This is a genomic window from Stenotrophomonas sp. 278 (assembly GCF_003935715.1).
Taxonomy (GTDB): Bacteria; Pseudomonadota; Gammaproteobacteria; order Xanthomonadales; family Xanthomonadaceae; genus Stenotrophomonas; species Stenotrophomonas maltophilia_AH.
In genome coordinates this window covers 57672-114826 of record NZ_RHPP01000001.1, presented here as the reverse complement: position 1 = coordinate 114826, position 57155 = coordinate 57672, and the positions used below count along the sequence as shown (strand labels likewise).

Annotated in this window: 47 protein-coding genes and 1 tRNA gene (2 of these 48 cut by a window edge); 35 read left to right on the top strand and 13 right to left on the bottom strand. The window is 67.0% G+C overall.

Annotated features, from left to right (window positions below; genetic code table 11):
• The 14 genes from ruvA to EGJ34_RS00385 form a co-directional block, all read left to right on the top strand.
• On the top strand, positions 1-304 hold the 3' portion of the coding sequence (gene ruvA / locus EGJ34_RS00450; RefSeq protein ID WP_125357989.1) for a Holliday junction branch migration protein RuvA. 284 nt of this gene lie to the left of the window's left edge; only the last 304 of its 588 coding nucleotides appear in the window; the start codon falls outside the window, past its left edge; the stop codon is at positions 302-304.
• Positions 305-432: 128 nt separating this feature from the next.
• Complete coding sequence (locus EGJ34_RS00445) at positions 433-2274, top strand: potassium transporter Kup (protein ID WP_260476856.1); 1842 nt, start codon at positions 433-435, stop codon at positions 2272-2274.
• 99 nt (positions 2275-2373) lie between these two features.
• Entirely contained in the window at positions 2374-3414 is a 1041-nt protein-coding gene (gene ruvB / locus EGJ34_RS00440; RefSeq protein ID WP_125357985.1) for a Holliday junction branch migration DNA helicase RuvB, read from the top strand.
• Positions 3404-3844: a tol-pal system-associated acyl-CoA thioesterase gene (ybgC, locus tag EGJ34_RS00435; RefSeq protein WP_125357983.1), complete on the top strand. Its 441-nt coding sequence runs from the start codon at positions 3404-3406 to the stop codon at positions 3842-3844. Before ruvB ends, ybgC begins: the two co-directional genes overlap by 11 nt.
• 10 nt (positions 3845-3854) lie before the next feature.
• Positions 3855-4631, top strand: a complete 777-nt coding sequence (gene tolQ, locus EGJ34_RS00430) for a protein TolQ (protein WP_125357981.1) — start codon at positions 3855-3857, stop codon at positions 4629-4631.
• 23 nt (positions 4632-4654) lie between these two features.
• Positions 4655-5083 carry a protein TolR gene (gene tolR, locus EGJ34_RS00425; RefSeq protein WP_125357979.1) on the top strand — a complete coding sequence of 143 codons (429 nt, stop codon included), beginning with the start codon at positions 4655-4657 and terminating at the stop codon, positions 5081-5083.
• Positions 5073-6131: a cell envelope integrity protein TolA gene (tolA, locus tag EGJ34_RS00420; protein WP_125357976.1), complete on the top strand. Its 1059-nt coding sequence runs from the start codon at positions 5073-5075 to the stop codon at positions 6129-6131. The genes tolR and tolA overlap by 11 nt, the downstream gene beginning before the upstream one ends.
• 6 nt (positions 6132-6137) lie before the next feature.
• Positions 6138-6491: a TonB C-terminal domain-containing protein gene (locus EGJ34_RS00415; protein WP_125357974.1), complete on the top strand. Its 354-nt coding sequence runs from the start codon at positions 6138-6140 to the stop codon at positions 6489-6491.
• A gap of 152 nt (positions 6492-6643) precedes the next feature.
• On the top strand, positions 6644-7963 hold the full coding sequence (gene tolB / locus EGJ34_RS00410) for a Tol-Pal system beta propeller repeat protein TolB (protein WP_125357972.1): 1320 nt from the start codon (positions 6644-6646) through the stop codon (positions 7961-7963).
• 62 nt (positions 7964-8025) lie between these two features.
• Positions 8026-8541, top strand: coding sequence for a peptidoglycan-associated lipoprotein Pal (pal, locus tag EGJ34_RS00405; protein WP_125357970.1), 516 nt, complete (start codon positions 8026-8028; stop codon positions 8539-8541).
• Positions 8542-8544: 3 nt separating this feature from the next.
• Positions 8545-9363: a tol-pal system protein YbgF gene (gene ybgF, locus EGJ34_RS00400; RefSeq protein WP_125357968.1), complete on the top strand. Its 819-nt coding sequence runs from the start codon at positions 8545-8547 to the stop codon at positions 9361-9363.
• An 88-nt stretch (positions 9364-9451) separates the two neighbouring features.
• Entirely contained in the window at positions 9452-10153 is a 702-nt protein-coding gene (gene queE, locus EGJ34_RS00395; protein WP_125357966.1) for a 7-carboxy-7-deazaguanine synthase QueE, read from the top strand.
• Between the two features lie 75 nt (positions 10154-10228).
• Positions 10229-10894, top strand: a complete 666-nt coding sequence (gene queC / locus EGJ34_RS00390; RefSeq protein WP_125357964.1) for a 7-cyano-7-deazaguanine synthase QueC — start codon at positions 10229-10231, stop codon at positions 10892-10894.
• A gap of 82 nt (positions 10895-10976) precedes the next feature.
• Positions 10977-11052 (top strand) — tRNA-Lys (locus EGJ34_RS00385).
• Positions 11053-11156: 104 nt separating this feature from the next.
• Here EGJ34_RS00385 and EGJ34_RS00380 read toward each other — a convergent pair.
• Complete coding sequence (locus tag EGJ34_RS00380) at positions 11157-11939, bottom strand: hypothetical protein (RefSeq protein ID WP_125357962.1); 783 nt, start codon at positions 11937-11939, stop codon at positions 11157-11159.
• A gap of 420 nt (positions 11940-12359) precedes the next feature.
• Between EGJ34_RS00380 and EGJ34_RS00375 the strand changes: the two genes are divergently transcribed.
• On the top strand, positions 12360-13244 hold the full coding sequence (locus tag EGJ34_RS00375) for an NAD(P)-dependent oxidoreductase (RefSeq protein ID WP_125357960.1): 885 nt from the start codon (positions 12360-12362) through the stop codon (positions 13242-13244).
• A gap of 215 nt (positions 13245-13459) precedes the next feature.
• Positions 13460-14131 (top strand): MliC family protein, encoded by a 672-nt coding sequence (locus EGJ34_RS00370; RefSeq protein WP_125357958.1) that lies wholly within the window; start codon positions 13460-13462, stop codon positions 14129-14131.
• A gap of 115 nt (positions 14132-14246) precedes the next feature.
• Here the strand turns inward: EGJ34_RS00370 and EGJ34_RS00365 are convergent, their stop codons facing one another.
• Positions 14247-14639 (bottom strand): response regulator, encoded by a 393-nt coding sequence (locus EGJ34_RS00365; RefSeq protein ID WP_125357956.1) that lies wholly within the window; start codon positions 14637-14639, stop codon positions 14247-14249.
• A gap of 181 nt (positions 14640-14820) precedes the next feature.
• Here EGJ34_RS00365 and EGJ34_RS00360 point away from each other — a divergent pair, with 181 nt between their 5' ends.
• The gene (locus EGJ34_RS00360) at positions 14821-15120 is read left to right on the top strand and encodes a zf-TFIIB domain-containing protein (RefSeq protein WP_125357954.1); all 300 of its coding nucleotides are present in this window, start codon (positions 14821-14823) and stop codon (positions 15118-15120) included.
• A 79-nt stretch (positions 15121-15199) separates the two neighbouring features.
• Here EGJ34_RS00360 and EGJ34_RS00355 read toward each other — a convergent pair whose 3' ends face one another.
• From EGJ34_RS00355 to EGJ34_RS00335, 5 genes are all read right to left on the bottom strand, one after another.
• Positions 15200-16087 carry a copper resistance protein B gene (locus tag EGJ34_RS00355; protein ID WP_125357952.1) on the bottom strand — a complete coding sequence of 296 codons (888 nt, stop codon included), beginning with the start codon at positions 16085-16087 and terminating at the stop codon, positions 15200-15202.
• Positions 16084-17871, bottom strand: a complete 1788-nt coding sequence (locus tag EGJ34_RS00350; protein WP_125357950.1) for a copper resistance system multicopper oxidase — start codon at positions 17869-17871, stop codon at positions 16084-16086. The genes EGJ34_RS00355 and EGJ34_RS00350 overlap by 4 nt, the downstream gene beginning before the upstream one ends.
• Before the next feature lie 96 nt (positions 17872-17967).
• Positions 17968-18447 carry a CopL family metal-binding regulatory protein gene (locus EGJ34_RS00345; RefSeq protein WP_260476852.1) on the bottom strand — a complete coding sequence of 160 codons (480 nt, stop codon included), beginning with the start codon at positions 18445-18447 and terminating at the stop codon, positions 17968-17970.
• Positions 18447-20249: a DNA helicase RecQ gene (recQ, locus tag EGJ34_RS00340; RefSeq protein WP_125357948.1), complete on the bottom strand. Its 1803-nt coding sequence runs from the start codon at positions 20247-20249 to the stop codon at positions 18447-18449. The genes EGJ34_RS00345 and recQ overlap by 1 nt, the downstream gene beginning before the upstream one ends.
• 390 nt (positions 20250-20639) lie before the next feature.
• On the bottom strand, positions 20640-21188 hold the full coding sequence (locus EGJ34_RS00335; protein WP_125357946.1) for a Dps family protein: 549 nt from the start codon (positions 21186-21188) through the stop codon (positions 20640-20642).
• Between the two features lie 88 nt (positions 21189-21276).
• Between EGJ34_RS00335 and hrpA the strand changes: the two genes are divergently transcribed.
• Entirely contained in the window at positions 21277-25407 is a 4131-nt protein-coding gene (hrpA, locus tag EGJ34_RS00330; RefSeq protein WP_125357944.1) for an ATP-dependent RNA helicase HrpA, read from the top strand.
• Between the two features lie 45 nt (positions 25408-25452).
• Here hrpA and EGJ34_RS00325 read toward each other — a convergent pair whose 3' ends face one another.
• Positions 25453-25977, bottom strand: a complete 525-nt coding sequence (locus tag EGJ34_RS00325) for a hypothetical protein (RefSeq protein WP_125357942.1) — start codon at positions 25975-25977, stop codon at positions 25453-25455.
• 152 nt (positions 25978-26129) lie between these two features.
• On the opposite strand from EGJ34_RS00325, the gene EGJ34_RS00320 reads away from it, so the two are divergent.
• From EGJ34_RS00320 to EGJ34_RS00310, 3 genes are read left to right on the top strand one after another with little or no spacing between them, the layout of a single operon-like run.
• A complete protein-coding gene (locus EGJ34_RS00320) occupies positions 26130-28283 on the top strand; it encodes a bifunctional (p)ppGpp synthetase/guanosine-3',5'-bis(diphosphate) 3'-pyrophosphohydrolase (RefSeq protein WP_185750014.1) in 2154 nt (717 codons plus the stop codon).
• Positions 28284-28312: 29 nt separating this feature from the next.
• Positions 28313-29881, top strand: a complete 1569-nt coding sequence (locus EGJ34_RS00315; RefSeq protein WP_125357938.1) for a hypothetical protein — start codon at positions 28313-28315, stop codon at positions 29879-29881.
• A 47-nt stretch (positions 29882-29928) separates the two neighbouring features.
• On the top strand, positions 29929-30810 hold the full coding sequence (locus EGJ34_RS00310) for an NAD-dependent epimerase/dehydratase family protein (protein WP_125357936.1): 882 nt from the start codon (positions 29929-29931) through the stop codon (positions 30808-30810).
• Here the strand turns inward: EGJ34_RS00310 and EGJ34_RS00305 are convergent.
• Entirely contained in the window at positions 30807-32909 is a 2103-nt protein-coding gene (locus EGJ34_RS00305) for a glycosyltransferase (protein WP_125357934.1), read from the bottom strand. The two genes, EGJ34_RS00310 and EGJ34_RS00305, sit on opposite strands and share 4 nt — an antisense overlap.
• Positions 32910-33006: 97 nt before the next feature.
• Between EGJ34_RS00305 and mrcB the strand changes: the two genes are divergently transcribed.
• From mrcB to tsaB, 4 genes are read left to right on the top strand one after another with little or no spacing between them, the layout of a single operon-like run.
• The gene (mrcB, locus tag EGJ34_RS00300; RefSeq protein ID WP_125358014.1) at positions 33007-35445 is read left to right on the top strand and encodes a penicillin-binding protein 1B; all 2439 of its coding nucleotides are present in this window, start codon (positions 33007-33009) and stop codon (positions 35443-35445) included.
• A 22-nt stretch (positions 35446-35467) separates the two neighbouring features.
• Positions 35468-35986: a tetratricopeptide repeat protein gene (locus EGJ34_RS00295; RefSeq protein ID WP_125357932.1), complete on the top strand. Its 519-nt coding sequence runs from the start codon at positions 35468-35470 to the stop codon at positions 35984-35986.
• A 24-nt stretch (positions 35987-36010) separates the two neighbouring features.
• Positions 36011-38047, top strand: a complete 2037-nt coding sequence (locus EGJ34_RS00290; protein ID WP_125357930.1) for an ATP-dependent DNA helicase — start codon at positions 36011-36013, stop codon at positions 38045-38047.
• 17 nt (positions 38048-38064) lie between these two features.
• On the top strand, positions 38065-38769 hold the full coding sequence (gene tsaB, locus EGJ34_RS00285) for a tRNA (adenosine(37)-N6)-threonylcarbamoyltransferase complex dimerization subunit type 1 TsaB (RefSeq protein WP_125357928.1): 705 nt from the start codon (positions 38065-38067) through the stop codon (positions 38767-38769).
• Between the two features lie 137 nt (positions 38770-38906).
• Here the strand turns inward: tsaB and EGJ34_RS00280 are convergent, their stop codons facing one another.
• Both EGJ34_RS00280 and gshB read right to left on the bottom strand, forming a co-directional pair.
• Positions 38907-39794 carry an energy transducer TonB gene (locus EGJ34_RS00280; protein ID WP_125357926.1) on the bottom strand — a complete coding sequence of 296 codons (888 nt, stop codon included), beginning with the start codon at positions 39792-39794 and terminating at the stop codon, positions 38907-38909.
• Entirely contained in the window at positions 39791-40741 is a 951-nt protein-coding gene (gshB, locus tag EGJ34_RS00275) for a glutathione synthase (RefSeq protein WP_125357924.1), read from the bottom strand. Before gshB ends, EGJ34_RS00280 begins: the two co-directional genes overlap by 4 nt.
• A gap of 250 nt (positions 40742-40991) precedes the next feature.
• Here gshB and pilG point away from each other — a divergent pair, with 250 nt between their 5' ends.
• From pilG to EGJ34_RS00240, 7 genes are all read left to right on the top strand, one after another.
• The gene (gene pilG, locus EGJ34_RS00270) at positions 40992-41393 is read left to right on the top strand and encodes a twitching motility response regulator PilG (protein WP_017356958.1); all 402 of its coding nucleotides are present in this window, start codon (positions 40992-40994) and stop codon (positions 41391-41393) included.
• 18 nt (positions 41394-41411) lie between these two features.
• A complete protein-coding gene (locus EGJ34_RS00265) occupies positions 41412-41780 on the top strand; it encodes a response regulator (RefSeq protein ID WP_125357922.1) in 369 nt (122 codons plus the stop codon).
• A complete protein-coding gene (locus tag EGJ34_RS00260) occupies positions 41780-42310 on the top strand; it encodes a chemotaxis protein CheW (protein ID WP_125357920.1) in 531 nt (176 codons plus the stop codon). Before EGJ34_RS00265 ends, EGJ34_RS00260 begins: the two co-directional genes overlap by 1 nt.
• Positions 42311-42353: 43 nt before the next feature.
• Positions 42354-44390: a methyl-accepting chemotaxis protein gene (locus EGJ34_RS00255; RefSeq protein WP_125357918.1), complete on the top strand. Its 2037-nt coding sequence runs from the start codon at positions 42354-42356 to the stop codon at positions 44388-44390.
• A 94-nt stretch (positions 44391-44484) separates the two neighbouring features.
• Positions 44485-51132, top strand: coding sequence for an Hpt domain-containing protein (locus tag EGJ34_RS00250; RefSeq protein WP_125357916.1), 6648 nt, complete (start codon positions 44485-44487; stop codon positions 51130-51132).
• Entirely contained in the window at positions 51119-52450 is a 1332-nt protein-coding gene (locus tag EGJ34_RS00245) for a chemotaxis protein CheB (RefSeq protein WP_260476850.1), read from the top strand. The genes EGJ34_RS00250 and EGJ34_RS00245 overlap by 14 nt, the downstream gene beginning before the upstream one ends.
• 33 nt (positions 52451-52483) lie before the next feature.
• Positions 52484-52957 (top strand): chemotaxis protein CheW, encoded by a 474-nt coding sequence (locus EGJ34_RS00240; protein WP_125357912.1) that lies wholly within the window; start codon positions 52484-52486, stop codon positions 52955-52957.
• A gap of 107 nt (positions 52958-53064) precedes the next feature.
• On the opposite strand, the gene EGJ34_RS00235 is transcribed toward EGJ34_RS00240, so the two are convergent.
• Positions 53065-53799 (bottom strand): 16S rRNA (uracil(1498)-N(3))-methyltransferase, encoded by a 735-nt coding sequence (locus EGJ34_RS00235; RefSeq protein WP_125357910.1) that lies wholly within the window; start codon positions 53797-53799, stop codon positions 53065-53067.
• The gene (bioA, locus tag EGJ34_RS00230; RefSeq protein WP_125357908.1) at positions 53790-55181 is read right to left on the bottom strand and encodes an adenosylmethionine--8-amino-7-oxononanoate transaminase; all 1392 of its coding nucleotides are present in this window, start codon (positions 55179-55181) and stop codon (positions 53790-53792) included. Before bioA ends, EGJ34_RS00235 begins: the two co-directional genes overlap by 10 nt.
• 62 nt (positions 55182-55243) lie before the next feature.
• On the opposite strand from bioA, the gene nudE reads away from it, so the two are divergent.
• The 3 genes in view from nudE to mazG are tightly spaced (at most 23 nt apart) and all read left to right on the top strand, a layout consistent with a single transcriptional unit that may run on beyond the window.
• Complete coding sequence (gene nudE / locus EGJ34_RS00225) at positions 55244-55792, top strand: ADP compounds hydrolase NudE (RefSeq protein WP_125357906.1); 549 nt, start codon at positions 55244-55246, stop codon at positions 55790-55792.
• Complete coding sequence (gene cysQ, locus EGJ34_RS00220) at positions 55789-56592, top strand: 3'(2'),5'-bisphosphate nucleotidase CysQ (protein WP_125357904.1); 804 nt, start codon at positions 55789-55791, stop codon at positions 56590-56592. The genes nudE and cysQ overlap by 4 nt, the downstream gene beginning before the upstream one ends.
• A gap of 23 nt (positions 56593-56615) precedes the next feature.
• Positions 56616-57155, top strand: the 5' portion of a protein-coding gene (gene mazG / locus EGJ34_RS00215; RefSeq protein WP_125357902.1) for a nucleoside triphosphate pyrophosphohydrolase. The gene runs 273 nt beyond the window's last position; 540 of the gene's 813 nt are visible here — the first part of the coding sequence; its start codon is at positions 56616-56618; the stop codon falls past the right edge of the window.

Genomic DNA, 57155 nt, shown 5'->3' with positions numbered 1-57155 from the left:
GGACGAGTTCGCGCGCATGGTGCAGGCCGGTGACATCACCGCGCTGACCCGCATTCCCGGCATCGGCAAGAAGACCGCCGAGCGGATGGTGCTGGAACTGCGTGACCGCGCGGCCAACTTCAGCGGCGGCGGCGCGCCGGTGTCCGGCGCGATCGGGCCTGACCCGGTGTCCGAGGCCACCGTCGCACTGCAACAGCTGGGCTACAAGCCGGCCGAGGCCGCGCGGATGGCGCGCGATGCCAACGCCGACGGCGACGATGTCGCCACTGTGATCCGCAAGGCCCTGCAGGCCGCGCTGCGCTGAGCGGCGCAGTCTTCCTTCTCCCATACTGACCGACGCCAGACCGGAGTTTCATGTCCAGCCCCTCCCATCCGAAAGACAGCGGACAACCCGCGCACGGCCACGCGCCGGCCGCCGGTGGCCTGGCCCTGATGGTCGGCGCGATCGGCGTGGTGTTCGGTGATATCGGCACCAGCCCGCTGTATACCCTGAAGGAAGCCTTCTCCGAGCACTACGGCCTGGTCGGCGACCACGACACCGTGCTCGGCGTGCTGTCGCTGGCGTTCTGGGCGCTGATGCTGGTGGTGACGCTCAAGTACGTAACCATCATCATGCGCGCCGACAACGACGGCGAAGGCGGGATCATGGCGTTGATGGCGCTGACCCAGCGCACCATGCGCAATGGATCACGCTCGGCCTATGTGGTGGGCATTCTGGGCATCTTCGGGGCCTCGCTGTTCTTCGGCGACGGGGTGATCACCCCGGCCATCTCCGTGCTGGGTGCGGTGGAAGGCCTTGAGGTGGCGGCACCCGGTCTGCACGCGTTCATCGTGCCGATCACCGTGGTGGTGCTGTTGATGGTGTTCGCCGCGCAGCGCTTCGGTACCGAGAAAATCGGCAAGGCCTTCGGGCCGATCACCTCGGTCTGGTTCATTTCACTGGCCGCGATCGGCATCTGGAACATCGTCGATGCGCCGGAAGTGTTGAAGGCCTTCAATCCCATATGGGCCGTGCGCTTCTTCATGGACCATGGCTGGCACGGTGTGTTCATCCTCGGCGCGGTGGTACTGGCGGTGACCGGTGGCGAAGCGCTGTACGCGGACATGGGCCACTTCGGGGCCAAGCCGATCCGACATGCCTGGTACTTCTTCGTGCTGCCGTGCCTGGTGTTGAACTACCTGGGGCAGGGCGCGCTGGTGCTCAATCATCCCGAGGCGGTGAAAAATCCGTTCTTCGAAGCGGTGCCGGACTGGGCGCTGTACCCGATGATCATCCTGGCCACGATGGCGGCGGTGATCGCCTCGCAGTCGGTGATCACCGGTGCGTTCTCGGTCTCCCGCCAGGCCATGCAGCTGGGCTACATCCCGCGCATGCGCATCACCCATACCTCGCACGACACCATCGGCCAGATCTACATTCCCGGCATCAACTGGGGCATCGCGGTGATGGTGATCGGGCTGGTGCTGGCGTTCCGCAGCTCCTCCAACCTGGCCGTGGCCTACGGCATCTCGGTGTCGGCGACCATGCTCATCGACACCCTGCTGCTGGTGCTGGTGGCCCGCGCGCTGTGGCCGACCTCGCGCTATTGGATCATCCCGCTGTGCGTGGTGTTCTTCATCATCGACCTGGGCTTTGTGATCGCCAACGGGGCCAAGCTGCTGCAGGGCGCGTGGTTCCCGGTGGTGCTGGGGATCGTGCTGTTCACCATGATGCGCACCTGGCGGCGCGGCCGCGAACTGCTGCGCGATGAGATCCGCAAGGACGGCATCCGCCTCGATACCTTCCTGCCGGGGTTGATGCTGGCACCGCCGGTGCGGGTGCCGGGCACCGCGGTGTTCCTGACCGCCGACCCCAGCGTGGCCCCGCATGCGCTGATGCACAACCTCAAGCACAACAAGGTGCTGCACGAGCGCAACGTGTTCCTGCACGTGGAAACCCTGCCGATTCCGTATGCGATGGAAGGGCAGCGGCTGAAGATCGAGTCGGTGGGCGATGAGTTCTACCGGGTGTACGTCCGCTTCGGTTTCATGGAGACCCCCGATGTACCGCTGGCGCTGATGCGTTCGTGCGACCACGGCGGGATCTACTTCGACCCGATGGACACCACGTTCTTCGCCAGCCGCGAGACCATCGTGGCCACTGCCAACCGCGGCATGCCGATCTGGCGCGACAAGCTGTTCGCGCTGATGCACCGCAATGCCGCCCCGGCGACCGGGTTCTTCCGGATTCCGGGCAACCGCCTCGTGGAACTCGGGGCCCAGGTCGAGATCTGACGCGGCGGCCGACCAACAGTCGGCCATTACCGGACATTTTTGCCATCCCGGGTAGGTGACGACCGTTGGTCGTCACCCGTTTTGCCGCATAATCGCGGGATGACTGACGACCGCATCATCGGTGCCGGCGCGACCCGCGAGGACGACAGCACCGACGCCAGCATCCGCCCCAAGCGCATGGCCGACTATCTCGGCCAGGCTCCCGTGCGCGAGCAGCTGTCGATCTACATCGAGGCCGCCAAGGCGCGCAGCGAAGCGCTCGACCACGTGCTGATCTTCGGGCCGCCCGGCCTCGGCAAGACCACCCTGAGCCACGTGATCGCCAACGAGCTGGGGGTGGCCCTGCGGGTGACCTCCGGCCCGGTGATCGAGAAGGCCGGTGACCTGGCCGCGCTGCTGACCAACCTGCAGCCGCACGATGTGCTGTTCGTGGACGAAATCCACCGCCTTTCGCCCGTGGTCGAGGAAGTGCTGTACCCGGCGATGGAAGACTTCCAGATCGACATCATGATCGGCGAGGGGCCTGCGGCCCGCTCGATCAAGATCGACCTGCCGCCCTTCACCCTGATCGGGGCCACCACCCGTGCCGGTCTGCTGACCGCGCCGCTGCGCGACCGCTTCGGCATCGTGCACCGTCTGGAGTTCTACACGCCCGAGGAGCTGACCCGGATCGTGCGCCGCTCGGCCACCATCCTCGGCATCGACTGCACCGCCGAGGGCGCGGCCGAGATCGCACGGCGCTCGCGCGGCACCCCGCGCATTGCCAACCGGCTGCTGCGGCGCGTACGCGACTATGCCCAGGTCAAGGCCGGTGGGCACATCGACCAGGACGTGGCGCAGGCGGCCATGCAGATGCTCAAGGTCGACCCGGAAGGCTTCGATGACCTCGACCGGCGCATGCTCAAGACCCTGATCGATTATTTCGATGGCGGTCCGGTAGGCGTCGAATCCATGGCCGCGGCCCTGTCGGAAGAACGGGGCACGCTGGAAGACGTGGTCGAACCCTATCTGATCCAGCAGGGCTTCCTGGTGCGCACCGCGCGCGGCCGCATGGCTACCCACAAGGCGTATCGGCACATGGGCCTGAAGCCGAAGCACCCGCCCGCCGACCTGTTTGCCGAGGTGCCGGATGGCCAGTGACGCTGTTGACCCCCGGTTCAGTTGGCCGACACGCATATATTGGGAAGATACCGACGCCGGTGGCGTGGTCTACCACGCCCGCTACGTGGCCTTCATGGAGCGGGCGCGGACCGAATGGATGCGGGCGCTTGGCTTCGGCCAGGAGCGCACGCGCATCGAGCACGGGCTGGTGTTTGCCGTGCGTTCGATGAGCATGGACTTCCTCAAGCCGGCGCGGCTGGATGACGCGTTGGCAGTGAGTGCCCGGCTGGTGCAGTGCAAGCGCGCCAGCATGGTGTTCAGCCAGGCGGTGTGTCGCGGCGATGAAACGCTGCTGACCGCGCAGGTGAAGATCGCGGCATTGGACGCTTCCACATTCAAACCACGCGGCATGGACGATGTTCTGCATGCCGCGCTGAAACCCTACGAATTTCCAGAATCCGCATACTGAGGAACACCGGATGATCGCAACGCTCCTGGCCCTGCAGGCCACCGTGGTCGAGGCACTGCCGCAGGAAGTGACCAGCGCCGCAGCGCAGACCGTCGCGCCGGGCGCGCACGGCGGCATCAATTATTGGGAACTGATGACCAAGGCCAGCTGGCCGGTGATCGCCATCGTCCTGCTGCTGCTGGCCGGCTCGTTCATCAGCTGGATCATCATCTTCCGCAAGGCCCGCGTGTTCAGCGCGGCCAACCGCCAGGCCGACGAATTCGAAAGCCGCTTCTGGTCCGGCGCGGACCTGGGCAAGCTGTACACCGCTGCCACCGACCGCAACCGTAAGGTCGGCGGCCTGGAAGCCATCTTCGAGTCCGGCTTCCGTGAGTTCACCCGCCTGCGCGAAGGTCGCCGCCTGGACGCACGTGCCCAGCTGGAAGGGGCGCAGCGCGCCATGCGCACCACCTACACCCGCGAAGTGGACCAGCTCGAGCGCAACCTGGAACTGCTGGCGAACATCGGCTCGACCGCGCCGTATGTGGGCCTGGTCGGCACCGTGTTCGGCATCATGGTGACCATGCACGACATGATCAACAGCGGTGAGCAGGCCGGTATCGCCTCGGTCGCCCCTGGCATCTCCGAAGCGCTGTTCGCCACCGCCATCGGCCTGTTCGTGGCCATTCCGGCGGTGTGGGCCTACAACCGGTTCACCACCCGGGTCGAGCGTCTGTCGGTGCGGTTTGAAACCTTCGCCGATGAGTTCAGCTCGATCCTGCAGCGCCAGACCTCGAACGACGCCTGAGCGCGGCAGACAGGAGCTCCCATATGACCGCTGCCATCGGCCGCCGCAAGCGCCGCAAGCTCAAATCCGAAATCAACGTCGTTCCTTACATCGACGTCATGCTGGTGCTGCTGATCATCTTCATGGTCACCGCGCCGCTGCTGACCCTGAGCTTTGAAGTGGACCTGCCCAGTTCGCAGGCCAAGGCGCTGGAAAGCAAGCAGGACCCGGTGGTCGTCTCGGTGCGCCTGGATGGCCAGCTCAGCCTCAAGCTGCCCGACGCCAAGCAGCCTGAGCCGATCGACGCCACCCAGCTGCAGGCGCAGCTGGGCGCACTGGTTTCGCAGGACAAGAACCTGCGGGTGATCGTGGCCGCCGACAAGGCGGTGGCCTATGAAAAGGTCGTGGACGCGATGAACGTGATCAAGCGCGCCAACGTGGAGAAGGTGGGTCTGGCGACCGATGCAAACTAACGTTCTGCCGCCGCCGCATTCCCCCGAAGACGACTGGGCATTGCCGGTCGTTCTGGCGGTTGCCGTGCACATCCTGGTGGCGCTGGTGCTGATCGCCGGCTGGATGTTCTCGCCGGACCGCAACACCGAGGCCGCTGTCGGCGATCCCGCGCTCGAAGCCAGCATGACCCTGACCGCGTCGGAAGCGGCCGCGGCCCGGCAGGCGCTGCGTGCCTCGGAGAAGCTGCCCGACCTGCCCGAACCGGTGGAACAGCCCACGCCGGTGGAAGAAGACACCGTGCCACCGCCACAGCCGCTGCCCGAGCCGCGCCCGCAGGACGCGCTGAGCCCGCAGCAGCAACAGGCACAGGAGCGCATTGCGCAGCCGGACAAGGTCGACCAGGCCGCGGTCAACGCAATGGCGATCTCGGCGGAGAAGGAAAAGCAGGAGCAGGAAGCCAAGCGTCGCCAGGAACAGATCGACCTGACCGAGCGCGAACGCCAGAAAGAGGCCGAGCAGAAGGCGCGGCTGGCCAAGCAGCAGGAGGCGGAGCAGCAGAAGAAGCTGGCCGAAGAGGCGCAGAAAGCCAACGATGCCAAGGCGGAAGCGGAGCGGCAGAAGAAGATTGCCGAGATCCGCAGCCGCCGCGAGGCGGCTGAGAAGGAAGCCAAGCTGGCCGAGCAGAAGCTGCGTCAGGTCACCGCCGCACGTGCGGCGTCCGGTGCCTCTACCAGCGGGTCCGCTGGTGCTGCGCAGCCGTCCGCGGGCGCAGGTGGTACCAGCGACGACCTATTGGCCAAGTACGCCGCCGCGATCCAGCAGAAGGTGCTGGCGCAGTGGCAGCGACCGGATTCGGTGCCGCTGGGGCAGAAGTGCCAGATTGCGATCACCCAGCTTCCGGGCGGCAACGTGCTCCAGGCCAAGGTCAGCCCCAGTTGTCCGTTCGATGAGGCCGGCAAGCGCTCGATCGAGGCCGCGGTGCTCAATGCCCAGCCGCTGCCGTACCGCGGCTTTGAGCCGGTGTATACCCGTACGATCAACTTTACCTTTACCGCCCAGGATCGTTGATATCCGATGACCTCGATTGGCAAATGGATGCTGGCGGGCCTGATTGCCGGATTCAGTCCGGTTTCCATGGCCTCCACGGACCTGGAGGCGGAGTATGTGGCGGCGATCCATTCGAGCGTGCTGGCGAACTGGATAGCCCCGGCGACGCTGAAACCCGGATCCCGCTGCGAGGTCAAGGTTGTGCAACTGCCGGGCGGGACGATCGCCAGCGCGACAGCCACGGCGGACTGCGAGTTTGACGAGGCGGGGAAGGCGTCAATCGAAGCCGCCGTGCTGCGTGCGCAGCCGCTGCCGTACCGCGGGTTTGAGTCAGTTTTTCAGCGTTGGATGATGCTGACGTTTCAGGTACCGTCGCGCTGATGATGCGAACCTGGACGCCTGTTTCTGTTAACAACACGTGATCAAACAGCCGCTGACCACTCGGATTTCACACCCGGTTGGTTCATGATTGCGAAACTGTTCACCGCACTGCTGTTATCCCTCGTAATTGGTTTTCTCTTACTGAGCGCTCAATGAAGAAGATGCCTCGCTGGTTTGCCGTGTTTGCGGCTCTACTGCTGCCCTTCGCCGCCGTCGCGCAACAGCGCGGTCTGGATATCGACATCGTCGGCGGCAACGCCTCGGCCACGCCGATCACCGTGGTCCCGATGCCCTACCAAGGCTCGGCTGCCGCCCCGGAAACGGACGTCGCTGCCGTGGTCCGCGCCGACCTGGAGCGTTCCGGCCAGTTCCGCAACCTGCCGGTCGAGCAGATCCTGGAAAAGCCGACCCGTGGCGGCGAGATCAATTTCGCCACCTGGCGCGCGCTGAAGCAGAATTACATCGTGGTCGGCCGCGTGCTCGACGCCGGTGCCGGCGCGTACCGCGTGGAATACGAGCTGTACGACGTGCCCAAGGGCGAGCGCCTGCTGGGCCTGGCGATGACCGCCCGCAGCACCGCCATGCGCGATGTGGCCCACCAGATGGCCGACGCCATCTATGAAAAGATCACCGGCGTGCGTGGGGCCTTCTGGACCCGTATTGCCTACGTGACCGCCAGCGGCAAGGGCGCGGCCATGCGCTATGCGCTGATGGTGGCCGACTCGGACGGCTACAACCCGCAGACCATCGTGCGTTCGGCCGAGCCGCTGCTGTCCCCGTCGTGGAGCCCGGATGGCAACCGTCTGGCCTACGTCAGCTTCGAGCGTGGCAATTCCGCCATCTACATCCAGAACATCACCACCGGTGCCCGTGAGCTGATCACCAGCTTCCGCGGCATCAACAGCGCCCCGTCGTTCTCCCCGGATGGCCGCCGCCTGGCGCTGTCGCTGTCGCGCAGCGGCAACCCGGAAATCTACGTGATGGACCTGGGCAGCAAGCAGCTGACCCAGCTGACCAACCACTTTGCCATCGACACCGAGCCGACCTGGAGCGCCGACGGCAGCAGCATCTACTTCACCTCCGACCGCGGCGGTCGCCCGCAGATCTACCAGGTGGCCTCCAGCGGTGGCAGCGCCTCGCGCGTGACCTTCCAGGGCAATTACAACGCCACCCCCAGCGTGTCCTACGACGGCAAGAAGATCGTCATGGCCCAGGGCAGCGGCAACACCTACAAGATCGCGATGATGGACAGCAGCCTGGGTTCACCGCGCTGGAGCACCCTGTCCGTCGGGTCGCTCGATGAATCGCCGAGCTTCGCGCCCAACGCGAGCATGGTGTTGTACGCCGCCCGCGAGGGTGGACGTGGGGTTTTGTATGCAGTTTCGGCTGACGGGCGAGTGCGCCAGCGGCTGGTACTGGCGGATGGCGATGTTCGTGAGCCTTCTTGGTCGCCATACCGTACAAAGCGCTAACAGAGTGTTAAGATTCGCCCGTATTCATCCCCTCATCCGGCTTTAGCCCTCAAAGGTATTCTATGAACAAGTCCACCCGCGTTCTGCTTGTCTCCCTGCTGTCTGTGGCCGTCCTGGCCGGTTGCTCCAAGAAGGTGAAGGAAGAACCGGCTGCGCCGGTCGACACCGGCACCGCCACCCAGCCGACCGGCCCGTCGACCTCCGGCCTGTACGGCCCGGGCGACCTGGACACCGACGCCTGCCTGCGCCAGCGCGTGGTGTACTTCGACCTGGACAAGGAAGAAGTGAAGTCGGAATTCCAGGCGATCATGGCCTGCCACGCCAAGTACCTGCGTGACCGTCCGTCCTCGCGCATCACCCTGCAGGGTCACACCGACGAACGCGGTTCGCGCGCTTACAACCAGGCCCTGGGCGAGCGTCGTAGCGCCGCCGTGAACTCGGCTCTGCAGGCCAACGGTGGTTCGGCTTCGCAGCTGACCGACGTGTCCTACGGCGAAGAGCGTCCGGTCTGCACCGAATCGACCGAGTCCTGCTGGTCGCAGAACCGTCGCGTCGAAATCGTCTACACCGCGCAGTAAGTCATGCGCATCGGCATCAAACTGATGCTGGTCGTTGCGGCAGCCCTGGTGGCTGCCGCACCGGCGCAGGCCCAGCGGCAGAGCCTGTCCGACCGCGTAGGCGCGCTCGAGCAGCAGATGTACAACAACAGCTCCAACCAGGACCTGTTGAACCAGATCAATGCCCTGCGTCAGCAGGTGCAGCAGCTGCAGAGCGGCATCGAGCAGCTCCAGCACGAGAACGCCCAGCTGAAGCAGACCTCGCAGGACCAGTATCTGGACCTGGATGGTCGCCTGAACCGTCTGGAAGGCGGCGCTGCGCCTGCACTTCCGGCCGTCCCGGCCGCGAACGCCCCGGCCGCTGCCAAGCCCGTCGCACCGAAACCGCCTGTGGTCGCCACCGAGCGACCCCCGTCCGTGCACGGCGATGCCGGTGCCCTGGCGGCGAGTGGCGACGAGCGCACCATGTACAACGTGGCCTTTGATTCGCTCAAGGCCGGCAAGTATGACGAATCGGCGCAGATGTTCCTGAGCTTCCTCGAGCTCTACCCGAACGGCGTCTACACCCCCAACGCGCTGTACTGGCTGGGTGAAAGCTACTACGCCATCCGCAATTTCCCGCAGGCAGAGGCGCAGTTCCGCGACCTCATTGCCCGCTACCCGACCCACGACAAGGCGTCCGGCGGCCTGCTCAAGATCGGTCTGTCGCAGTATGGCGAGGGCAAGGTCGACGAGGCCCAGGCAACGCTGGAGCAGGTCGTCAGCACCTACCCCGGCTCAGACGCCGCCCGCACCGCGCAGGACCGCCTGCAGTCGATCCGGCTGGGCCAGCAGATCCGCTGACGCCCCAGCCGGCCCAGGCCGGTATAATGTCTGATTGAATGATGGCCGGGCTCTGCCCGGCCGCGCCCGTTTCCGAAGTTTTCTGCTCATGAACGCCACCTCGTCCGCCGCCGCCGCCGCGCTTCCCAGCGACATCGTGCAGTCGCCCCTGCCCAGGCTGAAGATCACCGAGATCTTCACCTCCCTGCAGGGCGAAGCTGATGCCGCCGGCTGGCCGAGCGTGTTCGTGCGCCTGACCGGCTGCCCGCTGCGCTGCACCTACTGCGACACCGCCTACGCCTTCCACGGCGGCACCTGGTGGGACATCGACGATATCGTCGCCGAGGTGCTGGCCCAAGGCGTCCAGCACGTCTGCGTGACGGGTGGTGAGCCCCTTGCGCAGAAACGCTGCCTGGTACTGCTGGAAAAGCTGTGTGACGCTGGAATGGACGTCTCGCTGGAGACCTCCGGCGCGCTGGACGTCAGCGGGGTGGACCCGCGCGTGTCGCGGGTGGTGGACCTGAAGACCCCTGGCTCGGGCGAAGTGGCCCGCAACCGGCTGGAGAACCTGCCGCTGCTGACCCGCCGCGACCAGATCAAGTTCGTGCTGTGCAGCCGCGAGGACTACGAATGGGCGCGCGGCATGGTCCGCGAGCACGCACTGAACGACCGCAGCATGGTGCTGTTCTCGCCCAGCAAGGGCCAGGTCACGCCGCGCCAGCTGGCCGACTGGATCGTGGAGGACCGCCTGCCGGTGCGCTTCCAGATGCAGCTGCACAAAATATTGTGGGATGACGAGCCGGGCCGCTGAGCCCGCTCGTGCTCCCTCGATGTACCCCCGGCGCGGGACAGCGTGCTGGTCCCCACAACCCACCGGATGTATTTCATGAGGAACGCAGTCGTGCTTCTTTCCGGCGGCATGGATTCCGCCGCCGTCATTGCCATCGCCCGTGAGCAGGGCTTCGCCGTACACGCCCTGAGCGTGCGCTATGGCCAGCGACATACCTCGGAACTGGACGCCGCCGCCAACGTGGCCAAGGCGCTCGGCGTGGTCGCGCACAAGACCGTCAACGTGGACCTGCGCAGCATTGGCGGCTCGGCCCTGACCGATGACATCGACGTGCCTGAAGCGGGCGGCGAGGGCATCCCGGTCACCTACGTGCCGGCGCGCAACACCATCATGCTGTCGGTGGCGCTGGGCTGGGCCGAGGTGCTGGGGGCAAGCGACATCTTCTGCGGCGTCAACGCGGTGGATTACTCCGGCTACCCGGACTGCCGCCCGGAGTTCATCCAGGCCTTCCAGACCTTGGCCAACCTGGCCACCAAGGCCGGCGTGGAAGGGGCGGGCATCCAGGTGCACGCGCCCCTGCAGTTCCTGAGCAAGGCCGACATCGTGCGCGAAGGCGTGCGCCTGGGCGTCGATTTCGGCCTGACCGTGTCCTGCTACAACGCCGACGAACAAGGCCGTGCCTGCGGCCACTGCGACGCCTGCCGCCTGCGCGCGCAGGGCTTTGCCGACGCCGGCGTGGCCGACCCGACCCGTTACGTCTGAGCCCGGGTTCACACGGCGGGTGTGACAGGCCGCCAAAGTGGGTTAGAATGCGCACCCCCGGCGCAAAGCCTGGGGCAGCAACGGGCCGTTAGCTCAGTCGGTAGAGCAGAAGACTTTTAATCTTTTGGTCGAAGGTTCGAATCCTTCACGGCCCACCAGTTGCTTCAATGATTCAAGGCGCTCTTGGAGCGCCTTTTTCATGCCCTTGCAAGAGGGCGATTCAGTGCCTGGCTGCGAATGCCATCGTGGCGCGCGCGGCCGCTCAGTACCTGCAGAGTGCATCACAGCGCTCATCGGAAAATGCCTCAGCTGCCTTCTCCAGCAGAGGTAGATGCCTTGATTCAACCTCCTGCCTGGCAGCACGGATGCGCTCGGCAATCATGGGGCGATCCTTCACCGGCAGCATGCCTGCATAGGTTGGCGCGACGTCTGCCAAGGTCTCGACCAGAACAGAGCGCAGCGCGGGAAGATCGCCAGCGTCCTCGATCGAATCCACCGAAGCCATGATCCCCCCGGAGATGCCGGTACGCATCGCGGTCAGGCTTTTGCGCTGCTGGGTGCTCAACCCAGCCGCTTCGACGGACGACAAATACTGATCTGCCACCACGACCATTGGCTGCATGCAGCGCAGCATGAACGGCATAAGCTGCAACATCTGTAGCTCGTGGTGCTTCAGGTTTGCCGTCACCTGCTGGTTCACCTTCTTCCAGTATGCGGCATCCTTCTGCGAAGGCAGGTCTGCCGGGTCAATCCCGAATGTCATGATGGACATGCTTGTGCTGGTGACATGCAGGCACAGTCCAGGCATATGCTCCATGTCCGCGACCGTGTACGTCGGCTCATCCAGCAGGTACTTCTGATCTGAAATAGTGCGGACCAGTGCCATGGCCTGTTCACTGTCAAGCTTCGACCGGTCCTGCGAACGGTTGGCTTCCATTATCAGCAGTCTGAACTCCGACGCGGCCTTTTCCTGCGTTTGCATGCGGGTAAGATTGTCGTCTGCAGCACTTGCGTGCAGAGCGCTCCCGGCTGCAATCAGCAGCAAAGCGGCGACGCTTCCACGAACACGCCTGGGGTGCCTCCTGGCCATCTGCAAGCAGCTCCATCTGATTGATTGATGTCAGAGGGTAGTGGAGGAAATGCATGGCCGGCAACAAGAAGTGCCAGGGCAAGGCGGGCCTCCCCGGCTGGCCGCGCTCAACGGGCTGCTGAACCACCGGCCCCAGGGCGACGGCAACGCCCTGCAGAACCAGCAGCAGTATCGCCCAGCCGCCGATCATCAGTGGGCCTGCAGCAGGCTCTTGTCGGCGAGCGTGGAATCCAGTGCGGCGGGGCGCAGCGCCAGCATCTCACGCGGGCGCATCCCGACCGCTGCGGAGTGTGCTGCAATGCCGGTTCACTGCCCCTCGGGGTCGCTACAATCGCCCCATCCCGGTAGCTCCCGGGCGCTGATAGATGCACCACAGTGAAGATTGTTCTGACAGGAAGTTCAGGCAGGGTCGGACGCGCCATTTACGGTGCGCTGGCCGCGCGCCACGAGGTGATCGGGGTCGACCGCAGTCCGTTTGCGACCACGCGCCATGTCGGCGATGTCACCGATACGCGGCTGCTGGCCGCTACGTTGAAAGGCGTGGATGCGGTGATCCATGCGGCCGCGCTGCATGCCCCACACGTGGGGCTGCACAGCGACAGCGAGTTCCAACGAATCAACGTGGAGGGCACCCAGACCGTGGCCCGCCTTGCACGCGAGTCGGGCGTGCGCCGGATGGTGTTTACCAGCACGACGGCGTTGTACGGACATGCCATTACGCCGGGGCAGTGCACCTGGGTGGATGAGCAGACCGTGCCGCAACCCCGGACCGTGTATCACCGCTCCAAGCTGGCCGCCGAGCAGGCGCTGGAAGAGATGGCGGGCGAGGACTTCCAGGTGCGGGTGATCCGCATGTCGCGCTGCTTCCCGGAAACGCCCGACCGGATGCTGATGTATCGACTGCACCGTGGTGTGGACGTACGCGATGTGGCTGATGCGCATGTGGCCGCGCTGACCAACAGTGGGCCGGCGTTCCAGCGCTACATCGTCAGTGGCAGTACCCCGTTCCAGCGTGCCGATTGCGACGCGCTGGTCACTAGCCCGCGGGAGGTGTTGGCGCTGCGCTGCCCGCAGTGGCTGGCCGAATACGACCGGCGTGGTTGGGCGCTGCCGGTGATTGACCGCATTCATGATGCATCGGCGGCGCGCGAAGGGCTGGGGTGGGTCAGCCGTCGCGGCCCGGAGGCGGTGCTGGAGCAGTTGGCCGTGGGGAGTATTGAAGTGCTGCCGGAGAAGCGTCGCGCCGATTGCAGCGTGTGACGGGGGCCTTGGTAGAGCCGGGCTTGCCCGGCTGGTGGTGTCCGTGCAACTTCAGCCGGGCAAGCCCGGCTCTACGGAATTCCCCCAGTCATTTCTCGGGCGCGTGGCGACGCGTTCATCCTTACGGCCGCGTCGCTCCTGCTTCGGCGCGGCTCTACGTGGTATGGACGTGGGGGCGGGCAGAATGGGGCTCTCGTCAGGGTGCTGGAGCTCCCATGAAACGTCCCCTTCTGCTGAGCCTGGCCGCACTTGTGCTGGTGGCGTGCTCCAAGCCCGAACCCACTCCAGCGGAACCCTCCGCGCAGCCGCCTGCAGCGGCGGAATCGACGACCCCGGCTGCTGCACCCGCACCCGCACCCGCGCCTGCCCCCGCGCAAGGTCCATCATTCGACTGCAACCAGGCCCGTTCCGACGCGGAAACCCAGGTCTGCAACGATGCGGAACTGTCAGCCCTGGATCGGCGGCTGGCTGAGCTTTACAAGGCCGCCCAGACCAGCCCGGATGAGTTGGATATCGCCGCCGAGCAGCGCGGGTGGGTAAAGGGGCGCGATGCGTGCTGGCAAGCCGTGGATGCAAGGCGTTGTCTGGTCGAGGCCTACCAGACGCGCATCGTTGAACTGCAGATCGCCAACACACCCGGCCCGGCACCTGCAACGGTCAACTTCGTCTGCGAGGGCAGCGACAAGCCGCTGGCCGTGACCTTCTACAACGAGATCGAGCCGAACGCGGCGGTCATTCGCCTGGGCAAGGACCAGGCCATCACGTTCCTGGCACCGGCCGCCAGCGGCGCGCGTTACACCCGCGAAGGGGTGGAGTTCTGGGAGCATCAGGGCGAAGTGACGCTGGCGTTCTACGGCACCCGTCTGAGCTGCCGCAAGCCGGCGTAGCGCCACGCCCTGCGCGGCTGCACAACATGGAGTAGCCGACCACCGCGAAGCCACGCTGGGCGTGGCTCTACGAGGAGCATCAGCCGGTGAACGGCGGTTGCCGTGTGGCGGGGGCTCAAGCCGCCAGGGGCGGCTGCAGGGTCTCGCGGATGGCGTCCAGCAGTTCGCTCATGGTGTACGGCTTGGGAAGGAAACGCATTGCACCGGTCAGCTGGGGCAGAACCTCGGCCTGCGGCAGGCCCGAGGTGACCAGAACCGGCAGGCCCGGCTGGTACTGCTGGATCAGGTGGGCCGCCTCCAGGCCGCTGACCCCACCCAGGCACACGTCGGTGAACACCAGGTCGAAGCGCTCCCCGGCGCGCAGCAGGCCGAGCGCAGCCTCTGCGGTGCTTACTGCGGCGACTTCGCAGGCCTGGCTCTCAAGGGTGAGGCGGCTCAGCTCGCGGGTGTCTTCGCTGTCTTCAACCAGAAGTACGCGGGGGACGGGGTGGTGCTTGGACAGCAACATGGAGCGTTTTTCCTGCAGGCAGGTGGCGAAAGGCGCGCAAGTATCGCCGCTGCGCCAGTGAGGAAATCGTGCAGGAAACCTCATTACGGCATCGTTACGTGGGTCCGGGTCGTTGTCAGCTGGTCAGCTGGCGGCAGGTAAAGTCAGGGATTGAACAGATATTGAATACAGGAGTTCACCCATGCAGTGTCCCGTCTGCACCACCCAGGCGCTGGTGATGTCCGAGCGCCAGGGCATCGAAATCGACTATTGCCCGCAGTGTCGCGGGGTCTGGCTGGACCGGGGCGAGCTGGACAAGATCATCGAGCGCTCGGCGGCCGCCGCAGCGCCGGCACCGGTTCGCGCCGCTACTCCGCCGCCGCCGCCGCCGGAAGTGCGGCACCGCGATACCCGTCACCTCGGGCAGCAGCATTATGGTGATCAGCACGGTGGGTATCGGAAGAAGAAAGAGAGCTTTCTTTCTGACATCTTCGATTTCTGATGGAGCCAGCCGGGCAGAGCCCGGCTCTACATCACGCGATGATCGGTAGTGCCGGCCATTGGCCGGCACCCTATCGTCCCTAGAACCACACCCGCACACCGGCGACCCAGCGTGTATCACGCAGGTCTTCGCCGGCTGCGCGGTGGTAGTCGGCGGTATCGCCAAACAGGCGCTCATGGCTGATACCGACGTACGGTGCGAAGCGGCGGCTGAATTCGTAGCGCAGGCGCAGGCCGGCTTCCACCTTGTTCAGGCCACTGCCAATGCCACGTTCGGGCTCGTCTTTGGCAGCCATGGTTGCTTCCACCAGCGGCTGCAGGATCAGCCGGTTGGTGAGCAGCAGTTCGTACTCGACTTCGGCCGTGGCCATTACCTGTCCGCCTTCCCCGACGTACGCCGTTGCCGAGGTCTCGAACTTGTACGGGGCCAGCCCCTGTACACCGAATGCGGCCCAGGTCCGTGAATCGGCCGGGCGGAAGTCCTGCTTTACTCCGACCAGAACATCCCACCACGGCGACACGCTGCGACCGTACAGCACCTCCACGTCGGCTGCTTCGGTCCGTCCACCGCTACGCTCACCTTCGCTGCGCAGCCACAGCCGGTTGATGTTGCTGCCGACCCAGCCGCTGGCCTCCCAGGCCTGGCCAGTGCCGTGCTTCCCGTCCCAACCCTCCAGACGATTGATCAGCAGCAGGCTGTGGAGGTCCGGTGCATGTTCCATTGCGCCGTGATCGATCGGTGGAAAGGCCGCGGCACGGTCCGCATCGGTGATCTCGGGAATCGGTTCGCGGGGTAGATCGTCATGGGGGGCACCATGGCCCATGGCGGCATGATCCATGCCTGCATGGTCCATCGTGGCGTGATCCATCTTCGAATGATCCATGCCGGCATGTGACTGCGCCCACGCGGGCGCGACGGCCATCAGCAGGACAGTGCTGAGGCTGCAGCGAGTAAGTTTCCGACTCATTCCTCGATCCTCACTTCGCGCATCATGCCTGCTTCCATGTGGTACAGCAGGTGGCAGTGGTAGGCCCAACGACCGAGTGCGTCGGCGCGCACGCGGTAGCTGCGACGGGTGCCGGGGGGCATGTCGATGGTGTGCTTGCGCAGCTGGAACTCACCGTCGGCATTCTCCAGGTCGCTCCACACGCCATGCAGGTGAATGGGGTGCTGCATCATGGTGTCGTTGACCAGCACGATGCGCATCCGCTCGCCGTAGTTCAGGCGCAGGGGCTCGGCACCGGCGAAGGGGATGCCGTCGAAGGACCAGCTGAATTTTTCCATGTGTCCGGTCAGGTGCAGTTCGACCTCGCGGCTCGGCTCGCGCCCGTCCGGATCCTCGAACAGGCTGTGCATGGCACCATAGGTCAGCACTGTTCGTCCGTTGTCGCGCAGCCCGATGCCCGGATCATCCAGCTTCGGATCGGTCGCGTTGCTGCGCATGTCGACCAGCGGGTTGTTGTCTTCGCTGGGCGCATGGCGCGGTGCCTTGCTGTCGGCTGCACCGTGCGCGGCATGGCCCATGTGTGCACCGCAGCCACCCTCCATGCCCTTCATGGCATGCGCGCCGTGATCCATGCCATGGTCCATGTCATGACCCATGTCACTCATGGTCAGCAGGGGGCGCGGATCACGCGCGGGTACCGGGGCCTGCAGGCCGTGCCGAACGGCCAGCGTGCCGGCGGCGTAGCCGGTGCGGCCCATGTCCTGGCAGAACACCGTGTAGGCGTCCTGGCCGCTGGGCTCGACGATCACGTCAAAGGTTTCAGCGGGTGCTATGCGGAACTCATCGACGCTGACCGGATGGATGTACTGGCCGTCGGCCGCAACCACGGTCATCTTCAAACCGGGAATGCGCACGTCGAAGTAGGTCATCGAGCCGCCATTGATGAAGCGCAGCAGCACCTTTTCGCCACTGCGGAACAGTCCGGTCCAGTTGCCTGCCGGCGCCGTGCCATTGAGCAGGTAGGTATAGGTGTGGGCGTTGATGTCGGAGATGTCGGTGGGGGTCATGCGCATGCGTCCCCACATGCCGCGGTCGGCGGTCGTTGCGGCCCAGCCGTCACGTCGCACATCGCGCAGGAAGTCAGGCAGCGTGCGCTTGTAGTAGTTGTCGTACTCGGCAAGCTTCTTCATGCGCCGGAACAGCGCGCCCGGGTCCATGTCGGTCCAGTCCGACAGCATGATCACGTGCTCGCGGTCGTACCGGTAGGGAGCCGGTTGCAGCGGGTCGACAATCAGTGCGCCGTACAGCCCCGCCTGTTCCTGGAACATCGAATGGCTGTGGTACCAGTAGGTGCCGGACTGCTTGAGGGTGAAGCGGTAGTCGTAGGCCTCGCCGGGCGCGATGCCGTTGAAGCTCAGGCCGGGTACGCCGTCCATGTTGGCCGGCAGCAGGATGCCGTGCCAGTGGATCGAGGTCGGGTGCGCCTGCAGTGTGTTGGCCACCCGCACGTGCACGGTATCGCCTTCGCGCCAGCGCAGGATCGGGGCCGGCAGACTGCCGTTGACGGTGATGGCAGGGCGGGTGCGGCCGGTGAAGTTGGCCAGCGATTCGCCAATGCGCAGCTGGAACGCGGTGCCGGTGAGCACCTGAGGGACAGTGGCGGGTTGCGGCGCTGACGCCAGCGCACGGTTGGGCAGGGCGGCGGACAGGCCAGCGACGACACCGCCTGCCGCCAGACCCTGCACGAACAGGCGGCGCGAGGGCAGCGCGGGTAATCCCTGGCCCGGGGAGGAAGGATGACGCATGGAAACTCCAATCTGGATCGGAAAGGCACGCACAGGTGCCGTCAGGACACGCGCACGGGGCGGTGTCCGATCACGCAGGTAACTGCGGAGAGGACTTCAGACGATGGGAGGACGGCTGATGCGGTCCAGCGGCGGGGCCGGAAGCGAAGCGCGCACCTCACCCAGCGGGGCCAGGGCGATGGGCGGGGGCGTAGGCAGCCACAGCACCTGCGCGGTCAGGCTGGGCTGCTGGGCGCAGTTGCGCAGGCAGTCCTTGAGCTGGCAGTGGTCGCCCTCGTGCGGTGTCGAGGCGTGGTGGCCAGTGCCGTGATCCGCCGCCGGCTCCGCGTGGTGCGCCGTAGCCTGGCTGTGGCAGGGCGGTTGGCCGTGCTCGACCGGGGCGGCGGGCAGCAGAGCCAGCGCCATGGGCGCGGCCATGCCGACGTTCAGCCCGTTGAACAACAGGCTGAGGATCAGAACCACGCGCAGGAGCAGGCCACCGGGCGACATGAACGGCATCTTGGCAGCAAACCCGGACGGGTGCACCTGCGCCTGAACGCGCGGTTCAACTCTGGAGCTGTGTCCGACAGGTGCCATCAGCCTTCTTCGCGGACGATCTCGATCAGCCGGTTGCCGTAGCGGGCCAGTTTGCTGCCGCCGATGCCGCCCACCCGGCCGAGTGCGTCGATGCTGGTGGGGCGCTGTTCGGCAATGTTGCGCAGGGTGCTGTCGTGGAAAATGACGAAGGCGGGTACGTTCTGCTCGCGCGCCAGTTCGGCACGCAGGCCGCGCAAGGCGTTGAACAGGGCCAGGTCCTGCGGCAGCACCGACAAACCGGTGCGCTGGCCGCTGCGTTCGCGTTCGCGGGTGGGGGCCTGGTCCCGGCGCATCATTACCTTGCGCCGCCCCTTCAGGACGTCGCGGCTGGCGTCGGTCAGGCGCAGGCCACCGTAGGCGTCGCTGTCCACTTCCAGCAGGCTGGCGGCCACCAGCTGACGGAACACGCTGCGCCAGGTCCGGGCGTCGAGGTCATTGCCGATGCCGTAGGTGCTGAGCTCGCTGTGGCCGAACTGGCGGATCTTCTCGTTGTCGCCGCCACGCAGGATGTCGATCAGGTGGCCGACGCCGAAACGCTGGCCGCTGCGATACACGCAGCTCAGCGCCTTCTGCGCGGCAATGGTGGCGTCCCAGGCATCGGGAGGCTGCAGGCAGTTGTCGCAGTTGCCACAGGGTTGCGGATAGGTTTCGCCGAAGCCGGCCAGCAGCACCTGGCGGCGGCACTGCATGGATTCGCAGTAGCCCAGCAGGTGGTCGAGTTTGGCGCGTTCGAGATTCTTGCGCTCTTCACCGGCCTCGGATTGCTCGATCATCTGCTTGAGCAGTACCACATCGCCCAGCCCATAGCACAGCCAGGCCTCGGCGGCTTCGCCGTCGCGTCCGGCGCGGCCGGTTTCCTGGTAGTAGCCTTCCATCGACTTGGGCAGGTCGGTGTGGGCGACAAAGCGTACGTCGGGTTTGTCGATGCCCATGCCGAAGGCGATGGTGGCGCACATGACGATGCCGTCCTCGCGCAGGAATCGACGCTGGTTGTCGGCGCGGACCTCGGCAGGCAGACCGGCGTGGTAGGGCAGGGCATTCATGCCCTGGGCGCACAGGAACTCGGCGGTTTCCTCGACTTTGCGCCGGGACATGCAGTAGACGATGCCGGCCTCGTCGCGATGCCCGCGCAGGAAATCGAGCAGCTGCCGCTTGGCGTTGTCCTTCTGGACAACGGTGTAGCGGATGTTGGGGCGGTCGAACGAGCTGACGAAGTGCTGCGCGTTGGTCAGGTCAAGGCGTTCAGCGATCTCGCGCTGGGTGGGCGGATCGGCAGTGGCGGTAAGCGCGATGCGCGGGATGTCGGGCCAGCGTTCGTGCAGGACGGTGAGCTGGCGGTACTCCGGGCGGAAATCATGCCCCCACTGCGAGACGCAATGGGCCTCGTCGATGGCGAACAGGGCAATGCGGCTGCGCGCGAGCAGTGACAGGAAGCGGCCGGTCAGCAGGCGCTCCGGGGCCACGTACAGCAGCTCCAGTTCACCGGACAGCAGCTCACGCTCGACCCGGGCAGCAGTCTCGGCATCCAGCGTGGAATTCAGGTACTCGGCACGCACGCCAAGCTGGCGCAGGGCCTCCACCTGGTCCTGCATGAGTGCGATCAGTGGCGAAATGACGATGCCGGTGCCGTCACGCAGCAGCGAGGGCACCTGGTAGCACAGTGACTTGCCGCCGCCGGTGGGCATGAGCACCAGCGCATCATTACCGGCCGCGACATGTTCAACGATCGCCTGCTGCGGACCGCGGAAATCGTCGTAGCCAAAGACGCGGTTGAGCAGGTCGTGCGCGGGGCGGGAGGACATCCGGTTAGTTTACCGGTTCCTTGGCTCTCTTCCCTGTCCGCCTTTGCCCCATGTTCCAGTCGGTGACATGCTCTACGTAGAGCCGGGCTTGCCCGGCTGCTGTTGGTTCTTGGCGAACAGCCGATGTTCACGGCTTTCCTGGCTTGGCGGGCCGGGGCGGGCGTTCCGGGGGACGCTGCAAGTACGTCCATGTAAGCTCATCGCCGCATCCATGCGGCTCGTGCCCCCTCCAGCCCACCCCGACCCGTCTTGACAGCGGGTCGGTGGCCACAGGAGACCGCAAAACCGTTCGCCGGCCCGGTAGCGTCGGTCGACAGACGACGGCCGGGAAACGCCCAACTTGCGGTAACGCATGACCTCAGAGCGAAGACGCTACTGCCGTCGGTGACATCACTGGAGCAAAGAGCGCAGCATCCAGGCGTACTTTTCGTGGGTCTGCAGGCGCTGGGTCATCAGGTCCTCGGTGGGGGCGTCGTCGGCGTCGTCGGCGACGTCCAGGACGTGGCGGGCGGTGCGGCAGACGGCCTCGTTCGCGGCGACCAACTGGCGTACCATTTCACGCCAGTCGGCGCTGTCGCTCAGGCCCGGCTCCTCGGCAATCGAGGTCAGGGCAGCGAACTCGCGGTACGAGCCCGGGGCGTTGAAGCCCAGGGCGCGGATGCGCTCGGCCACGTCGTCCAGGGCCGCCCACTGTTCGGTGTACTGGGTCTCGAACATGGTGTGCAGCGAGTTGAACATCGAACCGGTCACGTTCCAGTGGAAGTTGTGGGTCTTCAGGTAGAGCGTGAACGCGTCAGCCTGGAAGCGGGCCAGGCCGTCGGCGATCTTCTTGCGATCGCCCTCCTTGATCCCGATATCGATGTTGGGGGCCGACGGAGCCGCTGCGGCCAGCTTCTGCTTGGCGGTCTTGGGTTTTGCCGGGGTCTTGGTCTTTGCCATGGGGATGTCCTCCTGGTGGATGGGATGGCCTTCACAATAGATCAGACTAACCTTCTAGTAGTACTCAAGTTTTCAATTGATTCGATTCATGGCAGCTATCAACACATCCGACGCCTCCGCGCTGCGCCAGCAGCAGACCGCCATTGATGGGGCCATGAGCCGCGACCGGGGCCGCCTGCTCGGATTGCTCTCGCGCCTGCGCAGCAAGCCCGGTGATGCCAATCTGGCGTCAACGTTCGAGCAGGCCCTGCAGGCCTCGGTCCAGCGCCGGCAGGCGCGGGCGCTCAGCCAGCCGGCGATCAGTCTGGATGACAGCCTGCCCATTGCGCGTGAAGCCGAGCGCATCACCGCACTCATCCGCGAGCATCAGGTCGTGGTCATCGCCGGTGAGACCGGCTCGGGCAAGACCACCCAGCTGCCGAAGCTGTGTCTGGCCGCAGGCCGCGGCGTGGCTGGCATGATCGGCTGCACCCAGCCGCGGCGGATTGCCGCACGCGCCGTGGCCACCCGTGTGGCCCAGGAGCTGCAATCGGAGCTGGGCACGACCGTCGGCTACCAGGTGCGCTTCACCGACCGCGTGGGCGATGACGCCCGCATCAAGTTCATGACCGACGGCATCCTGCTGGCCGAGATCAGCAGCGACCGCTGGCTGTCGCAGTACGACACGCTGATCGTCGATGAAGCGCATGAGCGCAGCCTCAACATCGATTTCCTGCTGGGTTATCTCAAACAGCTGCTGAAGAAGCGCCCGGACCTCAAGCTGATCGTCACCTCGGCGACCATTGATACCTCGCGCTTTGCGCAGCATTTCGACGACGCGCCCGTCATCAGTGTCGAAGGCCGCACGTTCCCGGTCGAGGTGCGCTACAGGCCGCTGGAAGGCGAGGGCGGTAGCGAAGTCGAAGGTGGCCGCGACGGCGAGCGCACGATCAATGACGCGCTGGTCGCGGCGGTGGACGAAATCACGCGAACCGACCCGCGCGGCGACATCCTGGTGTTCTTCCCGGGCGAGCGCGAAATCCGCGACGCGCACCAGGCGCTGGAACGGCGCAAATACCGCGAGACCGAAGTGCTGCCGCTGTATGCGCGGCTGTCGGTCAAAGACCAGGACATGGTGTTCAACCCCGGCAGCCGGCGACGCATCGTGCTGGCCACCAACGTGGCCGAAACCTCGCTCACCGTGCCGCGGATCCGCTACGTGATCGACCCCGGCCTGGCCCGGGTCAAGCGCTACAGCCCGCGCCAGAAGCTGGACCGCCTGCATATCGAAGCGGTCTCGCAGGCCAGCGCCAACCAGCGCAAGGGTCGCTGCGGCCGCGTTTCCGAAGGCGTGTGTTACCGCCTGTACTCCGAGGCAGATTTTCTCTCGCGGGCGGAGTTCACCGACCCCGAAATCCGTCGCTCCAGCCTGGCCGGTGTGATCCTGCGCATGTTGCAGCTGGGGCTGGGGCGGATCGAGGATTTCCCGTTCCTGGAAGCGCCGGACGAGCGCGCCATTGCCGACGGCTGGCAGCAGCTGGGTGAACTGGGGGCCATTGACGACCAGCGCCGGCTGACCCCGATCGGTCGGCAGATGGCCCGGCTGCCGGTGGACGTCAAACTGGCGCGCATGCTGGTGGCGGCGCAGGCGCAGGGTTGCCTGCGTCCGATGCTGGTGATCGCGGCCTTCCTGGGCATCCAGGACCCGCGCGAACGTCCGCCGGAGGCGCGTGCAGCGGCGGACAACGCGCATGCGCTGTTTGCCGATGGCCGCTCGGAGTTCGTGGGCGTGCTGCGCCTGTGGGAAGGCTATCGCCAGGCCCATGAGGAGCTGACCCAGTCCAAGCTGCGTGGCTGGTGCGAACGCCACTTCCTGGGTTTCCTGCGTATGCGGGAATGGCGCGAGCTGCACCGCCAGCTGCGGGTGCTGTGCGAGGAGCTCGGCTGGAATGAAGAACCGGCCGACAGCATGCTGGCTCCGCTGCTGGCCGGTTCGACCGCCCCTGCGCCCGCGCGCGACGACGAAGCCAAAGCCAAGGCTACGCGCGGACAGTTGCATCGCGCCGCCCGTCTGGCCCGCGAAGGCAAGGCGGTGGCGATGGCACCGTCCGCGGCGACAGCAGCCGGACAGAGCCCGGCTCTACAGGGGGGGCAGCGGGACTCGCAACGTGAAGAGCGTGGCGGCTTCAGCGAACGTACCCGCGCGGCGGCCTACCAGACCCTGCACCGTGCGCTGATTGCGGGCTTGCCGACACAGATTGGCCATCGCAGCGACAAGGGAGACTTCCTGGCCCCGCGCCAGCGTCGCTTCCTGCCCTTCCCCGGCTCGGCGATGGCAAAGAAGCCTGCCCCCTGGCTGCTCGCCGCCACGCTGCTCGACACGCAGAAGGTGTGGGGCTTGACGCTGGCCGCGATCGAGCCCGACTGGGTGGTTGCCGAACTGCCGCATCTGCTGCTGCGCAAGCACTTCGACCCGCACTGGTCGCGTGCGCAGGGACAGGTGCTGGCGTCCGAACAGATCAGTCTGTTCGGCCTGGTGCTGGCCCCGAAGAAGCCTGTGCATTACGGTCGCATCGCGCCGGGCGAGGCGCACGACATCTTCGTACGCCAGGCGTTGGTGACGGGAGAGATCAACACGCGCGCCAGCGTGGTCGCCGACAATCTCAAAGTACTGGAGCAGGCGCGCGAGGAAGAGGCCAAACTGCGTCGTGCCGGTATCGTCGCAGACGAGGACTGGCAGGCGCGCTGGTATCTGGACCGCATTCCGGCGCAGATCCATTCGGCCACCGGCCTGGACACCTGGTGGAAAGGTCTCCCACCTGAGCAGCGCCATGCGCTGGCATGGTCGCTGGCGGACCTGCTGCCGGGCGAGGGCAGTGACGCCGAGCGGTATCCGAAGTATCTGCCGCTGGGCGACGCGCGGCTCGCATTGCACTACCGTTTCGAGCCGGGCAGCGAGGACGACGGGGTCAGCCTGGATGTACCGCTGCACCTGCTCAACGCACTGGATCCGGCGCGACTGTCGTGGCTGGCTCCGGGATTCGTGGCCGACAAAGCCTCGGCGTTGATCCGGAGTCTGCCCAAGGCGATGCGGCGCAACTACGTGCCCGCCCCGGATTTCGGGCGTGCCTTCTTTGAAGCGTATGCACAGCCCAGCGCCGATGATCTGCGCGGCGAGCTGGCCCGGTTCCTGTCACGCGCCACGGGTGCGACGGTCGCAGCCACGGATTTCGATGAAGCGGCACTGGAGCCGCATCTGCGCATGAACCTGCGCCTGTATGACGGGCAGGGCAAACTGCTTGCAACATCGCGCGACCTCGAGGCACTGCGTGCGCGCTTTGGTGAGCGCGCAGGCGATGCGTTCGCCGCCCGTGCAGGTCGGGCGCTGGCTGCCGAAGGGCTGCGCGAGTTTCCTTCGACGCCCATACCGCTGCAGGTGCCGGGAGAGGCCGGCGTGCCCGCCTATCCGGCGCTGGTGGATGCCGGTGAGACGGCCTCGCTGCGAATTTTCGCTGACCGCAATGAAGCGGCCGAACAACACCCGCGTGGCGTCCGGCGCCTGCTGGACATTGCGCTGGCAGAGAAGGCGAAACAGGCGCGCAAGCAGCTTCCGGTTCCACCCAAGACCGGCCTGCTCTATGCGGCGATCGAGTCGCAGGAGCGCCTGCGCGGCGACCTGGTGGATGCGGCGCTGAACGCGGTACTGGCCGATGGCCTGGGTGACATCCGCGATCCGGCGGCTTTCGCGCAGCGGCGCGACACCGCCGGACGGGCGTTGTTCGGTGAGGCGATGGCGCGCCTGAAACTGGCCGAATCGATCCTGGCCCATGTCGCCGAACTCAAGCCGCAACTGGAGGCACCGTTGATGGGCTGGGCGCGGGGCAATCTGGACGACATGGAACAGCAGTTGGCCGCGCTGGTACACCCCGGGTTCCTGCGGGATACACCTGCCGACGCACTGGCCAACTATCCGCGCTACCTGCGCGCGATGATCCTGCGGACCGAGCGCGCCAAGCGTGATCCGCCGCGCGACCAGGCGCGCATGCTGGAGCTGCGGCCGTTCCTGGATGCGCTGGACGAAGCGCAGGCGCGTGGCCTGCGAGGACGCGCGCAGTGGCAGGCGCTGCGCTGGGACCTGGAGGAGCTGCGGGTATCACTGTTCGCCCAGGAACTCGGGGCGAAAACCGGCATCTCAGCCAAGAAGCTGGCCCAGCGGGTGGCGGCACTGCGGCAGGGGTGACGCGCCTGCGCCACGCACCGGGCCGGTGCGTGGCGCAGGGCCGGTTTACTTGACCCGGCGGACCTTGGCCCGGGTGTTGACCCCGTCGATCTCCATGTACCAGACCCCCATCAGGCCGGGGGTGATCGAGACCGCCGGGTTGCTCTTGCGGAAGCCGGAACGGCTGACGTCGTCGCTCTGCTCCCATTCCTGCTGGTTGGCGAGGATGTAGCGTTGGCCTTTGCCAAAGCCGCGGAAGTCGCCCTGCAGCGTGCTGACGATCGGCTCCTTGCTGCCGAAATCCCAGAAGCCGCGGTTCTTGCCGATCACTTCCTGGCGGCCTTCCTCGCGCGCCTGTTCGCGGGTCTGTTCACGGACGTCAGCCGTGACGGCGGCAACTTTGCCCTGCAACCACCCGTTCAGCGCGGCCAGTTCAGCCGGGCTGAGCTTGTCCAATCCGGCCGCCTTGAACTCCGACGGCGTCATCTGCTGCTGCAGATCGCCTTCCACGGCGCGCTGCGCCAGTGCCGGTGCGGCCAGGCTCATCAGGACGGCGGCACACGCCAACACCTTCAAACGGCAAACACGCATGAACATTCTCCGATGACCCCAGCCCAGAGCGGGAAAGCGCATCATCGCACACGTCCCGACGCGCGAGCAGCATCTGCTCATGCACGTGTTTTGATTGTCCGACCACGGCCGGAGCGCTAGTGTAGAGGCCTCTGTCCTGTCTGCATGATGCTGTGAACCGCGCTTCCGTCCCCGGCCTGGATGCCTTGTTTAATCGACCTTCGGCGGCCTCCCTGTCGCCGCCTCTGCGTGCGGCGCTGCTGCAGCGATGGCAGAGCGAAGGGGGCGAGCAGAGTCCGCACGTCCCCTGGTCGGTGCTGGCCGACACGATCGACGCGCTGTCGCTGCTTTCTGCCGACGACAGTGCACTGCTCGCCGCGCTGTTGTTCGACCTGCCGACGCTGCGTGCCGGGCTGGACGCCCTTCCACTGGGCGAGCGTAAGGCGGCCGTGCTGGGGCTGCTGGACGGTCTGGACGCCGCCGACCAGGTGTGGGCGCTGCACGCAGGCCGCGAGGCCGGACGCAACAGCGAGGGCCTGCGTCGGCTGCTGCTGTCGATCATCCATGACCTGCGGGTCGTGCCGATCCTGCTGGCGCGGCAACTGGCGCGGATGCGTGCGGCCGACCGCCAGCCCGAGGAGGAGCGGCGGGCGCTGGCCCAGCTTACCCGCGACATCCACGCTCCACTGGCCAACCGCCTGGGCATCTGGCAGCTCAAGTGGGAACTGGAAGATCTCGCGTTCCGTCACCTGGAGCCGGATACATATCGCCGTATCGCACGGGAGGTCGACGAAACCCGCGTGGCCCGTGAGCGCTACGTCGAATCGGTCAAGAAGGCCCTTTCTCGTGAACTCGCCGCGCAGGGCATCGAGGCGGAGGTCAGCGGGCGACCCAAGCACATCTACAGCATCTGGCGAAAGATGCAGAAGAAGCGGCTGGCGTTTGACCAGCTGTATGACATCCGTGCCGTGCGGGTCATGGTGAAGGACGTGGCGGCCTGCTACGCCGCGCTGGGCGTGGTGCATTCGCTGTGGGTGCCGGTGCCCAGCGAGTTCGACGACTACATCGCGCGGCCCAAGGCCAACGACTATCGCTCGCTGCACACGGCGGTGATCGGGCCGGAGGGGCGCACCATCGAAGTCCAGATCCGCACCCATGACATGCACGCGCAGGCCGAACTCGGCGTCGCCGCACATTGGCGCTACAAGGAAGGCAGCAAGGGGGCCGAGAAGGCGTTTGATCGCAAGATCACCTGGATGCGCCAGCTGCTGGAGCAGTCGCAGGAAGGGCAGGGGGCCGAACTGGCCGGTGCGCTGGACGCGGAGCTGACCGAAGACCGGGTCTACGCACTCAGCCCCAAGGATGAGGTGATGGACCTGCCGCAGGGGGCCACACCGCTGGATTTCGCCTATCACGTGCACACCATGGTGGGTCACCGTTGCCGCGGGGCCAAGGTCAACGGGCGCATCGTGCCGCTGACCTACCGGCTGCGCAGCGGCGACCGGGTCGAGATCCTGACCGGCAAGGAAGCGGACCCCCGGCGCGACTGGCTGCTTGTCGCCAACGGCTACCTGGCCAGCAACCGTTCGCGCGAGAAGGTGCGCAACTGGTTCCACAAGCTGGATCGCGCACGCAACGTGCAGGCCGGTCGCGAACTGCTCGACCGTGAGCTGAAGCGGCTGGGTCTGCAGCACGCCGATCTGGCCGTGGCGGCGAAGAAGTTCCATGCCGACAGCGTGGACGACCTGTACATCCAGGTGGCGCTGGGGGACACCGGTCCGCATCAGGTCAGCCGGGCATTGCTCGAAGCCGAGCGCGCCGCGTCGCAGCCGGTTGCACCGGCTGTGCCGCGCCCTACCGCACGGCGGGAAAGCCTGGGCAAATCCAAATTCACCGTGCAGGGCGTGGGTAACCTTCTGGTCCAGTTGGCCCGGTGCTGCCAGCCGGTGGCCGGTGAACCCATCGTGGGTTACCTGACCCGCAGCCGCGGCGTCACCGTGCACCGTACCGACTGCGCCGCACTGGCCCGCCTGCAGGCCGCCAGCCCGCAGCGAATCCTGCCGGTCGAGTGGGGGCAGGCCGGTGGCGGCTACGAGGTGGATGTGGTGGTCAATGCCGTGGACCGGCGCTGGCTGCTGAAGGACATCACCAACCTGATCGCACAGGAAGATGCCTACGTGCTCGACATCCACAGCGACAACGTGCGCAACAGCGGACGTGCGCATCTGCGACTGCGCCTGAAGGTGAGTGACTACGGTCAGCTGGCCACGCTGCTGGGTAAGCTGGACGCCCTTCCCGGGGTCAATGACGTGCGGCGTCTAGGCTGAACTCACGTGAACAGCGCTAGGCTCAACGGATGAGCCGTCCACCTACCGGATCGCATGAGGACGCTGCCCAGGCCGCGTTGCGTCGCGTGCGTCGCGAGGGGCGCTGGTGGTGGGTGCAGGCCTGGCATGCGCGCCGGATCTGGCGGTGGGCATTGCTGGCCGCAGCGGCGGTGTTCCTGCTGCTGGTGGTGCTGCGTGCACCGCTGGCCAACTGGTTCTGGAATGAGCCGCAGGTGGAACAGTTGCTGGATCGCGGTGATCGTGCACTGGCCGCAGGGCGGCTGAGCGCGGCCGACGGTACTGGCGCGCGTGAGTGGTATCAGGCGGCACTGGCGCTGGACAGCGACCGGCCGCAGGCGCGAAGCGGACTGGCCCGTACCGGGCAGGCCGCATTGCAGCAGGCCCGCAAGGCACTGCAGGCCGGCGATCTCGAAACGGCGCAGCAGGCACTGCGACTGGCGCGCGAACTGCAGGTTCCGCAGCGCGATGCCGATGCGGTCGCGCAGTTGCTGCGCGACCGCCAGCACGCGGGAGCCGGTTTTGGCGTGCTGCTCGGGCGCGCTGAAGCGGCTCTGCGCGCCGGCCGTCTGGATGGGGGTGAGGACAGTGCGTTGCCGCTGTTCCAACAGGTACTGGCCTTGGCTCCCACCCACGTGAGGGCGCTGGAGGGGCGTGAGGATGCCTTGTCCGAGTTGCTGCTGCAGGCACGCACGGCGGCCGACGCGGGTGATGTCGTGCGGGCTGCACCGTTGCTGCAGCGCGCCCGTCTGTTTGATGCGGGGCATGTCGATCTGCCGGCCAGTGAAGCGGCGCTCAACGGTGCGCTGGAACGTCGCCTGCTGCTGGGTCAGCAGGCCCTGCGTGCGGGGCGGCTGGAGAGCGCCGCCGACCATTTCCAGGCCGTGCTGACAGCCCGTCCGGAGGAGACCACCGCGCAGCAGGGAGTTCAGCAGGTCAGCGACGCGCTGCTGGCCGAGGCGATCCGTCTGGCTGGCGATTTCCGTTTTGCGCCGGCCGAGCAGTCGCTGGCGCAGGCCCGCGCGCTGGGTGCCACCGAGAGCGGTCTGAAGTCCGCACAACAGGTTCTGCAGCAGGCACGCGTGGCCCAGCGTGCGCTCACTGCCCGCGACGGGCCGCGCGCGGGTCGGGAGCAGGCACTGCAGTCGCTGCTGCAGCGTTTCAACGACGCGCAGGCGCAGGGTCGGTTCCTCACTCCGCCGGGAGACAGCGCCTACGACGCCCTGCGCGAGGCCCAGGCGCTCGCCCCGCAGGATCCGCGCGTGCGCGCGGCCGCCGGTCGGCTGCTGCCTGCCACGCAGGACTGCTTCGAGGACCGCCTGCGTGAGAACCGGGTCCAGGCAGCCGGTGCCTGCCTGGCGGCGTGGCGCGCGCTGGGACGCGATGATGCGACGCTTGCAACCGCGCGCCTGCGCCTCGGGCAGCGCTGGTTGGCCCTGGGGAGCGAACGTCTGGGACGCGGGGAGGTCAGCTTTGCCCAAGACGCACTGCAGCAAGCGGCGGCGCTGGGTGTACCGCGGACGGCACCGGAGTATCAGTCCCTGCAGCAGCGGCTGCACGACGTCGGGGCGCTGCGCTGAGCGGAGGTTTTTGCGATAGTGCGCGCTGTTGTCGCTGCAGGACCCCCATGACCGTTCTCCTTTCGGGTGCCACCAACCAGATCGGCCGCTTTCTGCTGGCACGACTGGTGGCCGCGCGACAACCCGTGGTGGCCCTGAGTCGCCATGCTCAGCCCGCGCAGGTGGGCGTGGACTGGTGGGCCGCGGACATGCGCGCCCTGGCCAGTCCCGATCGACCGTGGAGCGCGATCGTCAGTTTTGCTCCGCTGGATGCCTGGGGCGACTGGTTGGCGCGACAGACACAGGCTCCGGCACGGAAGATCATCGTGACCAGTTCCATGAGCGTGCTGACCAAGCAGCATTCGGCGCAGCCGGCGGAACAGGCGCTGGTGAAGCTGCTGCAGCAGGGCGAGGCGAATCTGGCCGCGCAGGCCGATCGACTGGGGATGCAGTGGACGATTCTGCGACCCACGCTGGTGTACGGCGCAGGGGTCGACCGCAGCCTGACGCCCTTCGTGCAGCGTGCGCTGCGCAGCCGGGTGTTTCCCATTCCGATGGCGCAGGGCATTCGCCAGCCCGTGCATGCCGACGATATCGCGCTGGCGGTCATGCAGGCGCTGCAGTGCGACGCGGCCGCCGGGCAGATCCTGCAGATCGGTGGCGGCGAGCGCCTGTCTTACCAGCAGATGTTCCAGCGCGTGCACCGCAGCATCGGCCGGCTGACACTGCCGGTGTATCTGCCCGGCGGCCTGCTGACCTTGCTGTCCAGGGCGTGGCCACGGATGCGCGGGCCGGTGTCGCGCCTGCGGCAGGATCTGGTGGCCGACAACCGTCGCCTCGCCGAACTGCTGGGGGTGCATCCGCGGCCGTTCCATCCCGGGCCGCAGACCTGGCGCGCGATGACGGCGGAGCAGGCGGCCGATCGCATCCGCCAGGCCAGCGCGGGCTAGGACGCGACAAAGACGCGCTGCACGCTCGCCTGTGCGGCATCCAGGGAGAAGTGCTCGGCCACGTTGCGCAGCCCGGCCGAGGACAAGGCCATCCACAGTCCTTCGTCCTCGTACAGCCTGACAACCGCAGCGGCAAACGCGCGCGCATCATCGGCAACCAGCACGTCGGCACCATCATGCAGGTGCATGCCTTCCACCGCGCAGGTGGTGGCCACTACCGGCTGACCATGCGCCATGCTCAGGTTGACCTTGCCCTTGACCCCCGCGCCGAAGCGCAATGGAGCCACGGCGATGCGGACCTCGTCCATGTACGGTGTTACCACCGGCACGAATCCGTGAATGATCACGTCAGGCTGGCCGGCGGCCAGCGCGTGCAGCGCCGGCGGCGGCTGCGCGCCGATGCAGTGGAAGCGCACGCCCGGCAGGTCGGCACGGATGTGGGGAAACACCTCGCTGATGAACCAGGTCACGCCATCCACGTTGGGCGGGTGGGCAAAGCCGCCCACGAACACCAGGTCACGGCGCTGCGCGAACGGGGCACCCGCACCGGCCACTTCGTGGAGATTGGAGATCAGTTCCACCCGTACCTGCGGGGCATCGGCCTGCAACTGCACCCGCTCCGCCTCGCTGACCAGCACGGTGATGTCGCACGCCGCCATGACCGCGAGTTCGCGCTCGCGGGTGCGTTCGGCCATGCGCAGTCGGCCCGGGTCGTTGGCGAGCTCCGCGCCGCGGCGCTCGCGCAGATAGTGCAGGTCAACCGTGTCGAACACCCGCCGTGCGCCCGGCGCATAACTGCGCAGCAGGGGCAGGCATTCGCTGGCGACGTGGTGGCGCACCATCATGACCACGGCAAAGCGTGGGCCATGTTCTCGCAGCCAGGGGCCGATGCCGTGCAGGAATGGCGCATACCAGACCTCCACGCCAAGCCGCTGCAGGGCTTCAGTGGCAGCCCCGGCATGCTCGCGGCGGGTGGGCACGAACACCACATGCAGGCCAGCGGCGATCAGCATGCGGATCAGGTTGAACTGGCGCAGGGAACCGGAATCGCGATCCGGCTGCGGAACCGCCTCATCCAGTATCAGCACCTGGCGTTGGCTCCGATGCAGCAGTGCCGGGGAAGGCACGCTGCCCGGAGCGGGGTGCGCGGCCAGCGCGGTCGCCCACTTCTGCGCGAACACCCCGCGGTTGCGCACCTGGTAGGCCTTGATGCCGCTGCCGGTGTCGGTGCCGTTGCTGGTGCCCTCGTCATGCACGACCCGGCTTGCTGGTTGCACCAGCACGCGGTGACCCGCGGCACGCACCGCGAAGGCAAGGTCGGTGTCTTCGTAGTAGGCCGGGCGGTAGCGCACATCGAAGCCGCCCAGCTGGTCCCACAACGCCCGCGGCAGCATGATCGCCGCGCCCGAGCAGTAGTCGACGTCGCGCAGCGCGCTGTAGCGGGGATCTTCGGTGGACTCAAAGCGACCATAGCTCCACGCGCTGCCGTCGTGGAACAGGACGCCACCGGATTCCTGCAGGCGACCGTCGGGGTAGATCAGCTGTGCTCCGACCAGACCGGCACCCGGCACGCTGGAGAACGTGTCCAGCAATGCATCTAGCCAGCCGGGCTGCGGCACGGTGTCATTGTTGAGCAGCACCACGTACTGGCCGCGCGATCGGGTCACGCCGTCATTGCAGGCCTCGATGAAGCCGCCGTTGCGCTCACGCACCTCGTACCGCAGTCCCTGGATCTGCGGCATCCATTCGCCGGTCAGGTCACTGCTGCCGTCGTCCACCACCAGGATTTCGCAGCGCGCCAGCGGCGGGTGGGCTGCCAACGCGCGCAGACACGCCAGGGTGTGATCGACGTGGTTGTAGACAGGGATCACGATGCTGACCAGCGGTTCAGCATCGAATGGGACGCTGAACGGGGTGAACGGCGAGGGTTCCGGGAGGTACAGCGCCGGCCCGCGCAGCGCCGGCAGCGGCTGGGTATGCACCCGGATGCGCTGCCAGGTGGCCCGCCAGCCCCGGGTGCGCAGGCTGTCCAGACTGCGCCGGAACAGACCGATCATGCGGTTCAGGAAGTAGCGTGCATCGGCCAAGGACATCGACATCCCGTTACAACTCCAGCTTAAGCGGGGAACAGGCCGGGAACACGCGCGCCACCGTGGCTGCGCTAGACTCGCCCGACATTTACATTCTTGCATGCCCGTGCCCCCACGCTACGATTCCGACGACACCGACGCGTTTGACGACGACAACGAGAGCCGCTGGCCGCGCTGGCGCAGTCGTCTGATCACCTGGGGCATGGCGGCCTTCGCGCTGGCGCTGGGCTTTCTGATCCCTTACACCGTGTACCTGAACACCCAGGTCACCCAGCGTTTCGGTGAGCTGCGCTGGCAGATTCCCACCCGTGTGTACGCACGGCCGCTGGCGCTGGCCCCGGGCGTGGCGATGGACGTACAGACCCTGAAAACCGAGCTGGCGGCCGCGGCGTACCGCGACGACGGTAACGGCACCTCGCCGGCGACGTTCAGCCAGAACGGTGGACGTTTTGTCATTTCCAGCCGTGGCTACAACGACGTGGACGGTCCGGTCGCTCCGCGCCGGGTCGAGCTGACGGTTTCCGGCGGGCAGATCGCCTCGCTGCGCGATGCGGCCACCCGGAAGGCCCTGAAGGCCGCACGGCTGGACCCAGCGCGGATCGCCACGCTATACGGCCAGAAGCAGGAAGAGCGCCGCCTGGTGCGCCTGGAAGAAACCCCCGAGCTGCTGGTCACCGGCCTGCAGGCGGTGGAGGACAAGGACTTCAACCGCCACCACGGTATCGATCTGAGCGGTATCGTCCGCGCGATCTGGGTGACCGTGCGTTCGGGTGGCCAGAGCCGCCAGGGTGCCTCCACGCTGACCCAGCAGCTGGCCCGCAGCGGGCTGCTCGGCATTGGCAAGGAACAGACCGTCACCCGCAAATTCAATGAAGTGCTGTACGCGCTGATCATGGAGGCGCGCTACGACAAGCGCACCATTCTGGAGGCTTACCTCAACCAGGTGTACCTGGGGCAGCGTGGCAGCCAGGCCATCCATGGCATGTCCTCCGGCGCTGAGTTCTGGTTCGGGCGCGACCTCTCCTCGCTCAATACCGAACACATCGCATTGCTGATCGGCCTGGTCAAAGGGCCGTCCTACTACGACCCACGCCGTAATCCCGAGCGTGCGCTGGATCGTCGCAACTTCGTGCTGGGCAAGCTGCATGAAAACGGCCTGATCGACCAGGCCGAGCTGCAGCGTGCGCTGAAGGCCCCGCTGGGCGTTCCGAAGGTGCCGGGCCTGATCGCGGCCAACCGCTTCCCGGCTTATGTCGACCTGGTGCGTCGCCAGCTGGGGCACGATTATCCCGAGTCGGTCCTGCAGGGAGCCGGCCTGAGCGTGATGACCGGTATGTCGCCCTCGGCCCAGGCCTATGCCGAGGGCTCGGTCACCCGCACGCTGAAGTCGTTGGAGAACAAGCGCCGCCCGGAGCTGCAGGCGGGCCTGGTGCTGACCGACGTGCACAATGGCGACGTGTTGGCGGTGGTTGGCAGCCGCGACGTGGCCGAGCCGGGCTTCAACCGCGCCATCGAGGCGCAGCGCCCGGTGGGCTCGCTGCTGAAACCTTTCGTCTACCTGCTGGCGTTGGCACAGCCGGACAAGTATTCGCTGGCCACCTTCGTCGACGACTCTCCGGTGACCGTGCAGCTCAGCCGCGGCAAGCGCTGGACGCCCGGCAACGCGGACAACCGCAGCCATGGCACGGTGCGCCTGGTGGATGCACTGGCCAATTCCTACAACCAGGCCACGGTGCGCGTGGGCATGCAGGTCGGGCCCGAGCGGATCACCCAGCTGATCCACGTGCTGGCCGGGATCAAGGCCGACAGCAATCCGTCGGTGATCCTGGGCTCGACCGACCAGAGCCCGTACGCCATGGCGCAGCTGTATCAGTTCCTGGCTTCTGGCGGTGAGATCCAGCCCCTCCATGCGGTGCGCGGTGTGCTGGATCCGCAGGGCAAGCTGCTCAAACGCTACGACAAGACCCCGGCCCCGGCCCAGGAAGGCGACTCCATTGCGGCCAACCTGATCAGCATCGGCCTGCAGCAGGTGGTGTCCAGCGGCACGGCGCAGCGCCTAAATGCCGACGGCCTCGGCCGGCTGCAGCCGGCCGGCAAGACCGGCACGTCCAACGACGGACGCGACAGCTGGTATGCCGGTTACACCGGTGACCACCTGGCGGTGGTCTGGATGGGCAATGACCAGAACGAGCAGACCGGCCTGTTTGGCGCAACCGGCGCGATGCGGGTGTGGTCCGGCATCTTCAGCCGCCTGCCCAGCGCGGCGCTGAAGGTCAACAACAAGGGCCTGGACTGGCAGCCGGTCGAAGCCGGCGGCATGGCCTCTACCGATGAAGCGTGTCCGGGTGCGCGTCGCTTCCCGTTCGTGGTGGGCTACGCACCGGCCTATGCCCCCTGCGCGCCGCCCAGCGTGCCGGAAGGCGAGGGCGGTGAGGGCCAGAGCGAAGGGGGCGGTTGGCGCAGCTGGTTTGGCCTGGACAAGAAACCCGAGCCGGCTCCCGAGCCGGCCGCCGCCGCTCCGGCGGCCACTTCCCCGGCTCGTTGAGTCGTCTTCGAGGCTGCTGCACATGATCCCTCTCCGTCATTCGCTTCTCGCTGCTGCGACCACGCTGGTGCTGGCCGGTTGCGTGTCGTCCACGGCACCAGTCAAGCCGGTCGACACCACTCCCCCGGCGCAGCGTCTGGCGGCGGTCGAGGCTGCCGCTGGCAAGGACGACACCGAGCTGGATGTGCAGCCCATCCGCGACGGTGCCGTGGAAGACCTGCGCGTGGTCGCCCAGGGCAAGCGCCAGGCCGGTGACCTGGCCGGTGCCGCACAGGCGCTCGACCAGGCACTCCAGGTCTCGGAGGGCGACCCGGCGGTGCTGCAGGAGCGCGCCGAGGTGGCGCTGCTGCAGGGTGACTGGGCACAGGCGGAGACGCTGGCACGCAAGGCGGTGGATCTGGGCTCGAAGACCGGTCCGCTCTGCCGGCGCCACTGGGCCACCATCGAGCAGTCCCGCCTGGCCCGGGGCGAACAGGAAAACGCGGCCTCCGCGCACGCCCAGATCCAGGGATGCACCGTCCCGGGCATCAAGCGGTATTGAAACCACGGGCATTACAATGACCGCATGATCGGTCTTGCCCACGCCAGCAGCGAAGCCCTCAGCGAGGGCGGTGCGCTCGCCAGCCACCTGGATGCGTTTGTCGCCCGCCCCGCGCAGCTGCGCCTGACCGGGGCCATCGCCGACGCATTCGAGCAGCGCGACGTGCTGCTGGCCGAGGCGGGTACGGGAACCGGCAAGACCTTCGCCTATCTGGTGCCGGCGTTGCTGTCCGGGCTGAAGATCATCATCTCCACTGGAACCCGGGCGCTGCAGGACCAGCTGTATCACCGCGATCTACCGCGCGTGCGCGCGGCACTCGGCGTGGGCCACAGCAGTGCACTGCTGAAGGGGCGGGCCAACTATCTCTGTCGATATCGCCTGCAGCAGGCGCGTGGCGAGCCGCGTTTCAGCAGCCCCGAACAGGTTGCGCAGTTCCAGCGCATTCTGGCCTGGTCCGGGCGCACCCGGCACGGCGACATGGCCGAGCTCGATGCGCTGCCCGAGGATTCCCCGCTGTTTCCGATGGTCACCTCCACGGTGGACAACTGCCTGGGCACCGACTGCCCGTTCTGGTCGGACTGTTTCGTCGTGCAGGCGCGCCAGCGTGCGCAGGCCGCCGACGTGGTGGTGGTCAACCATCACCTGCTGTTGGCCGACCTGGCGCTCAAGCAGGAAGGGTTCGGCGAAATTCTGCCCGGCGCGCAGGCGTTTGTGATCGACGAAGCGCACCAGCTGCCCGAACTGGCCGCCAACTTCTTCGGCGAAGGCTTCGGCATGCGGCCGTGGCAGGAACTGGCCCGAGACTGTCTGGCTGAAAGCCGCAGCGTCGGTGGCGCACAGGCCGCCCTGCAGGCACCTGCGGCCGCACTGGAACAGACCCTGCGCGACCTGCGCGGTGCAATGGACGGTTTGCCGCCGCGTGGCACCCAGTGGCGGGCGCTGGCCGTACCGCAGGTGCGCGAGGGCTTCGATGCCACGATGAGCGCGCTGGTGAACCTGCGCGATACCTTGGACGGCGTGCGCGAGGCCTCCGCGGGGCTGGACGCCTGCCATGCCCGTGCGCAGGAAGCGGTATCGCGGTTGTCGCGCTGGCTCGGAGAGGATCTTCCCCTGCTGGACTTCGATGCCGACCCGACGCAGGTTTCGGCCGCAGCCGACGTGCTGTGGTACGAACTCACCCCACGAGGATTCCGCTGCCAGCGCACGCCCATGGATGTGTCCGGTCCGCTGCGCGAGCACCGCCAGCGATCACTGGCGGCGTGGGTGTTCACCTCGGCCACGTTGACCGTGGATGGCCACTTTGAACATATTGCCCAGCGCCTGGGTCTGGATGACCCGGTTACCCTGCTGCAGCCCAGCCCTTTCGACTGGGAACGCCAGGCGCTGTGCTATCTGCCGACCGGCCTGCCGGACCCGGCCGCGCGGGGCTTTGGAACGGCCTTGATCGCCGCGTTGACACCGGTGCTCGATGCCTCCGGCGGGCGCGCGTTCCTGCTGTTCGCCTCTCATCGTGCCCTGCGCGAGGCTGCCGAGGCGCTGCGCGACGCGCCATGGCCATTGTTCGTACAGGGCGAAGCGCCGCGCGCAACCCTGCTGCAGCGCTTCCGTGAGTCCGGCAACGGGGTGCTGCTGGGCTCGGCGAGTTTCCGCGAAGGCGTTGACGTGGTGGGCGACGCGCTCAGCGTGGTGGTGATCGACAAACTGCCTTTCGCCGCGCCGGATGACCCGGTGTTCGAGGCGCGCCTGGAAGCGATCCGCCGCGAGGGCGGCAATCCGTTCCGCGACGAGCAGCTGCCGCAGGCGGTCATTGCACTCAAACAGGGCGTGGGAAGGCTGATCCGCAGCGAGTTCGATCGCGGGGTGCTGGTGCTGTGCGACCCGCGTCTGACCTCGCGCGGCTATGGGCGCATCTTCATGGATTCGCTGCCGCCATTCCGGCGCACCCGCGTGCTGGCCGATGTGCAGGCCTTCTTTGCGCCACAATGGGCACTGGCCGCCGACGGCCCGGAGTCGCTGGCGGTGCCTGCTGGTGACGACCCGTTTCCAACCTCCCTGTTCTGAGTTGACCTGCTGCGCCCATGAAACTGCTCGCCTTTGAAACCGCCACCGAAGCCTGTTCCGTTGCCGTTTACGTGGATGGCGAGGTGCATGAGCGGTTCGAGCTGGCACCGCGCCGACATGCCGAGCTCAGCCTGCCCTGGGCCGAGCAGCTGCTGGCCGAGGCCGGGATCGCGCGCTCGCAGCTGGACGCGATCGCGCTGGGGCGTGGTCCTGGTGCCTTCACCGGCGTGCGTCTGGCCATTGCCATTGCCCAAGGCATCGCGCTGGCGCTGGATCGCCCGCTGATTCCGGTATCGACCCTGCAGGCGCTGGCATTGCGCGCCCCGGCCGACCAGGACCGGGTGCTGTCCAGCATCGATGCGCGCATGGGCGAGGTGTATGTGGCCCGGCAGGTGCGGGTGGATGGCACCTGGCAGTTGCAGGGCGAGGAAGCTGTGTGTTCCCCGGATGCGGTGGATCTGCCAGACGGCACGCGCTGGTTTGGCGTGGGCACCGGCTTTGGAGCGGCGGACGGCCTGTTGGCCACACGCCTGGCAGATCAACTGGACGGTGTGGATGCGCAGGCCCTGCCGCGTGCCTCCGACGTGCTGGCGCTGGCAGTGCCGATGTACGAACGCGGTGATTTCATGGCCCCGGAGCGGGTCGAGCCCGCCTATCTACGCAACAACGTGGCCCTGACCCTGGTCGAACAGCAGGCCGCGCGCGCCGCCAAACAAGGGTAATCAGCACCCCGAGGACACGCATGGCGTGTCCCTACGCGGAACGACTCCCAGTCCCGGGCGCGCCCCAATCCAGGCGACCAAGGGTCGTAGTGACACGCCATGCGTGTCAAAGCCATGATCCTGTGCACGTACATCCGTCAACGATCGTCGCGCAGCTCTCCACCGGGCAGGAACATCCAGGTCCGGGTGACCTGCAGGATGTCCACGTCGTCCTTGCTCTCCGGCAGCGGCGGGTAGGGCTGGGCCAGCCGCACCACGCGCAGCGCGGCCTCATCCAGCAGCGGTGTGCCGCTGCTGCGCAGGATGCGCGCACTTTCCACGCTGCCGTCGCGACGTACGCCGACGGTGATCACCACCTGGCCCCCGAGACGGCGCTGCCGTGCCTCGTCCGGGTAGTTCAGGTTGCCCACGCGCTCGGCGCGGTCCACCCAGGCCCTCAGATAATTGGCGTAGGCGTACTCGCGGGTGCTGGCGGACACGAACTTGCGGTTCGGGCGTTTGGCGTACTGCGCCGAACGCAGATGGACTTCGGCGGCCAGTCGCGCCATGTCGGCGTCACGCTGCTCGCGCGCGGTCAACGGCGCGTCCGGTCGCGGCTCATCCGGCAACGGCTGAGTCTGCGCGTCGGCCACGGTGTCAGGGCTGTTGCGGGTGGATACCACGCGCGCCTGCGGCGGCGGCGGACGGGCCGCGTCCTGTCGCTGCTGCGGCACGGGCGACAGGCCCGCCTGCGGCTGCGGCACGATCCCGGCCTGGTTGTCGCGCGGGCGCTGTGCGGTGTCGTGGTCGCCGCCGCCCTGCTGGCTCGCCTGGGCGAGGAAATCGGCCTGTTTGGGTGTCAGGGGCGTCTGGGTCTGGCTGAAGATCACATCCAGGGTGGGCACCAGCGCCGCCTTGTCGGCAACCGCGAAACCGACCCCCAGGATCAGCAGGCCGTGGACCAGTGCCGAGAGCGCCAGAGTGGCTCCCAGCCGTTGCGACTCACGCGTCTGGTGGGGCAGCAGGGGGGCAGCTGTCGCACTCATTGCGGCAGGCCGGCCTCGATGGCGTCGAACAGCAGGCCGGCGATGTTGAGGCCGAACTGCGCGTCCAGTTCGCGCACGCAGGTGGGGCTGGTGACGTTCACTTCGGTCAGGTAATCGCCGATCACGTCCAGTCCGACAAACCGCATGCCCCGTCGTTTCATCTCCGGACCCACCTGGGCGGCGATCCAGCGGTCGCGTTCGCTCAGTGGACGACCTTCGCCGCGCCCGCCTGCGGCCAGGTTGCCGCGGAACTCGTCACCTTGGGGAATCCGCGCCAGGCAGTAGTCCACCGGCTCGCCATCGACCAGCAGGATGCGTTTGTCGCCGGCGCTGATGTCGGGGATGAACTTCTGCGCCAGGGCCAGCTTGCGCTCGCCGTCGGTCAGGGTTTCCAGAATCACATTCAGGTTCGGGTCGCCGCTGCCGCTGCGGAAGATTGAACGCCCGCCCATGCCGTCCAGCGGCTTGAGTACGGCCTGGCCGTGCTCGAGCACGAAGGCTTTCAGGTCGGCGTGGCGGCGGCTGACCAGGGTCGGCGGGCAGCACTGCGGGAACAGCAGGGCGGCGAGCTTCTCGTTGTAGTCGCGCAAGCCCTGCGGGTCGTTGACTACCAGCGCGCCGGCCTGCTGGGCCACCGCCAGCACCTGGGTGTCGTAGATGAATTCGGCATCCACTGGCGGGTCCTTGCGCATCAGCACCACCTGGCCCGGGCCGAAGGTGGTCTGGCTGAACTCGCCCAGGGTGAACCAGTCGGCCTTGTCGTCGCGGACCTGCAGGGGAGCGGTGCGGGCCACGGCCACGCCATCACGCAGGGCCAGGCCCCCGGGGCTGACGTAGTGCAGGGCGTGGCCACGGCGCTGGGCTTCCAGCAGCATGGCGAACGTGGTGTCCTTGGCAATCTTGATGTGGGCGATGGGGTCCATCACCACGATGACGTTCAACGGCATGGTCACAACCTGGCGGGCAGGCGCTGATGGTAGCTGCAATCGGGTCCTGACGGCTTCCCTGACTGGGCGGAACGCTGCGTTTGCCGCCTTCACGGTTTGCGCAGTTCGGGGGTGCTACGGTCGGGCGGGGGCGCGAGCGGCTTGGGCTGCACGCGAGACCCTTGATGCCGGAGGCCCGGTGGGATATAGATACGCTTTCGCAGCGACGTCGAATCACCAGGCACAAGCGTCGCGCGCTCGGGGAAAGGTAATGACTGAAAACATGGCTGCGGGTGGGGAACTCGCAGGGCTGAGAGTCATGGTCATCGACGATTCGAAGACCATACGCAGGACCGCTGAAACACTGCTCAAGCGCGAAGGCTGCGAGGTGGTGACCGCGACCGATGGTTTCGAGGCGTTGGCCAAGATCGCCGACCAACAGCCGCAGATCATCTTCGTGGACATCATGATGCCGCGGCTTGACGGCTATCAGACCTGCGCGCTGATCAAGGGCAACCAGCTGTTCAAGTCCACGCCGGTGATCATGCTGTCCTCCAAGGACGGCCTGTTCGACAAGGCGCGCGGACGCATCGTGGGCTCGGAGCAGTACCTGACCAAGCCTTTCACGCGGGAAGAACTGCTGGGTGCCATCCGCACATACGTCAACGCCTGACCAGGGGGGAAAGGCACAATGGCTCGTATCGTTCTGATCGAGGATTCACCGACCGACCAGGCGGTGTTCACGCAATGGCTGACCAAGGCCGGGCACGAAGTGCTCGTGGCCAACAATGCCGAAGATGGCCTGAAGCTCGTGCAGGCGCACGCGCCGCACCTGGTGCTGATGGACGTGGTCCTGCCGGGCATGAGTGGCTTCCAGGCCACCCGCGCGCTGAGCCGTGACCAGGCCACCAAGGACATCCCGGTCATCATTGTCAGCACCAAGAACATGGAAACCGACAAGGCGTGGGGTATCCGCCAGGGCGCCAGTGACTACATGGTCAAGCCGCCGCGCGAGGACGAGCTGATCGCAAGGATCAATGAACTGGTGGCGGTGAGCTGATGCGTTCTCCCTTCGACATCCTTGAAGCCTACGAGCGCCGCAGCCTGGCCCATGCCGTGCAGTTGCCCGAGCGCCAGTTCGCCCAGGACCTGTGGCGAGGCGTGGGTTACCGGGTCGGCAACCGCCGGCTGGTGTCCGACTTCCGCGAAGTGGTGGAAATCGTGCCGATGCCCCCCGTGACGCCCGTGCCTGGAGCCCACCCGTGGCTGCTGGGCGTGGGCAACCTGCGCGGCAACCTGTTTCCGGTGGTCGATCTGCGTTGCTTCCTGGAAGGCGAACGTACCGTCCAGCAGGAAGGCCAGCGTGTACTGATCATGCGGCAGGCCGGCGGCGACGTGGCACTGACCATCGACGAACTGTTCGGTCAGCGCAGCTTCGACCAGGGCCAGGACACCGCCATCGGCGATCTGGCCGCTGGTCGCTACGCGCACTTCGTCGACAAGGCGTTCCACAGCGACGGTCATGACTGGGGCGTGTTCTCGCTGTCCCTGTTGTCGCGTACCCCAGAATTCAGGCAGGCCGCGGCCTGATCGCTGCTGCCTTCCTTACTGCATTGAAGATCGAGGTTGAACGATGAGTACTTCTTCGGAAACCGCCAAGGCCGGCAAGCTGGGCTCGGTGGGAACCAATTTCTGGCTCGGCCTGCTGGCCCTGTCGATGCTCGCCTTCGGTGTGAACACCGGCGTGGCGACCTGGCAGGGCAGTCGTCTGGCCGGTGCCAGCACCGGTGCGGCCGACCTGCAGGTGCTCTCCCAGCAGCTGGCCAACCAGGGCCGAGAAGCGGTTTCGGGCAACGCCCAGGCGTTCACCGCGTTCAAGGACACCAAGTCGCGCATTGAAAGCACCGTCAGCAGCCTGCAGGGGCGCTACGGCAGCGTGACCACCGTGTCCGGCCCGCTCAACCAGCTGACCCAGACCTGGGAGCCGCTCGGCAAGAGCGCCGCCCAGCTGGTCGCCAGTGAGCCTGCAGTCCTGGCCCTGGCAGGCAACGCCAACAACTTCGTCAACGGCGTGCCTGCCCTGCAGGCGCAGCTGAACGAGGTGGTGCGTGCCATGTCCGCCAGTGGTGCCCCGGCCTCGCAGGTGTACAACGCGCTGCAGCAGGTGGTGGTGATCGGCTCGATGGCCCGCCGCGTGACCGAAATGCGCGCCGGCGGCACCAATGCCGCGGCCGCCGGTGACGCACTGGCCCGTGACTCGGTGGTCTTCAGCCAGGTGCTGGAAGCCCTGCGCAACGGCAACGAGGAACTCGGCATCGCCGCGGTCCGCAATCCGGCTGCGCTGGCAGCGCTGGAACAGTCCCAGAAGCAGTGGGACACCATGAAGCAGGACGCGGACGCGATCCTGGCCAGCTCGCGCCAGCTGTTTGCGGCGCAGTCGTCGGCCGCTGCCCTGACCGGCGGTTCGGCCAAGATGCTGGAGGACAGCAAGAAGCTGTTCGACGCCTTCTCTTCGTTCGGCTCGGTGCGCGACACCCGTCTGTTCCCGAACTTCTGGCTGGGCGTGGTGTCTGGTGCGCTGTCGCTGATCGCCATCATCGGCTTCGTCAGCAGCTCGGTGCGCAGCCGCTCGCGCGAACAGGAACTGCGCTACCAGACCCAGGTGGAGTTCAACAGCCGCAACCAGCAGGCGATCATGCGGCTGCTGGACGAAATCAGCTCGCTGGGTGAAGGCGACCTGACCGTGAAGGCCTCGGTGACCGAGGACATGACCGGCGCGATTGCCGACGCAATCAACTACGCCGTTGACGAGCTGCGCCACCTGGTGACCACCATCAACGACACCTCGGCCAAGGTTGCCGTGTCGACCCAGGAAACCCAGGCGACGGCCATGCAGCTGGCCGAAGCGGCCGGCCACCAGGCCAACCAGATCACCTCGGCGTCGGACCGGATCGGCGAAATCGCTTCGAGCATCGAACAGGTGTCGCGCAACTCGGCCGAATCGGCCGACGTGGCACAGCGTTCGGTGGTCATCGCGGCCGAAGGTGCCGGCGTGGTGCGCGAGACGATCCAGGGCATGGACCAGATCCGTGACCAGATCCAGGAAACCTCCAAGCGTATCAAGCGCCTGGGCGAATCCTCGCAGGAAATCGGCTCGATCGTGGAACTGATCAACGACATTTCCGAACAGACCAACATCCTGGCGCTGAACGCTGCGGTGCAGGCGGCCTCGGCGGGTGAAGCCGGTCGCGGTTTCGCGGTCGTGGCCGACGAAGTGCAGCGCCTGGCAGAACGCACCTCCGGTGCGACGCGACGCATTGAAAACCTGGTCCAGGCGATTCAGGCCGATACCAACGAAGCGGTCAGCTCGATGGAGCAGACCACCGCCGAAGTGGTGTCCGGTGCGCGCCTGGCCGAGGACGCCGGTACCGCACTGACGGAAATCGAACGCGTGTCCAACGCGCTCAACAACCTCATCAAGAACATCTCCATCGCCGCCCAGCAGCAGTCGTCGGCCGCATCGGACATCACCCGCACCATGGGCGTGATTCGTCAGATTACCGGCCAGACCTCGCAGGGCGCGGGACAGACCGCCGAGTCGATCGGTCATTTGGCACAGCTGGCGGCCGACCTGCGCCGCTCGGTTGCCGACTTCAAGCTGCCGGCGTGACCCGCTGGCGGGGCGAAGAGGGAAGGAATCAGCAGATGATGCATCGCGAGAAATCACAGCACGACATGCGCGCCCACCTGCCGGGAGAACCGGCATGAGCACGCTGCGCGATGCCATGAGCCATGCGGCCCTGGGCTGGGTCAAGCCAGAGCTGGACGAGACCCTGCGCCAGGTGCGCAACGAGGTCGAGTACTTCGTGGAAGATCCGGCCGACGGTAGCCGCATGCGCTTCTGCGCCGGTTACCTGCACCAGGTGCAGGGCACCCTGCGCATGGTCGAGCTGTATGCCCCGGCCATGGTCGCCGAGGAGATGGAGCAGCTGGCCAACGCCGTCGGTGCGGGCCAGGTGCCGGACCGTGACGAAGCCTGCGCCACCCTGATGCGCGGCAGCGTGCTGCTGCCCGATTACCTCGAGCGCCTGCAGAACGGTCACCGCGACATCCCGATCGTGCTGCTGCCGCTGCTCAATGAAATCCGTGCCGCGCGTGGCGCGCCGGGCATCAATGAAAGCGTGCTGTTTGCCTTCGCTCCGGAAAGCGCCAGCGCCACCGAAGCCGAGCTGGACCATGCCCGTGGCAGCCTGAGCGGACGCAACCGCGAGCTGCTCGACACCGTAGGCAATGCGGTCAAGGAAGAGCTGCTGCGCATCAAGGATGCGCTGGACCTGCACCTGCGCACCGGCGGCGAGCCGGCCCAGCTGCAGACCCAGGTCAATGAACTGGGCGCGGTCGCTGACACGCTGGGCATGATGGGCCTGGGCGTCGCCCGAGGCGTGGTCGTGCAGCAGCGCGACGCGCTGACCAGCGTGGTCCAGGGCGAGCAGCAGATCGACGAAGGCATGCTCCTGGATATCGCCGGTGCACTGCTGTACGTGGATGCATCGCTGGATGACCAGGTCGCGCACCTGGGGGCCAGCGGAAGCGGTGAGGACGACCCCAGTGCAGTGGAAGGCCGTCGCACCCTGGAAGTGCTGGCGCACGAGGCGATCGCGAACTTCTCCGCGGCCCGTGAGCACTTTGTCGCGTTCATTGAAACCAACTGGAACCACCAGCAGCTGGACGAAGTGCCGCGCCTGCTGGGCGAGGTCGCCGGCGCGCTGCGCATGCTCGACCTGCCGCTGCCCGCCGACTACCTGCAGGGCGTCCGCCAGTACATCGCGGTCGAGCTGATCGGCCGCCAGCGCGTGCCGAGCGGCCGCCAGCTGGACACCCTGGCTGATGCAATGGCCAGCCTGGAGTACTACCTGGAAGCGCTGCGCGAACGCCGCCCGGGTCGCGAAGACATTCTGGACATTACCCGTACCAGCCTGGAAACCCTGCGCTACTGGCCGTTGCCGGTCGAGCAGCAGGCCGTCGCCGAAGCGGTTGAACCGGCATTGCCGGTGGTGCCCGAACAGGTCGTGCCGCAGGCTCCACTGGTCGTGGAGCCGGTCGCACTGGACATCACCCCGGTCGCACCCGCGCCGGGCGATGTGGCACCCGCATCGTTACCTGACTTCACCTTCGATCCCGCCCCGGTCGTGGCACCCGTCGCCATCGAGCCTGTGGCGGAACCGGTCGCGTCCGAAGCCGTGCCCGTCATTGAAGCACCGGCAGCGCGCGCGGCCAGGCCGCTGGTATTCGAAGCGTCGACCGCACCGATCGCCCCCGATGCGCCGAAGCGGACGCTGAACCAGGACGTCCGCAACGAGGAGCCGGCCGCCGATGCCGCCGGTGACGAAGTCGCTCCTACCTTTGCCAGCTTCGATCCGGTGCAGGCCGAGGGCGACGACGCCAACCGCTGGGACGGCGCGTCGCTGGATATCGCACCGATCAGTCTGGATGGTTTCCAGAGCCAGGCCAGCGTTGAAGCTGACGTGGACGCGGTGGTGCCACCGGCGATCACCGCTGGCTCGGCGTTCGATCCGGTGGCCGCCGAAAGCGACGAACTGGAGCTGCACGACGAACCGATCGAGTTCACCGTGGACGAGGCGCTGCACAATGCCGGCGACGTGCTGTCGCTGCCGGTGGACGACGCAGTCGCCCCCGGCACGACCGTTGATGTTGAGTCGCTTCCGGCATTCCTGCAGACCGATGCCGCCCTGGAAGATGTGCCGGCTGCCGCGGAGAGCGTGGCAGAGGTTCCGTCGGCTCCGGTGGCCAACGTGCACGAAGCGGTGATCCGCAAGATCGAGCTTGACGACGAATCCGCGCGGTTCCTGGCTGAGCTCGATGCCGCTGCGGCAGGATTCAGCATCGCGCCGGTGCAGGCACCGGAGGAACCGGTCGCTGCCGAAGTTCCTGCCGCTGAAGCTCCGGTCGAGGCCGTGGACAGCATCGAGGCCGGTTTCGAGGACGATGGCGAGAACATCGACCAGGACATCCGCGATGTCTTCATCGAGGAGTTCGACGAGGAACTGGTCAACCTGGGCAACCTGCTGCCGGTCTGGCGCGCTGCGCCTGACAACCTCGACCGCCTGCGTCCCATCCGCCGCGTGTTCCATACCCTGAAGGGCAGTGGACGCCTGGTCGGTGCGCGCACCCTCGGTGAGTTCAGCTGGAAAATCGAGGGCATGCTCAACCGCGTGCTCGATGGCACCCGCCCGGCATCGCCGGCTGTGGTGGCGATGGTCACCCAGGCTTACGAGGTGCTGCCGCAGCTGAACGCCGCGCTGCGCGACGGCAGCCGCGTGCACGCCGACCTGCAGGCCATGCAGGCCATTGCCGATCGCGTGGGGGCGGGCGAAGAGACCTTCCACGTGCCGCTGCAGCGTTCGGCACCGGCGACCGCCCCGGTCGAAACCGTCGTGGAAGCGCCGGCACCGGTCGAGACGGTGGTCGCCGACCTGGCCAGCGAAGAAGTGCTGTCCGGTACGCCTGCCAACATAGACGAAGTGCTGCGCGAAATTCTCGAAGCCGAAGTGGAAACCCACCACGGCACGTTGCATGCCTGGTTGCAGCAGGCGCAGGTCAGCCCGCAGCCGGTCAGCGACGCGCTGCTGCGCGCGGTGCATACGATGAACGGCGCGTTCGCGATGACCGACGTGCCGGAAATCACCGCCGTCACCAGCGCAGCCGAGAGCTTCATCAAGCGTTCGCTGGCAGCCGATGTGCACCCTGACGCCGAAGGTGTTGCGGCGTTGGATGCTGCCGCGGCGGCCATCCGCTCCACCATGGAAGCGCTCCAGGCTCCGGCTCCGCGCATTCCGTCGCATGCCGACCTTGCCGCGCGCCTGCAGGCGCTGGCGGCAACGCTGCCCGAAGCCCGCTGGCCGGCGCTGGTGGCAGACGAGCTGGATATTGACGATCTGGATGTTGACGTTGAAGCAGACGCCGACGCCGACGCGCAGGAGGGGCAGACGCACCCGGCCACCAGCCTGCGCGATGCGCAGGACGCTACCGCGCAGGAGCTGGCAGCGCTCGCCGCACAGTTCGACGCGCGCGGTGGCCTGGCCACGCTGGACGAAACCAGCACTCCGGAACTCCAGCAGGCCACCGTCGAGGCCGACGGTCTGGATATCGTCGCCTTCGAAGCGGAGCCGGTGCAGGAGACCGAAGCGGTCGAGTCGACCCTGGTCACCCAGGAACTGACCGGCAGCGATGATCTGTCGGCCTACTTCGATGCCGACCTGCCGGTGGGGCTGGACACGCCTGCTCTGGACGTGCCGGCCGTTGCCACCGACGCCGATACCGAAGAAGCCCCGTCGCAGCCGGCCGCCGACGTCGGCCTGGAAGCGATCGAACTCACCGGCGCTGAGGATCTCTCGCAGTACTTCGAACCGGCAATGGTCAGTGATGCGGCGGAAGAACAATCGGACGCACAGGCCGACGCGCTCGACGACGTGCTGCCGCCGGCTCCGGCCTTTGGCGAGCCGGTTGACCTGCAGCAGGCGCTGGATGATGGCCTGACCGTGGTTGACGGCGAACCTGCCGACGACACCGACGGACTGCTGGCGCTGGACGCCAGCCTCGCCGGGCAGGCCACCCACGACACCTTCGCAGGGGTCGAAGAGGCCGTGGTCGAAGAAAGCGCGCCGCTGTTCGAGCTGGAAGATGTGCCGCAGCCGGCGATTACCGAGGTTGATGCCACGGCGGTGGAAGCACTGGACGACCCGGCCGACGCCGAACCGCTCGATTTCGCCCAGCTCGACCGCGAGCTGGTCGACATCTTCGTGGAAGAAGGCAAGGACCTGCTGGACCACTGCGACGGTCTGATCAGCGAGCTGCGCGATGCCCCGGAGGACCGGGAAGTGGTGGCCGGCCTGCAGCGCGACCTGCACACCCTGAAGGGTGGCGCACGCATGGCCGGTATCAACGCCATCGGCGATCTCGGCCACAGCATCGAGTCGCTGCTGGAAGTCGTGGCGGCCAACCGCACCGATATCGACCGTGCGGACGTCAAGCTGCTGGAGCGCGGTTTCGACCGCCTGCATCAGATGCTGACCCGAACCGGCAACCATCAGGCGGTCGCCATGCCGGTCGACCTGATCACCGCGTTCGAGCAGCGCACACTGGGACGTACCGAAGCGCTGGACGTCACCGAAGCGTTGGACGTCACCGACGCGCCCCTCGCGACCGAGCAGGCACCGCAGGACGAAACTGCGGCGCAAGAGACGCCGGCCGAACAGGCACCGGTCGTGGAGGCGGCGCAGGAGATCGTGGTTGCCGAGCAGGCCCCGGTTGTGGCCGACGTCGACGTGGCACTGCCGGAAGCCGAGGCCGAGCCGGTCGTGGCCGACATCCAGGCGGCACCGCAGCCTGAGGCCGCCGCGGAAGCGGTGGCTCCCGCGATCGACACGCCCGCTCCGGTGCCGACGCCGGTGGAAACCGTTGCCGCAGCGCCGGTCGCGCCGATCGTGGTCGAACGCCGTGCACCGCTCGCGGACCTGGCTCCGCTCTCGGCACCGGTGCAGCTTGAAGCCGCTGCCGATGACGACATGCTGGCGCGTCCGCAGCAGGAGCAGGTGCGCGTGCGCGCCGATCTGCTTGATCGCCTGGTCAATCACGCCGGTGAAGTGGCGATCTACCGCTCGCGCCTGGAACAGCAGCTGGGTGCCTTCCGTGGTGCCATGGCCGAACTGGACCGCACCAATGCGCGTCTGCGTGACCAGCTGCGTCGACTGGACCTGGAAACCGAGGCGCAGATCGTCGCGCGTTACCAGCGTGAGCAGGACCAGGCCGATCACAAGTTCGATCCGCTGGAGCTGGACCGCTTCTCCACCCTGCAGCAGCTCAGCCGTGCGCTGAACGAATCGGCGGCCGACCTTGGCGGTCTGCAGGGCGTGCTGGATGATCTGTCGCGCCAGTACGACGTGCTGCTGCAGCAGCAGTCGCGCGTCAGCTCGGAACTGCAGGACGGCCTGATGCGTGCGCGCATGGTGCCGTTCGACGGCCTGGTGCCGCGCCTGCGTCGCGTGGTCCGCCAGGCGGGCCAGGACACCGGCAAGCAGGTCCACGTGACGCTGGAAGGTACGCACGGCGAACTGGACCGCAACGTGCTCGACCGCATGGTCGCGCCGCTGGAACACATGCTGCGCAACTCGGTGGCACATGGTCTGGAAACGCCCCAGCAGCGTCGTGACGCAGGTAAGCCGGAAGAAGGCGAGATCGCCATCCGCCTGCGCCGCGAAGGCTCGGAAATCGTGCTGGAAGTGGCCGACGATGGTGCCGGGCTGGACCGCGAGGCGATCCGCCGCCGCGCCGAGCAGCGCGGCCTGATCGAAGCGGGGGCGCAGATCAGCGAAGCCGAGCTGGACGCGATGATCTTCGCGGCCGGTTTCAGCACCGCCGACCAGGTCAGCCAGCTGGCTGGCCGTGGCGTGGGCATGGACGTGGTGCACAACGAAGTACGCCAGCTCGGCGGCTCGGTGGACATCCACTCGGTGCGTGGCAAGGGCGTCACCTTCACCCTGCGCCTGCCGCAGACCCTGGCCGTCACCCAGGCCGTGTTCGTGCAGATCGGCGAAACCACCTTCGCGGTGCCGGTGGCTTCGGTCAGCGGTATCGGCCGGATCTCGCGCGAGCGCTTCGAATCGGCCAACGGCGGTTACCACTACGGTGGCGAAGAGTTCGCCCTGCATGACCTGGGCACGCTGGTCGGTCAGGGCCAGGCCAAGGCCGAAGGTCAGGACCAGGTGCCGCTGCTGCTGGTGCGCGCGGGTGAACTGCGCGCCGCCGTGGCGATCGACCAGGTGCTGGGCAACCGCGAAGTCGTGGTCAAGCCGGTCGGCCTGCAGATCGCCTCGGTGCCGGGTATCTACGGTGCGACCATCACCGGTGATGGCCGCGTGGTGGTCATCCTGGACGTTGCGCCGCTGGTGCGCCGTCACCAGGCCAACCCGATCAGGCCGGTGGACACCGCCGCACAGGCAAGCGACCGTCAGGTTCCGCTGGTGATGGTGGTCGACGACTCGCTGACCATGCGCAAGGTGACCGGCCGCATCCTGGAGCGCCACAACTTCGAAGTGGCCGTTGCCCGCGACGGTATCGAAGCGCTGGAGCGCCTCGAAGAGCGTGTGCCGGATCTGATGTTGCTGGATATCGAAATGCCGCGTATGGACGGCTATGAACTGGCCACCACCATGCGCGCCGACCCGCGCTACAAGGATGTGCCGATTGTGATGATTACCTCGCGCAGCGGCGACAAGCACCGTCAACGCGCCTTTGAAATCGGTGTCCAGCGTTACCTGGGCAAGCCGTACCAGGAGCTGGACCTGATGCGAAACGTGTATGACCTGCTGGGGATCGCCCGTGTCCGAGAATGAGCTGATCTCGCCGCTGTCGGTCGCCCTGCTGGCCCGCACCGGGCCGGCGCGTGAGCGCCTGCGTGAAGCGCTGGTCCAGGCCGGTGCCAGCGTGGTGCTGGAAGAAGACCCCAATACCCTTGAGGCCGACACGCTGCGAGGCGTGGGCGCGGCGGCCGTGCTGGTCGCGCTGGAGCCGGCCATCGAGGAAGCGCTGGAGCGTCTGGACCCGGTACTGGCCTCGCCGGCACTGACCCTGATTTTCGACGAAGCCGAACTGGCTGCGCGTCGTGAAGGCTGGGAAGCCCAGCGTTGGGCGCGGCATCTGGTGGCTAAGCTGCATGGCCACCAGGACGTGCTGCCGCCGGGCTCGGAGCAGGAAGGGGTGCTGGAGCTCGAACCGGGTCTGCCGGTGACACCGGCAGAACTGCACGCGGATGCGCCGCTGGATTTCCACGTGCGTGAGGCGTTTGACGCCGCGCCGGAGGTGCCGGCCGATGGTCTGTACCCGGCACGGGAGGGCTACAGCGAGCCGCTGTCGCTGGAAGAAGCGCTGGCCGCCATGCAGGCCCAGGCGGCCGAAACCGCCTCACCTGCGGCACCGCCGCCGGTACCCGCCGCACCGCCCGCCGCAGTGCCCGCCGCTGTAGGGCATCACAGCAGCTGGTCGCTCGTGGAGACCGATGATGCGCCGGCCCAGGCCGCGCCGGTGGCACCGCCTGCGGACGTGCAGGACACGCCGGTGGCCGACATCCATACCGGTGGCCTGTCGCTGGTCGAACTGGAGCCGGAACTGCCGCCCAGCGATGCTGCACCGGGTGCCGTGCTGGTCCTGGCCGGGATCGGCGGTCCGGACGCCCTGCGTCGTCTGCTGGCATCGCTGCCTGCTGGACTTGCGGTGCCCGTTCTGGTGTACATGCGCCTGGATGGCGGTCGCTACGGCAATCTGGTCAAGCAGATGGCGCGCGTGTCGGCGCTGCCGGTGCTGCTGGCCGAATCCGATCAGCCGGTGGTCGCGGGCAACGCCTACATCCTGCCCGACGATGTCGGGGTAGGCGTGCAGAACCGCGGGCTCCATTTCACTGCCGACGTGGAAGGCGTACAGGTCAGCGCGCTGCCGGCACCGCACAGTGCGGTGGTCATGCTGAGCGGGGCCGACGCGCGTCTGGTCGATGACGCCTTGTCGCTGGCAGTTGCCGGGGGTTGGGTGGCGGGCCAGACCGGCGAGGGCTGCTACGACCCGATCGCCGCCAGTGCGGTGGTCGCCGCCGGCATGGCTGCCGGTGACCCGCCGCAGATCGCTGCCGCCATTGCCGAACGCTGGGGCGTCAGCGAGTAATCCGCCGCGCCGCCGCTTACCAGGAACCAGACCATGAGTTACGCCAGCAACGACGAAATCCGCGGGGTACTGATCGAGACCGGCCAGCAGCATGTGCTGCTGCCGAACGCGACCGTTGCCGAAATGATGTCCAACGTCCAGGTGCACCCGGTGGCCGACGCCCCGGCGTGGCTGCTGGGGCAGCTCGCCTGGCATGGCTGGGACGTGCCGCTGCTGTCGTTCGCACGACTGGCCGGGCTGGGCGACGAGATGGTTGCCAGCAAGAACAAGGTGGTGGTGCTCAAGGCGCTGGGCGGCAATCCGAATCGGCCGTACTACGCGTTGCTGGCGCAGAACTTCCCGCAGCTGATCGCGGTTCCCCGCGACGGCCTGCTGGCCGACGCGTCGGAAGAAACCCTGCCTACCGGCGTGCACATGCGCGTGCTGCTCGGCGAACGCAGCGCACTGCTGCCGGATCTGGATGCCGTGGAAGCCGCGCTGGACCAGGCGCACCCGGTCGCCGCTTGATTGAGGTCAGGCAACGACCAACGGTCGTTGCCTGACGGCTGGATCGCCGCCGATGAATCTGGTGGCACGCGACCGGTCATCGTTCGGTAGCTGACGACCGTTGGTCGTCAGCCCATATCCCCCAGCCGCGCCTGCACAGCCGCAATCGCCGCCAGCCCGGCGGTTTCGGTACGCAGAATGCGCGGCCCCAGCTGTAGTCCCTGGAAACCAGCCTCTGCCAGCGCCAGCCGGTCGCGCGGTGACCAGCCGCCCTCCGGACCAATCGCGATGACGACGCCTTCCGGCGCGGGCGAAAGGGTCGAAAGGCGATGCTCGCCAAGCGGATCCAGAGTCAGCTTGAGTGCCGCGGGAGGCATGCTCCGCGCCGCCTCCAGCAGTGACTGCGGAGCCTCCACGACCGGCACCTGCGCGCGTCCGGACTGGCCGCAGGCGGACACCACCACGCTGCGCCAGTGCGCCAGTCGCTTCCCGGCGCGCGCGGCATCCAGCTTCACCTCGGTGCGTTCGGCGTTGACGGGCACGATGCGCTGCACGCCCAGTTCGGTCGCCTTCTGCAGAATCAAGTCCATCTTCTCGCCCCGCGCGATGCCCTGCAGCAGGGTGATCGCCAGCGGCGATTCGTTATCCACCTGCTGCACCGCGTCGATGCGGACCTGCGCGGTGCGCTTGCCCAGCTCGACCAGCGTGGCGCTGTAGTCGTGCCCGTCGCCATTGAACAGCACGCATGCTTCACCTTCGCGCAGGCGCATCACCCGTACCAGGTGGTTGGCCACGTCTTCGGGCAGCGCAATCTGCTGGCCCACTGCCAGCGGGGTCTCAACGAACGAACGGGTCACGCGCATGCAACAGCTTCCTCGATGGCGGCCAGGGTGGTGTGGGCCAGCCGCTCCAGGTGGTCGTCTTCCACACAGTACGGCGGCATCCAGTACAGCACATTGCCCAGCGGGCGCAGCACCACGCCACGCTTCAGCGCGGCATTGTAGGCGTGCAGTCCGACCCGCGCAGCGGCGGGGAAGGGCGTCTGCCTGTCGCCGTTGCGGGTCAGTTCAAAGGCGACCACCATCCCGGCCTGGCGCACATCTGCCACGTGCGGATGGTCACTGAACGGGGCGGCCAGCGACCGCATCACCTCGGCCGTGCTGCGGTTGCGGGCGATGATGTTGTCCTGGGCAAAGATGTCCAGCGTGGCCAGCGCGGCTGCACACGCCAGCGGATTGCCGGTATAGCTGTGCGAATGCAGGAAGGCGCGCTCCCGGCTGTCATCCAGGAATGCGTCGTAGAGCGCCTGCGTCGCCAGCACGGCGGCCAGCGGCAGGAAGCCACCAGTCAGACCCTTGGACAGGCACAGCAGGTCGGGCATCACGCCAGCCTGTTCGCAGGCGAACAGCGTGCCGGTCCGTCCGAATCCCGTGGCGATCTCGTCGGCGATCAGGAACGCGCCATTGGCATCGCACAGCTCGCGGGCCCGCTGCAGATAGACCGGGTCATGCATGCGCATGCCGCCGGCGCATTGCAGGCGCGGTTCCAGGATGACCGCACAGATTTCACCGGGATGCTGGTCAAACAACGTGGCCAGTGCGTCGGCGGCCTGGTGGGCGCGTTGAGCCGCACTTTGACCCGGCTCGGCCAGGTAGGCGTCCGGTGACGGCGCAAACAGGGCTTCGGTGAGCAGTGGTGCGTAGACGCGGCGGTACAGCGGGATGTCGCCCACCGACAGCGCGCCGAGGGTCTCGCCGTGATAGCCGTTCTCCAGCGCGATGAATCGTGTGCGCTGCAGCTCGCCGCGGTTGCGGAAGTAGTGGAAGGCCATCTTCAGTGCGACTTCGACCCCGGCCGAGCCATTGTCGGCGTAGAACACCTTGGCCAGCGGATCGCGGCCCGCCTGGCGCGGTGCCATCGCCAGCAGCCGCTCGGCCAGGGTGATGGCCGGTTCGTGACTGAACCCGGCCAGCATCACCTGCTCAAGCCGGGACGCCTGCTGGGCGATGGCCGCTCCGATGCGTGGCTCGGCATGGCCAAACAGGTTGGTCCACCAGCTGCTGACGGCATCCAGGTACCGGTTGCCGTCATGGTCGATCAGCCAGGGGCCTTCCCCGCGCGCGATCGGGACCAGCGGCAGGGTGTCGGGGTGCTCGCGCATCTGCGTGCAGGGGTGCCACAGCACGGCCAGGTCGCGTTGTCGCCACTGGCGGGCCAGCGGGGAAGGGGCTGGGTCTGCTAGCATTTCAAGCTCATGAACACGTTCTCACCAACCTGCATTCTATCGGTCCGCACGAGTCTGTCCGCATGAGCCGACCACTCCCCACCATCCACCAGATCACGGATGAGGAAAGCGGCCCGTTCCAGCGCCAGCACCTCGATCTGGAGTTCTCCAACGGCGAGCGTCGCCGCTTCGAGCGCCTGGTCAGCCGGGGGCATGGTGCCGTTGTGGTGGTGCCGATGATCGACGCGGACACCGTGCTGCTGGTACGTGAATACGCAGCCGGCATGCACCGTTACGAACTGGGTCTGGTCAAGGGGCGGATAGACGCCGGAGAAACGCCGGAACAGGCTGCAAACCGGGAACTCAAGGAAGAAGCCGGCTACGGCGCGCGGCGGCTGGATGTGCTGCGGCCGATGACCCTGGCTCCTACCTACATGAGTCACCAGTCATGGCTGGTGGTGGCTCGTGACCTCTTTCCCGAGCGTCTGGTCGGCGACGAACCGGAAGAGCTGGAAGTGGTGCCCTGGAAGCTGGCCGAGCTGGACCAGCTCATGCTGCGCGATGACTTCTCCGAGGGGCGCTCGCTGGCGGCATTGTTCATTGCCCGCGAATGGCTGGGCGGCGGGGCATGATCAAGCTCACCACCGATCTGCGCGAAACCGTCATCGCCATCGCGCAGGACGCGGCCGCTGCGATCATGGGGGTGTACGCAACGGCGTTCGAGATCGAGCTCAAGTCCGACCGCAGCCCGGTCACTGCAGCCGACCGCGCCGCCAATGACGTGATCGAACGTGGACTGACCCAGCTCACTCCCGACCTGCCCATCCTCTCCGAGGAGTCCGCGCTCGTGCCCTGGGACGTACGGCGGCACTGGGGAGCGTACTGGCTGGTGGACCCGCTCGATGGCACCCGCGAGTTCGTGAAGCGCAATGACGAATTCAGCGTCAACATTGCCCTCATTTACCAGGGTGCGCCGGCGTTCGGGGTGGTGCTGGCTCCGGTGACCGGCGTGGTCTGGCATGCCATGCGGGGTGAGCTGGCCTATCGACGCGACGGCATTCACGACTCGGTGCTGCGCGCGCGCGCGCCGGCTGTCCCGCCCCTGCGGGTCGCCGCCAGTCGTTCCCACCGCAGCTCGGAAACCGAAGCCCTGCTGGCGCGCATGGGCGAGATTGAGGTCATCGCGCAAGGATCCTCTTTGAAGTTCTGTCGTCTGGCCGAAGGCTCGCTGGACGTGTATCCACGATTGGGGCCCACGGCGGAATGGGATACGGCGGCGGGGCAGTGCGTGCTGCATGCCGCCGGTGGCGCGGTGCTGTCGACGGCCACCGGCAAGCCGTTCCGCTACAACCGGCGTGAGACGTTGTTGAACGGTGACTTCATCGCCCTGGGCGACACCCGTCTGCCGTGGCGCGACTGGATGCCTGACTGATTTTTCTGCCTGCTGGAGCTGCAATGTCTGCCACCGCTGAACTGGAACGCCTGTTGGGCATCATGGCGCGCCTGCGCGATCCGCGGCAGGGGTGCCCCTGGGATCTGGAGCAGAGCTTCGCCACGATCGCGCCTTACACCATCGAGGAGGCGTACGAGGTGGCCGATGCCATTGATCGCGGCGACCTGGATGATCTGTGCGACGAGCTCGGCGACCTGCTGCTGCAGGTGGTGTTCCATGCGCAGATGGCCAGCGAGCAGGGTGCCTTCGGTTTTGCCGACGTGGCGCGCGCGATCAGCGACAAGATGCAGCGTCGACATCCCCACGTGTTCGCCCAGGTCGATGTGGGCGGGGCCGACGAGGTGATGGTCAACTGGGAAGCGATCAAGCGTGCAGAACGTGAAGCGAAGGGGCAGGCGGACACCTCGGCGCTGGCGGGGATCTCGCGCGGGCTGCCGGAATGGCAGCGTGCGGTGAAGCTGCAGTCGCGGGCCGCCCGCGTGGGCTTCGACTGGCCCGGGCCGGAACCCGTGATGGACAAGGTGCGCGAGGAGCTGGACGAA

What these genes read in the sequence shown, in the direction of transcription:
- EGJ34_RS00445 (WP_260476856.1), top strand. Translation starts at nt 433, where the DNA reads ATGGTCGGCGCGATCGGCGTGGTGTTCGGTGATATCGGCACCAGCCCG.
- ruvB (WP_125357985.1), top strand. Translation starts at nt 2,374, where the DNA reads ATGACTGACGACCGCATCATCGGTGCCGGCGCGACCCGCGAGGACGAC.
- ybgC (WP_125357983.1), top strand. Translation starts at nt 3,404, where the DNA reads ATGGCCAGTGACGCTGTTGACCCCCGGTTCAGTTGGCCGACACGCATA.
- tolQ (WP_125357981.1), top strand. Translation starts at nt 3,855, where the DNA reads ATGATCGCAACGCTCCTGGCCCTGCAGGCCACCGTGGTCGAGGCACTG.
- tolR (WP_125357979.1), top strand. Translation starts at nt 4,655, where the DNA reads ATGACCGCTGCCATCGGCCGCCGCAAGCGCCGCAAGCTCAAATCCGAA.
- tolA (WP_125357976.1), top strand. Translation starts at nt 5,073, where the DNA reads ATGCAAACTAACGTTCTGCCGCCGCCGCATTCCCCCGAAGACGACTGG.
- EGJ34_RS00415 (WP_125357974.1), top strand. Translation starts at nt 6,138, where the DNA reads ATGACCTCGATTGGCAAATGGATGCTGGCGGGCCTGATTGCCGGATTC.
- tolB (WP_125357972.1), top strand. Translation starts at nt 6,644, where the DNA reads ATGAAGAAGATGCCTCGCTGGTTTGCCGTGTTTGCGGCTCTACTGCTG.
- pal (WP_125357970.1), top strand. Translation starts at nt 8,026, where the DNA reads ATGAACAAGTCCACCCGCGTTCTGCTTGTCTCCCTGCTGTCTGTGGCC.
- ybgF (WP_125357968.1), top strand. Translation starts at nt 8,545, where the DNA reads ATGCGCATCGGCATCAAACTGATGCTGGTCGTTGCGGCAGCCCTGGTG.
- queE (WP_125357966.1), top strand. Translation starts at nt 9,452, where the DNA reads ATGAACGCCACCTCGTCCGCCGCCGCCGCCGCGCTTCCCAGCGACATC.
- queC (WP_125357964.1), top strand. Translation starts at nt 10,229, where the DNA reads ATGAGGAACGCAGTCGTGCTTCTTTCCGGCGGCATGGATTCCGCCGCC.
- EGJ34_RS00370 (WP_125357958.1), top strand. Translation starts at nt 13,460, where the DNA reads ATGAAACGTCCCCTTCTGCTGAGCCTGGCCGCACTTGTGCTGGTGGCG.
- EGJ34_RS00365 (WP_125357956.1), bottom strand. Translation starts at nt 14,639, where the DNA reads ATGTTGCTGTCCAAGCACCACCCCGTCCCCCGCGTACTTCTGGTTGAA.
- EGJ34_RS00360 (WP_125357954.1), top strand. Translation starts at nt 14,821, where the DNA reads ATGCAGTGTCCCGTCTGCACCACCCAGGCGCTGGTGATGTCCGAGCGC.
- EGJ34_RS00355 (WP_125357952.1), bottom strand. Translation starts at nt 16,087, where the DNA reads ATGAGTCGGAAACTTACTCGCTGCAGCCTCAGCACTGTCCTGCTGATG.
- EGJ34_RS00350 (WP_125357950.1), bottom strand. Translation starts at nt 17,871, where the DNA reads ATGCGTCATCCTTCCTCCCCGGGCCAGGGATTACCCGCGCTGCCCTCG.
- EGJ34_RS00345 (WP_260476852.1), bottom strand. Translation starts at nt 18,447, where the DNA reads ATGGCACCTGTCGGACACAGCTCCAGAGTTGAACCGCGCGTTCAGGCG.
- recQ (WP_125357948.1), bottom strand. Translation starts at nt 20,249, where the DNA reads ATGTCCTCCCGCCCCGCGCACGACCTGCTCAACCGCGTCTTTGGCTAC.
- EGJ34_RS00335 (WP_125357946.1), bottom strand. Translation starts at nt 21,188, where the DNA reads ATGGCAAAGACCAAGACCCCGGCAAAACCCAAGACCGCCAAGCAGAAG.
- hrpA (WP_125357944.1), top strand. Translation starts at nt 21,277, where the DNA reads ATGGCAGCTATCAACACATCCGACGCCTCCGCGCTGCGCCAGCAGCAG.
- EGJ34_RS00325 (WP_125357942.1), bottom strand. Translation starts at nt 25,977, where the DNA reads ATGCGTGTTTGCCGTTTGAAGGTGTTGGCGTGTGCCGCCGTCCTGATG.
- EGJ34_RS00315 (WP_125357938.1), top strand. Translation starts at nt 28,313, where the DNA reads ATGAGCCGTCCACCTACCGGATCGCATGAGGACGCTGCCCAGGCCGCG.
- EGJ34_RS00310 (WP_125357936.1), top strand. Translation starts at nt 29,929, where the DNA reads ATGACCGTTCTCCTTTCGGGTGCCACCAACCAGATCGGCCGCTTTCTG.
- EGJ34_RS00305 (WP_125357934.1), bottom strand. Translation starts at nt 32,909, where the DNA reads ATGTCGATGTCCTTGGCCGATGCACGCTACTTCCTGAACCGCATGATC.
- EGJ34_RS00295 (WP_125357932.1), top strand. Translation starts at nt 35,468, where the DNA reads ATGATCCCTCTCCGTCATTCGCTTCTCGCTGCTGCGACCACGCTGGTG.
- EGJ34_RS00290 (WP_125357930.1), top strand. Translation starts at nt 36,011, where the DNA reads ATGATCGGTCTTGCCCACGCCAGCAGCGAAGCCCTCAGCGAGGGCGGT.
- tsaB (WP_125357928.1), top strand. Translation starts at nt 38,065, where the DNA reads ATGAAACTGCTCGCCTTTGAAACCGCCACCGAAGCCTGTTCCGTTGCC.
- EGJ34_RS00280 (WP_125357926.1), bottom strand. Translation starts at nt 39,794, where the DNA reads ATGAGTGCGACAGCTGCCCCCCTGCTGCCCCACCAGACGCGTGAGTCG.
- gshB (WP_125357924.1), bottom strand. Translation starts at nt 40,741, where the DNA reads ATGCCGTTGAACGTCATCGTGGTGATGGACCCCATCGCCCACATCAAG.
- pilG (WP_017356958.1), top strand. Translation starts at nt 40,992, where the DNA reads ATGACTGAAAACATGGCTGCGGGTGGGGAACTCGCAGGGCTGAGAGTC.
- EGJ34_RS00265 (WP_125357922.1), top strand. Translation starts at nt 41,412, where the DNA reads ATGGCTCGTATCGTTCTGATCGAGGATTCACCGACCGACCAGGCGGTG.
- EGJ34_RS00260 (WP_125357920.1), top strand. Translation starts at nt 41,780, where the DNA reads ATGCGTTCTCCCTTCGACATCCTTGAAGCCTACGAGCGCCGCAGCCTG.
- EGJ34_RS00255 (WP_125357918.1), top strand. Translation starts at nt 42,354, where the DNA reads ATGAGTACTTCTTCGGAAACCGCCAAGGCCGGCAAGCTGGGCTCGGTG.
- EGJ34_RS00250 (WP_125357916.1), top strand. Translation starts at nt 44,485, where the DNA reads ATGAGCACGCTGCGCGATGCCATGAGCCATGCGGCCCTGGGCTGGGTC.
- EGJ34_RS00240 (WP_125357912.1), top strand. Translation starts at nt 52,484, where the DNA reads ATGAGTTACGCCAGCAACGACGAAATCCGCGGGGTACTGATCGAGACC.
- EGJ34_RS00235 (WP_125357910.1), bottom strand. Translation starts at nt 53,799, where the DNA reads ATGCGCGTGACCCGTTCGTTCGTTGAGACCCCGCTGGCAGTGGGCCAG.
- bioA (WP_125357908.1), bottom strand. Translation starts at nt 55,181, where the DNA reads ATGCTAGCAGACCCAGCCCCTTCCCCGCTGGCCCGCCAGTGGCGACAA.
- nudE (WP_125357906.1), top strand. Translation starts at nt 55,244, where the DNA reads ATGAGCCGACCACTCCCCACCATCCACCAGATCACGGATGAGGAAAGC.
- cysQ (WP_125357904.1), top strand. Translation starts at nt 55,789, where the DNA reads ATGATCAAGCTCACCACCGATCTGCGCGAAACCGTCATCGCCATCGCG.